Raw genomic sequence first — 56,419 nt, forward strand, 5'->3', positions numbered from 1 at the left:
AAATCGAACAGAAAGTGCCTTCTTTTTATTTTGAAAACCAATACGATATAAAAAACGTAAGTTTTTCAGTGCCCTCCGACAACCGAGAGAGGTTTTGAAAAACGCTGATATAACAACGATATTAACGTTTTGAGAACTGTGGTGAACGACGAGCGCCGCGTAAACCTGGTTTTTTACGCTCTTTCATACGTGCATCACGAGTTAATAAACCTGCAGATTTAAGTGCTGGACGGAAATCTGGGTCAACTTGTAATAAAGCGCGTGCGATACCGTGACGGATTGCACCAGCTTGACCTGTGAAACCACCACCGTTTACGTTTACATGAACGTCGTAGCTACCTTTTGTTTCAGTTGCTTCAAGTGGTTGGTTGATGATTAAAAGTAAAGTTTCGTATGGTAGGTAATCCGCAACATCACGGTTATTGATTACGATTTTGCCTTCGCCTGGTACTAAACGTACGCGAGCTACTGAGCTTTTACGGCGACCTGTGCCGATGTATTGAACTTGTGCCAAGATTGTATCCTCCTATTAATGTAGTATATTATCCGCGAAGCTCGTAGCTTTCCGGTTTTTGTGCTGCATGTGGGTGCTCTGCGCCAGCATAAACATTAAGTTTGCTGAACATTTTACGACCTAAAGAGTTTTTAGGAAGCATCCCTTTAACCGCTAACTCGATCATTTGAGTTGGGTATTTTTCTTTCATTTCGCCAGCTGTGCGTTGTTTTAAACCACCAGCGAATTGAGTGTGACGGTAATAGATTTTACCCTCTAATTTGTTACCTGTTAATTCGATTTTGTCAGCGTTGATGATGATTACGTGATCACCTGTGTCAACGTTTGGTGTGAAAGTTGGTTTATGTTTACCACGTAAAATGGCAGCTACTTCAGAAGCTAAACGTCCAAGAGTTTGGCCTTCTGCGTCAACTACTAACCATTTACGTTCTACTTCGTGACCTTTAGCCATGAATGTTGTACGCATGTATATATCCTCCTAATTAATTCGATTACCGTTATTTTTCATTATTATACACTATAAGTTTCGGGGCTTATTTGTGGTGGTAATGAAAATACCATACATCATCATATAACGAATTGCACTATAAGTCAAGAATTTTTATTGAACACCTGGAGATGTTGTTAAAGCATGAATATTGCAGGAAAAGCTTGAAATAATGCCGTTTTGGCGGACTAGTTTATTGCCTTACCAATAATATTTGTAATCTAATAAAACACTTCCTCCAAATAAAGTCCATGTGCAGGTGCTGTTTTCCCTGCCTTGCTACGATCCTGTGCTTCAATTGCCTCCGCTACTGTTTGAGCTTCACGACGACCAATGCCAACCTCCCATAGCGTACCTGCAATAATACGTACCATATTATATAAAAAACCATTGCCTGCAATTGTCATATGTAGCTCATCACCGATCCATTCTAATTCTAATGAATGAACTGTACGCACTTTATCAACAACGCTCGTATTAGCTGCACAAAAACACGTGAAATCATGTGTGCCAACAATCAATTGTGCCGCTTCATGCATCGCTTCAATATTCGGTTTGATGCCTCTCGTTTCTACTGAATAAAAGCGTCGAAATGGACTTTGTACTTTACTACAATCCCAAATATAACGATAACGTTTACCTGTTACGCTATATCGAGCATGGAAATCATCTGCTACTTGCTCTACAGCTAAAATGCGAATATCGTTTGGCAGCTGGACATTTAATGCCTTTTGATAGCTATCAGTGGGGATTACTAACGATGTATCAAAATGAATTACTTGTCCGGTTGCATGCACACGTGCATCTGTACGACCACTCGCAGTGACATGTACACGCTCACCTTTGTGCATTTTCATTAATACCTTTTCTAGCTCTAGTTGCACTGTTCGCTCACCAGGCTGTACTTGATAGCCAGCAAATTGTGTACCATCATAGCTAATTGTTGCTTTTAATCTCATGCGTCACCTCTAGTTTCGATAAAATACGAGCACAGCTGTCAACACAAGGAGTGAGATAACACAAATCGTATCACGGTAATCCCACTTCAACTGACGGTAGCGTGTTCTACCTTCCCCGCCACGATAACCACGCACTTCCATCGCTGTCGCTAAATCTTCAGCACGTTTAAAGGCACTGACGAAAAGTGGCACTAATAATGGGACAACCGCCTTTAAGCGATCCTTGATTGGCCCTGCACTTAAATCAGAGCCACGAGCCATTTGTGCTTTCATAATTTTATCCGTTTCATCCATTAGGGTTGGGATAAAGCGTAACGAGATAGACATCATTAACGCTAATTCATGCACAGGCACTTTAATTTTCTTTAATGGGTTAAGCAATACTTCAAGACCATCTGTAATCGATATTGGCGATGTTGTTAATGTTAAAATCGATGTCATAAATACGAGCACTAAAAAGCGAATCGAAATAAAAATACCTTGTCTCAAGCCTTGCTCATAAATTTTTAAGAAGCCTAAATCTAAAACGACTGCACCTTCACGCGTAAACAGCGTATGCAATAAAAATGTAAAGATCATTAAAAAGATAATTGGCTTTAAACCATTAATCAAAAAATATAGGCGAATGCGAGATATTAATATAATAAACAGAGTGAATGCAAGAAGTGCTGCATACGTGACAACATTATTTGCTAAGAAGACAACAACGATAAAAGCAAAGACAAAAATAAGCTTCGCTCGTGGGTCTAGTTTATGTACAAATGAATTGCCTGGAATGTAGCGACCAAAAATCATTTTCTCCATCATTTTTGGTCACGCCCCTTCTTGACAGCCTGTGCTAATTCAATCGCTAGCTCTTCCTCTGTTAAACACACTTTCGGCAATGTCTCACCTATCAATTTCTCCACGCGCTGCTGGAACCGAACAATTCGTGGTGGTTCGAGTCGATATTTCGCTAACGTTTCCACATCTGTAAAAATAGCTCTAGGCTCTCCAGTGACTACACAGCGACCTTCATGCATAATCGCAATGCGATCTGCGTAGCGTGCTGCATCCTCCATGCTATGTGTCACAAGAATCGTTGTTAGCCCTTGTGTTTGATGCAATTGATAGAACATGTCCATAATTTCCTTTTGACCACGTGGGTCTAAGCCTGCTGTTGGTTCATCTAATACGATGACCTCTGGCTGCATTGCCAAAACACCCGCAATTGCTACCCTGCGCATTTGCCCTCCTGATAAATCAAAGGGTGATTTTTCTAGCACTTCCTCTGGCAAGCCTACAAGTGCAATCAGCTCACGTGCTCGACGCTCTGCCTCTTCCGCAGAAACCCCAAAATTCATTGGTCCAAACATAATATCCTTTAATACTGTTTCTTCAAATAATTGATGCTCTGGAAATTGAAAAACGATACCTACTTTTTGACGTACAGGCTTTAGCTCCTTAGCTTTCTTTCCTGCTTCAATTATGCGATCGCCGATATGGACTTCACCTGTAGAAGGCTTTAATAGCCCATTAAAGTGCTGTAAGATAGTTGATTTCCCCGAGCCCGTATGTCCGATAATTGCTTGATACGATTGATGAGGAATCACTAAATCCACATCATATAGCGCATATTTTTCAAATGGCGTATCTTTCCCATAAGCATAGCTTACTTGTTGAAGTTTGATGTCCATAAATCATTCACCAGCTCTTCTTCTGTCATATGTTGCCCTACTAGCTTAACACCTTGCTGCTGTAAAAGCTTTGTCATTTTCATTGCAAAAGGTAAATCTAAGCCAAATGCAATTAATTCTTCACCTAACGCAAAAATCTCATTCGGTGTACCTTCTGCATATTTTTTGCCATCATTCATAAAAATAATACGGTCTGCTAGCATTGCTTCTTCTAAATCATGTGTAATCGAAATAACTGTTAATCCAATTTTTTCACGTAGCGCTTGTACTGTACCTAACACTTCATCGCGCCCTTGTGGGTCTAACATGGATGTAGCTTCATCTAATATTAAAACTTTCGGGTATATCGCTAATGCGCCTGCAATGGCTACACGTTGCTTCTGCCCTCCAGATAAATGATGTGGTTCATGGTTTAAAAACTGATCCATTTTTACTTGCTTTAATGCATCCTTTACACGTGTGACCATTTCTTCATATGCTACACCATTGTTTTCTAATGAAAATGCAACATCGTCCTGCACTGTTGCACCAACAAATTGATTGTCAGGGTTTTGGAACACCATCCCAACTTGTGACCGTATATCCCACAGGTTTTCCTCTGTTAAAGGATCACGCAATACACGTACTTCACCTTCAGCTGGGAATAATAAACCGTTCATAAGCTTTGCCATTGTTGATTTACCTGAACCATTATGGCCAACGATTGCAATCCATTCTCCTTGTTGCACGCTAAATGAAACATTTTGCACTGCTTTACGTGCTGTTTCATCTTCGGGTGTATAAGAAAATGTCACATTGTGAAAAGATAAAATTTCTGTCATAACTCAGCTGCCCCTTCCTTTCTCTGCTCCACTATTAAAATTACACTGTTTTCTAAACAATTTCCACATATACATATATAAAAATAAAGCACGTTGTAAAGCAATAATTGCCTAAACGTACTTTATGTTTATGTATGTAACTTGCAAGTTTATTTCCTGGGTAATCGCTTAGCTCATTCTCTAGTAATATAGGAATATCAAGCTGTTTCAAAATAAAAAAGCGCGCACCTCATTCAGAGAAATGCGCTTATCACTACATTAAGGAGAATACGGCTGCTCATTTCCGTACTCTGATTGAATGAGGTGCGGAGAGCTAGACGAGACGCCAACATGAAGTTTCGCTCATCGTAACGCTCTGCTTAATTATTTGTCGTATAAATCTTTACTATTTAAAGAAAGGGAGTGCCATTGTTCATAGGTGAACTAGGCACCCCCTCAAAATCAACTGTCGTTAATGGATTAAACTAGTTCAATCACAACTACAGGTGCGCCGTCTCCACGACGAGGACCTACTTTAAGGATACGAGTGTAACCACCTTGACGCTCTGCGTAACGTGGTGCAACATCATCGAACAATTTTTGTAGTGCGAATGAAGTTGTTTCGTTACCTTCTTCGTCAGTTTTTGTTACTAACTCACGACGGATAAATGCAGCCGCTTGACGACGAGCATGTAAATCACCGCGTTTACCTAAAGTAATCATTTTTTCAACAGCTTTACGAACTTCCTTCGCGCGAGCTTCAGTTGTTTCGATGCGCTCGTTGATGATTAAGTCAGTAGCTAAGTCACGTAACATCGCTTTACGTTGAGAACTTGTACGACCAAGTTTTCTGTAACCCATGGATGTTTCCCTCCTTTAAAAAATATCTATTTCAAATTCGCTTAGTCTTCTTTACGTAATCCTAAACCAAGCTCTTCTAACTTCGCTTTAACTTCTTCTAAAGACTTGCGACCAAGGTTACGCACTTTCATCATGTCATCTTCTGATTTATTCGCTAATTCAAGCACCGTATTGATACCTGCGCGTTTTAAACAGTTGTAAGAACGAACAGAAAGATCTAGCTCTTCGATAGTCATCTCTAAAACCTTTTCTTTTTGGTCTTCTTCTTTTTCTACCATGATTTCAGCAGTTTGCGCTTCATTTGTCATGCCTACGAAAATGTTTAAATGCTCTGTTAAAATTTTCGCTCCAAGCGAAATCGCCTCTTTCGGACCGATACTTCCATCTGTCCATACATCAAGTGATAACTTATCGTAATCAGAGTTTTGTCCAACACGAGTGTTTTCCACTTGGAAATTGACGCGTGAAACTGGAGTGTAAATAGAGTCGATCGGGATCACGCCGATAGGAAGATCCTCACGTTTGTTTTGATCAGCAGGAGTATAGCCACGACCACGTTGCGCATACATACGCATACGTAAATGACCGTTTTTCGCGATTGTTGCAATATATAGATCTGGATTTAAAATTTCAACGTCGCTGTCATGTGTAATGTCAGCAGCAGTAACCGTTCCATCACCTTTTACATCAATCTCAATGACTTTTTCTTCGTCAGAGTAGATTTTTAAAGCTAACTTTTTCACGTTTAAGATAATTGAAGCAACATCTTCTACAACGCCTTCTACAGTAGAGAATTCGTGTAATACGCCGTCAATTTGAATTGACGTTACAGCAGCTCCTGGTAATGAAGACAGAAGGATACGACGTAAAGAATTTCCCAAAGTGTTTCCATATCCGCGCTCTAGCGGTTCTACAACAAACTTGCCATATTTGGCATCTTCGCTGATCTCCACTGTCTCAATCTTTGGTTTTTCAATTTCGATCATTCAATTTACCCTCCTTCAAAACATCAATGTATAGGTTCATACCATCATAGTTGTTATTCTTGATTGACTTTACTAATAAGTTGCACAAGACATTTGCACAAAGAAATGATGTACTTAAAGATATAAAATCTTTAAGCTGCACCCACTACACGCGACGACGTTTTGGCGGACGGCAACCGTTATGTGGAACTGGAGTAACGTCTTTAATAGCAGTTACATCTAAACCAGCAGCTTGAAGTGCACGAATAGCAGCTTCACGACCAGCACCAGGACCTTTAACAGTTACTTCCAACGTTTTTAGACCATGTTCAAGGGATGCTTTTGCAGCTGTTTCAGCAGCCATTTGAGCAGCAAATGGTGTAGATTTACGTGAACCACGGAAACCAAGAGCACCAGCGCTTGACCAAGATACAGCGTTACCTTGCATATCTGTAATCGTTACGATTGTATTGTTAAATGTAGAACGAATGTGTGCAATACCAGATTCAATATTCTTTTTCACACGACGTTTACGAGTTTGTTGTTTACGAGCCATGTTAAGAAGGAACCTCCTTTACTTAATTATTTTTTCTTATTCGCTACAGTTTTACGAGGACCTTTACGCGTACGTGCGTTGTTCTTCGTATTTTGACCACGAACAGGTAAACCACGACGGTGACGGATACCACGGTTACAACCGATTTCCATCAGACGTTTAATATTAAGTGAAACTTCGCGACGTAAGTCACCTTCCACTTTATAAGTGTCTAATTGTTCACGGATTTGGTTTAATTGATCTTCAGTTAAGTCGCGAACGCGGATATTTTCATCAATACCTGCAGCTGCTAATACTTTTTGTGAAGTTGTTTTACCAATACCGAAAATGTAAGTTAATGAAATTACAACGCGTTTGTCGCGAGGAATATCAACACCAGCAATACGTGCCATTTACGTGTGCACCTCCTTATTAATTATCCTTGTTTTTGTTTGTGTTTAGGATTTTCACAGATTACCATTACTTTACCGCGTCGGCGAATTACTTTACACTTTTCGCAGATCGGTTTCACAGATGGTCTCACTTTCATCTAACCTAACCTCCTTAATAGTCCGGAGTGCAAAAGATTATTTAAAACGGTATGTGATACGACCGCGAGTTAAATCATATGGAGATAACTCAATAGTAACCTTATCTCCCGGTAGAATGCGGATAAAGTGCATACGAATCTTTCCAGAAACATGTGCAAGCACTACATGCCCATTTTCTAATTCTACCTTAAACATCGCGTTTGGCAAAGTCTCAACAACTGTCCCTTCGACTTCAATTACATCATCTTTCGCCATTCACTCTCGTCTCCCTTCTATATGCAATTTCTGATTATCATACAGATAACCATTATAACTGTTTTCTTCCGTTATTTAGAAGCAACTCGTCTCAACATATGCTTGGATTGTATGAGAGATGTTCGAAAGACGCTCGTCTGGTTTCGCTTCACACAATCCATGGAATAAACAGATTCCGGTAAGAAAGCTGTATCCCTTATGTTAACACGATAGCCGGAATGTCTTGGATGAGAGATTCATACCCGTTACACAGATGCTTCCACGAAACCCTTTATACAATAAGTGGATCATTACACAAACCGTGCTCCCCTCTTCCGTATTAATTGGGTACAATATGCTTTTGCAACTCTCAAAAATTATGTTTCGTTGTTGCCTCCGCATGCCTCCCGCGAAAGCAGTTCACTTGCGCCTGGGTCGGGTATCAGCTGCGGCCGCTCTGTAATAGAGCATCAAGATCAGCAAATACTTTAGCAATATCTTGCTGTCCATCAATATTCGTTAAAACACCTTTAGCTTGGTAAAAGTCAAGTAAAGGCTGCGCTTGATTCATATTTACTTCCAAACGATTTGTAACCGTTTCTGGATTATCGTCAGCACGTGTATAAAGCTCGCCACCGTCTTTATCACATTTTCCTTCTTCCTTAGGAGGATTGAAAATTAAGTGATAAGAAGCGCCACAAACTTTACAAATGCGACGTCCGCTTAAACGTGCTACTAATTCGTCTTTATCAACTTGGATATTAATCGTATGTTCGATAGCTCGACCTAGATTTTCAAGAATGCCATCTAGCGCCTCTGCTTGAGGAACTGTACGTGGGAATCCATCTAATAAAAAACCTTTTTCACAGTCAGCTTGTGATAATCTTTCACGAACGATACCAATTGTTACTTCATCAGGTACTAATGCACCTTGATCCATAAACGATTTAGCTTGTAAGCCAAGCTCAGTACCGTCTTTTATCGCTGCACGGAACATATCGCCTGTAGAAATATGAGGGATTGCGTACTTCTCAACAATTTTGTCTGCCTGTGTACCTTTACCAGCACCTGGCAGGCCCATTAAAACGATATTCATACGAAGTTTCCCCCTATAAAGCTACTGTGTCTAGCTGGTTAAGGAAACGAAATCGTTCCCTAAAACCAACGTTATTTCATAAAGCCTTTATAATGACGTTTTACTAGTTGAGCTTCTAATTGCTTCATTGTTTCAAGTGCTACACCAACTACGATAATCATACTTGTTCCACCAATTTGAGCAGAAGCAGGTAAGTTCATAAATGTAGTAAATAAAATCGGCATAACAGAGATAACACATAAGAAGATAGCGCCAACGAAAGTTAAACGATAAAGAACTTTTGTTAAATAAGCCTGTGTATCATTACCTGGACGAATACCCGGAATGTATGCACCTTGTTTCTTTAAGTTGTCTGCCACATTTTCTGGATTCACTTGAACGAATGCATAGAAGTATGTGAAGGCAACAATTAAAGCGATATAAAGTGTTAATCCGATTAAACCAGTTGCCTGCTTATAATCGAACATATTAGTAATAAATGTTGTTACGCTATTTTCACCGAAGAACGTCGCCAACGTTTGTGGTGTAACGATGAATGCCATCGCAAAGATTACCGGAATAACCCCTGCCGCATTTACTTTTAACGGTAAGTGCGTTTGTTGACCACCTGTTTGCTGTGCTCGACCAGTTACTCGTTTTGCGTATTGAATTGGAATTTTACGCAACGCTTGGTTGACATAAATTACTCCAACAATAACAGCAAGTAATACTAATACTAGTAATGCAAGGATTACAATTCGAATGAATAGTTGGTCACCTGCACCTTGGATTTGCTGTGCATAAACTTGGTTAACTGCAGTTGGAATTGCTGCTACGATACCAGCAAAGATAATAATGGAAATACCATTACCTACACCGTTTGCTGTAATTTGCTCAGACAACCAAAGTAGGAAAGCAGTACCTGTTGTTAACACAATTGCAATTGTTAAATACGAACCGATACTCGTATCCGTAATCAATGAGCCACCGTACATCTGATTAAAACCAAATGACATAGCAAATGATTGGATAAGTGCTAAAACGATTGTAAAATATCTTGTAAATTGTGCTAACTTACGTCGACCAACTTCACCTTGTTTTGCCCATTCTGCAAATTTAGGAACAACGTCCATTTGCAATAATTGCACAATGATTGAAGCAGTAATGTATGGCATAATCCCCATCGCAAAGATAGAGAAGTTTGCCAATGCACCACCACCGAAAGTATTTAAGAAGCCGATAATATTAAACTCATCAGCAGCTTTCAATACTTGAGCGTCCACGTTTGGTACAGGAATAAATGTACCAATACGAAAGACGATTAGCATTAATAATGTGAAGATGATTTTATTTCGTATATCTCGAACGCGCATAAAGTTAGAGATCGTCTGAAACATTAAATCACCTCAGTTGTTCCGCCAGCATTCTCGATTGCTGCTTTCGCAGAAGCAGAGAATTTATGAGCTTTTACTGTAAGCTTTTTCGTTAAAGTTCCATTGCCTAAAACTTTAATACCAGCTTTTTCATTACTCACAATACCAGTTTCTAATAACAATGCAGCAGTTACTTCTGCGCCGTCTTCGAAACGGTTTAATGCATCAAGGTTAACGATAGCGTATTCTTTACGGTTAATATTTGTAAAGCCTCGTTTAGGTAAACGACGGAATAGTGGGTTTTGACCACCCTCAAAGCCTGGGCGAACGCCGCCGCCAGAACGTGCGTTTTGACCTTTATGACCTTTACCTGCAGTTTTACCGTTACCAGAACCGATACCACGACCAACTCGGTTACGTACTTTACGTGATCCTTCTGCTGGTTTCAACTCATGAAGTTTCATTATGAGTGGCACCTCCTTGTTCAATGATATGAAATTAAATTTCTTTTACAGTAACTAAGTGAGCTACTTTTGTAAGCATACCGCGAACAGCAGCGTTATCAGCGTGTTCAACAGTTTGGTTAGTTTTACGTAAGCCAAGAGCCTCAATAGTTTTACGTTGTGCTGGTTTTGTACCAATCACAGATTTAGAAAGGGTAATTTGTAATTTAGCCATTATAATTCCCCCCTTATCCTAATAATTCTTCCACTGATTTACCGCGAAGTTTTGCAACGTCCTCAGCTTGTTTTAATTCAGTTAAACCTGCAATAGTTGCACGCACCATGTTAATTGGTGTGTTTGAACCTAGAGATTTTGAAAGAATATCAGTAATACCAGCTAACTCTAATACAGCACGTACTGGACCACCAGCGATAACCCCTGTACCTGGAGCAGCAGGTTTAATTAACACTTTACCTGCACCGAAGCGACCTTGCACTAAGTGTGGAGTAGTTCCACCTACGCGTGGTACTTCGATTAAGTTTTTCTTCGCGTCTTCAACAGCTTTACGGATAGCGTCTGGCACCTCTTGAGCTTTACCAGTACCGAATCCTACATGGCCGTTCTTGTCTCCAACAACAACTAATGCTGTGAAGCGGAAGCGACGTCCACCTTTAACAACTTTCGCTACGCGGTTAATTGTAACTACGCGTTCTTCAAGTTGTTCTAATTTGTTTGCGTCAATGCGACTCATGAAGTATGTCCCTCCTTCTTATTAAAATTCTAAGCCGTTTTCACGTGCAGCTTCAGCTAAAGCTTTTACACGTCCATGATATAAGTAACCACCACGGTCAAATACAATTGTAGTAATATTTTTTTCCGCAGCGCGTTTTGCGATTGTTTCACCGATTTTAGCAGCTGCTTCAACGTTAGATCCGCTACCCTCGAAAGCTTTTTCTTGTGTATTAGCAGATACTAAAGTTACACCAGCTACGTCATCAATTAATTGTGCGTAAATGTTCTTGTTTGAACGGAATACGTTTAAGCGTGGACGCTCAGCAGTACCCGTAATTTTTGAACGTACACGTGCATGACGTTTTTTACGAACTTGATTTTTATCTTGTTTCGTAATCACAGAGGTCACTCCTTTCTAATGCTTTATTTCGCATTATTTACCTGTTTTACCTTCTTTACGACGAACGTATTCGCCTTCATAACGAATTCCTTTGCCTTTATATGGCTCTGGAGGACGAACATCACGGATGTTAGATGCTAATGCACCAACACGCTCTTTATTAATACCTTTAACGATGATTTTCGTGTTTGAAGGAACTTCAATTTCTAAACCTTGTTCAGGTGTAAACTCTACTGGATGAGAGTAACCTACGTTAAGTACAAGTTTGCTACCTTGCAATTGAGCACGGTAACCTACCCCGATAAGTTCTAGAGAGCGAGAGAAACCTTCAGAAACACCAGTTACCATGTTAGCTAACAAAGCACGAGTTGTACCGTGAATTGTGCGGTGTTCTTTTGATTCAGAAGGGCGAACAACAGTAATGATGTTGCCTTCTTGCTCGATTTTCATATCTTGATTGAATTGACGAACTAGTTCGCCTTTTGGTCCTTTTACTGTAACAGTGTTGTCAGCAGCGACTTCAACTGTTACACCAGCAGGTACCTCGATAAGTTTTTTACCTACGCGAGACATTAAGTTGCACCTCCATTCTTTTGTTACTAATTACCAAACGTATGCTAAGATTTCTCCGCCAACTTGTTTAGCGCGAGCTTCTTTATCAGTTAATAAACCTTGTGAAGTTGATACTAAAGCGATACCAAGACCGTTTAATACTTTAGGCACTTCGTTAGTTTTAGCGTATACGCGTAGACCAGGTTTAGAAATACGTTTTAAACCAGTGATTACACGTTCGTTATCTTTACCGTATTTTAAGAAGATACGGATGATTCCTTGCTTGTTGTCTTCGACATACTCTACGTCACGTACGAAACCTTCACGCTTTAAAATTTCAGCGATGTCTTTCTTTAAGTTAGAAGCAGGAACTTCTAATTTCTCGTGACGAACCATGTTCGCGTTACGAATACGAGTAAGCATATCTGCAATCGGATCAGTCATTGTCATGAAAATTTACCTCCTTCCCAAAATTAGGGGATTACCAGCTGGCTTTTTTAACGCCAGGAATTTGTCCCTTATATGCAAGTTCACGGAAACAAATACGGCAAAGCTTAAATTTACGATATACAGAGTGTGGACGGCCACAGCGTTCACAACGTGTATATTCTTGTACTTTAAACTTTTGCTTACGTTGTTGTTTAATGATCATTGATTTTTTAGCCACGTTTTCGCCCTCCTTATTTGATTACTTCTGGAACGGCATACCGAATTGTGTCAATAACTCGCGAGCTTCTTCATCAGAATTCGCAGTCGTTACGATCACGATGTCCATACCGCGTACTTTCGAAACTTTATCGTAATCGATTTCTGGGAAAATTAATTGTTCTTTCACACCTAAAGTGTAGTTACCGCGTCCGTCAAATGCTTTTTTAGAAACACCGCGGAAGTCACGTACACGTGGTAATGCGATAGAGATTAATTTATCCAAGAATTCATACATACGCTCACCGCGTAATGTAACTTTAGCACCGATAGGCATACCTTCACGTAAACGGAAACCTGCAATCGATTTTTTCGCTTTTGTTACAACTGGTTTTTGACCAGTGATAGTTGCTAATTCTTCTACAGCAGCGTCTAATGCTTTAGAGTTTTGTACAGCGTCACCAACACCCATGTTAATAACGATTTTCTCCACTTTCGGCACTTGCATTACTGATTTATATTCAAACTTGCTCACTAGAGCAGGTGAAACTTCATTTACAAATTTTTCTTTTAGGCGGCTCATGTTCGTACCTCCTTTCTCGTTTTACTTATTAGTCGATTACTACACCTGATTTTTTTGCAACACGAACTTTTTTACCGTTTTCGATTTTATAACCTACACGAGTCGGCTCGCCAGATTTAGGATCGATTAGCATTACGTTCGATACGTGGATTGCAGCTTCTTGAGATACAATACCACCTTGTGGGTTTAACTGGTTAGGTTTGATATGCTTTTTAACGATATTAACGCCTTCAACAAGAACGCGGTCTTGTTTTGGGAAAGCAGCTAAGATAACGCCTTCTTTACCTTTATCTTTACCAGTAATAACTTTTACTTTGTCGCCCTTTTTTACATGCATTGTGTGTCGCACCTCCTTGATTGGTACTGTCATGAAAATTAAAGAACTTCTGGAGCTAGAGAAACGATTTTCATGAAGTTGCTGTCACGTAATTCACGTGCAACAGGTCCGAAAATACGAGTTCCGCGTGGTGACTTATCATCTCTGATAATAACGCAAGCATTTTCATCAAATTTAATGTAAGTACCATCTTTACGACGAACGCCAGATTTTGTGCGAACGATAACAGCCTTAACAACGTCACCTTTCTTGACAACGCCACCTGGTGTTGCTTTCTTAACTGTACATACGACGATATCGCCGATGTTAGCAGTTTTACGTCCAGAACCACCAAGTACTTTAATAGTTAAAACTTCACGTGCACCTGAGTTGTCAGCAACTTTCATACGACTTTCTTGTTGGATCACTTAGGTTACCTCCCTTCGGAACTTTATATTTTCCGAAATAGTTATTAGATAATAACCGCTTTTTCTACAACTTCCACTAGACGGAAATGTTTAGTAGCTGATAGCGGGCGAGTTTCCATGATACGTACGATATCACCGATTTTCGCAGTGTTTTGCTCATCATGAGCCTTAAACTTTTTAGAATACTTTACACGTTTACCGTAAAGCTTGTGCTTTTTGTATGTTTCAACTAAAACAGTAACAGTTTTGTCCATTTTGTCAGAAACAACACGGCCTGTGTAAACTTTGCGTTGGTTACGCTCAGTCATGCCAGAAAACCTCCTTTATTCGTATTATTGTGCACTGATTTCTCTTTCACGAATCACAGTTTTCATGCGCGCAATCGCTTTACGAACTTCGCGGATGCGAGCTGTGTTTTCTAATTGACCAGTCGCCAATTGGAAGCGAAGGTTGAAAAGCTCTTCTTTCAGTGATTTCACTTTTAATTCGATTTCAGAAGTGGCAAGGTCACGGATTTCATTAGCTTTCATTAGATTCACCACCAGTTTCTTGACGTTTTACGATCTTACATTTAACAGGAAGCTTATGTGATGCTAAACGAAGTGCTTCACGTGCGATCTCTTCAGATACACCAGCAATTTCGAACATAATTTTTCCTGGTTTTACTACTGCTACCCAACCTTCAGGAGAACCTTTACCAGAACCCATGCGGACTTCTAGAGGCTTTTTCGTATAAGGTTTGTGCGGGAAGATTTTAATCCAAACTTTACCGCCACGTTTCATGTAACGTGTCATTGCAATACGGGCAGATTCGATTTGACGGTTTGTAATCCATGATGCTGTAGTAGCTTGTAAGCCCCACTCACCAAATGTTACTTCTTTACCGCCTTTCGCTTCGCCACGCATGTTACCACGGTGTTCACGACGATATTTTACGCGTTTTGGTAATAACATTATTATTTGCCTCCTTCCACAGAGTTCTTTTTAGTAGGAAGGACTTCACCACGGTAGATCCAAACTTTAACGCCTAATTTACCGTAAGTTGTATCAGCTTCAGCGTGTGCATAATCGATGTCAGCACGTAATGTGTGAAGTGGAACAGTTCCTTCGCTATAATGTTCAGCACGCGCGATATCAGCGCCACCTAAACGACCAGATACTTGTGTTTTAATACCTTTTGCACCAGCGCGAATTGTGCGTTGGATTGCTTGTTTTTGAGCACGACGGAATGATACGCGGTTCTCAAGTTGACGAGCGATGTTTTCTGCTACTAAGCGAGCATCAAGATCAGCACGTTTAATTTCTACGATATTAATGTGAACGCGTTTACCAGTTACATCGCTTAAGTATTTACGTAAGTTTTCAACTTCCGTACCGCCTTTACCGATTACCATACCTGGCTTCGCAGTGTGAATTGTAATGTTTACGCGATTTGCAGCGCGCTCGATTTCTACTTTAGATACAGATGCATCTTTTAATGTAGATTCGATATGTTTACGAACTTTGATATCTTCGTGTAAAAGAGTAGCATAGTCTTTCTCAGCGAACCATTTTGATTCCCAGTCACGAATAATACCAACTCGTAGTCCTATTGGATGTACTTTTTGACCCACGGATTAACCCTCCTTCTTCTCTGATACCACAACTGTAATGTGGCTTGTGCGTTTGTTAATTGCGCTTGCACGTCCTTGAGCACGTGGACGGAAACGTTTTAATGTTGGACCTTCATCTACAAAGATTTCAGATACAACTAAGTTATTTACATCTAACTCATAGTTGTGTTCAGCGTTAGCAACTGCAGATTTTAATACTTTCTCAACGACTGGAGACGCCGCTTTTGGAGTATGACGTAAAATTGCAACTGCTTCACCGATTTGCTTGCCTCGGATTAAGTCTACTACTAGACGAACTTTACGAGGAGCGATACGAACTGTACGAGCGATAGCTTTAGCTTGTGTCATTAGGATTTACCTCCTCTCAAAATTAGCGTCTTGTTTTCTTATCATCTGCACCGTGACCTTTGTAAGTACGTGTAGGTGCGAACTCGCCTAATTTATGACCTACCATATCTTCTGTCACATATACAGGAACGTGTTTACGTCCATCATATACAGCGATTGTTAAACCGATGAAGTTCGGGAAGATAGTAGAACGGCGAGACCAAGTTTTAATTACTTGTTTTTTCTCAGAAGCCTCTTGTACTTCCACCTTTTTCATAAGGTGAGTGTCAACAAAAGGTCCTTTTTTCAAGCTGCGACCCATTTAGGAACCTCCCTCCGTGATCCCACCACGGTTCTTCTAGCGAACCGTAGCCTAATCACATTATTTTTTACGTCCACGAATGATGAATTTAGAAGATTTGTTTTTCTTCTTACGTGTTTTATAACCAAGAGCTGGTTTACCCCATGGTGTCATTGGAGATTTACGTCCGATTGGAGAACGTCCTTCACCACCACCGTGTGGGTGATCGTTAGGGTTCATTACAGAACCACGTACAGTTGGGCGTTTACCTAACCAACGAGAACGACCAGCTTTACCAATGTGGATAAGTTCATGTTGTTCATTACCAACTTGACCTACTGTTGCACGGCAAGTAGCTAATACTAAACGAACCTCACCAGATTGAAGACGGATAATTACGTATTTATCTTCACGTCCAAGTACTTGTGCTGAAGTACCAGCAGAACGTACTAATTGTCCACCTTTACCAGGTTTTAACTCGATGTTATGGATTGTTGTACCCATCGGAATGTTTGCTAATGGTAATGCGTTACCTACTTTAATATCTGCGTCTGGACCTGAAACGATCGTTTGACCTACTTCAAGACCTTTCGGAGCTAAGATATAACGTTTTTCACCGTCAGCATAGTTAATTAATGCGATATTCGCAGAGCGGTTTGGATCATACTCGATTGTAGCAACGCGTCCTGGAATGCCGTCTTTAATACGTTTAAAGTCGATTACGCGGTATTGCTTCTTATGACCACCACCGTGATGACGAACAGTAATTTTACCTTGGTTGTTACGACCAGCTTTGCGTTTTTTCGGAGCTAATAAAGACTTTTCAGGCTTATTAGTAGTGATTTCAGCAAAGTCAGATGACGTCATGTTACGACGACCATTTGAGGTTGGTTTGTACTTTTTAATCGCCATTTGTATTCCCTCCTTCTATAATTGCTCAGGTATTCACCTGTCTATTAGAATAATTCGATTTCTTTTGAATCAGCAGTTAATTTAACGATTGCCTTACGACGTTTGTTAGTGTAGCCACTGTATTTACCAACGCGTTTGAATTTACCTTTGTAGTTCATGATGTTTACTTTATCAACTTCAACACCAAAGATTTCTTCTACTGCGTCTTTAACTTGTGTTTTGTTAGCGCGAGTGTCTACTTCGAAAGTATACTTTTTCTCTGCCATTAATTCAGAAGAACGCTCAGTAATGACCGGACGTTTAATGATATCACGTGCTTCCATTATCCAAGCACCTCCTCAACCTTTTCTACTGCAGCTTTTGTGAATACAACTTTGTCATGACCTAAAAGATCAAGAACGTTGATTCCGCTAGCTGTTAAAACAGTCACGCCTGGGATGTTACGAGCAGATAATGCTACGTTTTCATCTAACTCAGCAGTAACGAATAATGCTTTTGAATTGATTTCTAACGCTTTTAAAATAGCAGCGAAATCTTTTGTTTTTGGTGCATTTAAAGTTAATGCATCAAGTACTAAGAAGTTTTGTTCTACAACTTTAGCTGATAAAGCTGATTTAAGAGCTAAGCGGCGAACTTTCTTCGGTAGTTTATATGAATAGCTACGTGGAGTTGGACCGAATACGACACCACCGCCGCGCCATTGTGGAGAGCGGATCGAACCTTGACGAGCACGACCAGTTCCTTTTTGACGCCATGGCTTACGACCACCACCAGCAACTTCAGAACGGTTTTTTACTTTGTGATTACCTTGACGTAGAGAAGCACGTTGTGCGATTACTGCGTCGAATAATACAGCTTCGTTTGGCTCGATTCCGAAAATCGCATCGTTCAATTCGATTTCGCCAACTGAAGCGCCTGTTTGACTAAGTACAGATACCTTTGCCATTCCTGTTTCCTCCTTTCTTCGAGAAATTATTTAGATTTAACAGCTGTTTTAACTGTTACTAATGATTTTTTAGAACCAGGAACATTACCTTTTACTAATAGTAGATTACGTTCAGCATCAACCTTAACGATTTCAAGGTTTTGAATTGTTACAACGTTCCCACCCATTTGACCAGGTAATTTCTTTTGTTTGAATACGCGGTTCGGAGCAACTGGACCCATTGAACCAGGACGACGGTGGTAACGAGAGCCGTGGGCCATAGGACCACGAGATTGTCCGTGGCGTTTAATTACACCTTGGAAACCTTTACCTTTTGAAACACCTGTTACATCAATTACATCGCCTTCTGCGAAAATTTCTACTTTGACTTCTTGACCAACTTCGTATTCTGCTACGTTTACGTTGCGGAACTCACGAATGAAGCGCTTAGGAGCCGTATTTGCTTTTGCTACGTGACCTTGTTCTGGTTTGTTTGAAAGCTTAACGCGCTTGTCCTCGAAACCAACTTGGATTGCTTCGTAGCCATCAGTTTCAGCAGTTTTCTTTTGAAGAACTACGTTTGGAGCAGCTTCGATTACTGTTACTGGGATTAAATCACCGTTCTCAGCGAAAACTTGAGTCATACCGATTTTTCTACCTAAGATTCCTTTAGCCATTTGTCACACCTCCTGTAAATTTTAAAAGTTCTATTTCGTTTTACCATTAAAGTTTGATTTCAATATCAACGCCAGATGGTAAATCAAGCTTCATTAACGCATCAACAGTTTGTGGTGTTGGGTTAACGATATCGATTAGACGTTTATGCGTACGCATTTCGAATTGCTCACGAGAATCTTTGTACTTGTGAACCGCACGAAGAATTGTATACACAGAACGTTCTGTCGGTAACGGAATTGGACCCGATACGCTTGCACCTGAACGTTTAGCAGTTTCAACAATTTTCTCAGCAGACTGATCAAGAATACGGTGATCATACGCTTTTAAACGAATACGAATTTTTTGTTTTGCCATTACTTTCCCTCCTTCTCGCCTATTTTCTAGACATTCTCCACGAAAATTCTCCTACACACCGCCATGGCAAAGCGGCCGGGTGTGTCGGCAACCTCTCGCTTCATCGCAGTCAAAGACCAACATTCAATATTATATACAATACTATCGCAATAAGCAAGTAGTTTTATAAAAAAATTTGAATGCCTTCAGTTACATACATTTCGCTATATTTATAAGCCGTTGTCTAGTATATAAAATATTTCTCGTCATTGCAAGCGATAATTATAGCTTGTTGCCCCTGAATTAATGCTTTTATGTAAAGTATTTTATAAACAAACACTTCTCGTATGATTAAGGCGCATTATTAACAGTTAACACTGCATATTCATTCGAAAAAATAAGTAGTGGCATATATAGTGCCACTACTCTCTTCCTATTTAATAGTTACTCATAGACAACCTTTGATCGTCTTTCGATAGTATTGAATCGATAGCAGCATAAACACCGCATACATTAACACATACAGCCCCATCATAATAAGCATCGGCGCTACTAGCTCTGTGCCAAATAAAAACCACCCAGACTTTACCGCAAAATAGCTATGCAATAAACCAATCAATAGGGGCACACCGAAATTAAATGCTTGCTTCCAAACAATGCCCTTTAAAACATCCTGCTCAGAAAAGCCAATTTTTCTTAAAATCGTGTAACTCGCCTGCTCCTCATCTGCTTCAGCAATCTGCTTGAAATATAAAATACTACCTGTTGTTAATAAAAAGGCTAGTCCTAAAAATGCTGCAATAAAAATCGTCATTCCGAAAATGCTCATATACACTTGCCGCTCCTGCTTATATGAATTTTGCTTTAAGATAATTTGATCTTCACCCTCACCATAAACAGCTCGTATATCAGCTCCTGATTGCACATATAGCTCTTCAGCCAACGCTACATCGCTTTTGTTCTCTAAAAAGACTAGCGTTTGTGGCATATACTTGCGCTCACCGTAAAATTTTTTATACTCCGCATACTTTGCATCTGACACTACAAGCACTGCGCAAATCACTAGGTTGCTCCCATTTTGTACAAGGGTGCTTTCTTGGCGCACATCAACAATCTTTAATCTATCTTTTAAGCGATTTCCTAATGTTTCAATCGTTACTTCGATTTCCCCTTGTTTATTCATTGCATACATCGAAGTGACTCCATCTGTCATATTCGTTAAAATTGCCTCATCCTCTGCTAACTCGACTTTTCCATGTACTTGCTCATAAAAAGATTGCGAAACCACCTGTTTCATGCCAGATTCTGCATAAAAAATCTGATTGGCATCATTAGGATTTTTTAATAAGCGAGCCACATCAAATTCTGCATTCATATCCTCATATGTTATGGCACGATAGTCAATGTTTTGCTTATCTAACAACGTTAAAAATGCAGGTCCTTTCTCCGTTAGAAGCACATAATCAGCTGGTACGGCATTCCTTACTCCTTGCTCTGCTGAATAATAGGAAATATAGGCAAGCGTTGAAATAGCAAGCGAAACTGCTGTTAATACAGTAATTAGCGTTAGTGATTTCGCATTGCCTTTCATCCGATGCATAATCGGCGTTACCGCTAACACATCCGTCGTAGTTAAATGACCATTCTTCATTAACCGACGTAAATTGAAGACAAAGGCAACAGAATAGCGGAAAACTAAAAATGCTCCACCAATGGTTAATGCTAAAATAACTATCATGCGTTTTAATAATATATTCACATCATTAGTCGTAAATAAGTGTGTGGACTCATAGTAACCGTAACCAATGAAGATAATTCCAAGCGCTCCAACAAACATTTGCCACATACTAAAGCGTTTCACACGCTCCTCTGTTTGTTTAGAAGCTGTAAAAAGTGATAATAGTGAGACACGTCGAATCATCCAACTAAGCTGCGCTAAAATGATCAAAAGCATCACGCTGAATAGCATGAGCGTTTGTATAATCGCTTGTGTGTTAAATGTTAGTTTAATTAAAATGTCTTGCCCAATCACCTTCATTAAAATCATCGTAAAAAATCGCGAGCTTAGAAGCCCTGCTACAATACCGATGAAGACCGCACCACTAAACAATATGATGTTTTCAATCGCAATTAAGCGAAAAATAAGCCCCTTTGTCATTCCAATCAGCTGATACATACCGATTTCCTTGCTGCGTCTTTTGATAAATAAATGATTCGCATAAAGCACAAAAAACAAAACGATAAAATAAAGTAAATACGATGCTGCCTTGAAACCAGCTGATGCTGTTGGGCTACTGGACGCCTGTTTTAGCACTTCTTCATTAAACTGTAGGGTAACAAACGAGAAATAAAGTGTCACACTGAAAATGAGTGAGAGGAAATATAAAAAGTAATGACGCATATTTTTTAGCATAGAGCGTGTAAGTAAGCGACTAATCGTCATAGCCATCACCACCTAAAACACTTTGCGTACTTAAAATTTGCTGAAAAAATTCCTGACGCGTCTTATCGCCTTTATAAAGCTCTGTATAGAGCGCCCCATCCTTTAAAAAAAGTACACGTGAGCAAAAGCTCGCTGCCACCGCATCATGTGTCACCATCATAATTGTTACATGGCGTTCTATGTTAATTTGCTCCAAGTTTTTCAAAAGTGCCGTTGCTGATTTCGAGTCAAGTGCTCCCGTTGGTTCATCTGCAAAAACAATTGACGGGTTTGTAATTAACGCACGCGCCGCAGAAGTACGTTGCTTTTGTCCTCCTGAAATTTCATTGGGATATTTTGCAATAATATCTTCAATATCCAAAATTTCAACAAGCTCCCGAAAGCGTTGCTCTGCCGCTTTTTGTGGTAGTTTTTTAATCGCCAATGGCAATAAAATATTTTCCTTCACCGTCAGCGTATCGAGCAAATTATAATCTTGAAAAATAAAACCAAGCGCATCTCGCCTAAAGGCCGCTAGCTCACGCTCCTTCATTTGCTGCAAAACCTGCCCATTAATTTCAACCATCCCTTCTGTTACCCGGTCAATTGAGCACAGCACATTGAGTAAAGTTGTTTTCCCTGAACCAGAAGGTCCCATAATGCCAACAAACTCCCCTTTGCTCACTTCTAAATCGATGCCTTTCAATACTTCGACTGTTGTTAAACGCTTACCATATGTTTTACGGACTTTACGAGCCGTTAAAATGTTCATCCTTTATGCCCCCTGCTTCTTTATGTATTTTTATTGTACAGTGGATGCAAGTAGAAATCGTTCGTTTTACGTGACAATAATAAACGGTATGTGACAATGTCGTCACATACCGAATGTTTGTACATATTCGTTTTCTATAGGAAATTGTAATACAACGGTTGTTCCTTTCCCATATATCGAATCAACATATAATTGAATTCCTAAAGCTGTCGCAGCACGCTTCGCTAAATAAAGCCCCATCCCTGTAGCCACATTCGTTTCTCTACCAATTGTACCCGTATAGGATTTTTTGAAAATGCGTGGCAAGTCTTCTGCACGAATTCCTTGTCCTACATCCTTGATTTTGAGCAAGGCATGTCCTTGTGCATCATATGCAACGCTCACGACAATCTCACTATGGTGCGGACTATACTTGATGGCATTCGATAGTATCTGTCGTAAAATAAACCCCAGCCACTTGGCATCTGTCAAAACGACTTCCTCTAGCTCATCTATTTGGAATCCAATTCCCTTTTCCATACACCACGTTTGGAATTCACGTATTTCTTTAAAAACGATTGACCGTAATTGCACCTGTTCAAGCCGGTTATCCTCTGCTAATGTTTGCAATCGCGTTTGATGCAATTGTTGATCAACTAATAAATGTAGGCGTAGCCATTCTTGCTCCAGTCGATTACGCGCTTTATAATCCTCTAGCTGTTCAATCATTAATTTCATCGCGGTGAGTGGTGCTTTAATTTCATGCACCCATGCTAACAGCTCATCCTGTTCTTCCTCTTTGTCAAATTTAATTTTTTGGACAAGTTGTACTTGTCTTTGCTTTTGTTCTTCATACAGTTCAATTACTTGTCGCGTATAAAAATCCCAACGAGCACCTTCAACATTCTGTAGTAAATTTTGATGAAGGAGTTGCTTCAAGCTAGGTCTTTCCCAATAATAACGAGCTGTTAAAAATATGATGAGCACTAGGATAGCTATACTATTTAAATAACTAACAGATATAGAGGCAAATCCGATATCAAGCATACAAATGACATTCCATATGAAAAGCATTCCCATAAAAAAACTAATCCACAGCATATGTTGCCTTAAAAAAAGTTGAATCATTGTGACACCGCCATATAACCAAGTCCTTTTTTCGTCACAATGACATCGATTAACCCTACTTCTTCAAGCTTTTGACGGAGACGGTTAATATTTACCGTTAACGTATTGTCATTGACAAAGCGTTCATCATCCCATAATTTACGCATTAATTCATCCCGTGATACAATTTTATCTACTCGCTCTACTAGTAGCTTCAAAATAAATAGCTCATTTTTCGTAAAATCGATTTGCTGATTGTTATATGTAAGAATGCCTCGTTCATAATCAATGATGGCGTCCTGCCAGCTAATCACCGACTGCGCCTGTTGTTGATAATCATATGTGCGTCTTAACAATGCTTGGATTTTAGCTACAAGCACCTCCATATGAAAAGGCTTTTGAACAAAGTCATCTGCCCCTAGCTGCATTGCCATGACCATATCCATTGGGTGATCTCTTGATGATAAAAACAAAATCGGCACATTGGATATCGCTCGAATTTCTCGACACCAATGAAAGCCATCGTAAGCAGGTAATTGAATATCTATTATCACAAGCTGTGGGGTTTCTTTGGTAAAATCATTCATCACCGTTTGAAAATCTTTTAGCCCCATTATTTGTAAGGACCATTTTTGCAACTGTTCCTCTATTAAGCGAAATATCGACATGTCATCTTCTATTAAAAAAATTTTCATAATTAGCCCCCACTTTTATTTTACAGTAGGTGAACAAATTCACAAGTCATAATACTAGAGCCTTGATGCAACTAATACTGTGCGGAAAAATTTTAAAATGATATTTGAATTTTAATAGTTTAAAAATATACAATGAATACAAACAATATCTGCTACTTAGTTAAACGTATTCAACAATAAAACCCCTGGATTTTAAAAGTCCAAGGGTCAGTTCTTTAATTAACTGTAGTGTGCCATACCATATCAATAAATCCAGTGTAATTTGAGTTCTCATAATATTTAACAAAATACGCTGGGTAAACAGGGATATCCCTCCAATAATATAGCTCATGTACATAATAGAATTTTACAGCACCAGCTGAAGCCAGATACATTGCAATTGTTGTAACGATACCCGTTACAGGACCTCCAAATATTGATGCTACAATGCCTGCTATTACAGATACTATACCCACAGCACTGTCAACTATTTGTTTAGACCCTCTAAATGTTGCTTGTAAAACATAATCTCCATTTCCACCTGGAAGTCCAAATGGTTGAATTGAATTAGCCTCTTTAATATCAATTATACTTTCCGTTGTCTCTTCATCAGTAGTTAAATTATGAATTGTTAATTCATTATTCTCTGTCGTAATTACAACTTGCATTTCTTGCTTTGTTTCTTCATCTGTATAAGTAGAAAGGTAATTTGAAGAACCATCAGAATAGAAAGCTTCTAAAAACTCAACATCTCCGGTCTCTTTGTTAGTAAACTTAATCTTTTGATACTCTTTAGTATTTTCAATAAATTCTACTTCATACTTATCATTAGAACTAGCACCGACATTAACATTGGACATTGCAGATACGCTAAAATTTGAAGCAATTGTTGAAATCAAAAGCATGGCACAGATAACAAAAATTAGTTTATTTTTCACAAAATACCTCCTTTTCTTATTTACAATACAATACCATATATACATTATTATTGTAAAACATTTTTTGTAATTTACTCCTTTTTGTGTTATCATTTATTTAAAATAAATTATAATATGGGATGTGTGTCATATGAAATTTTTTTATTGGAAGTTGAATAATAACGAAAAATTTTCTCGTGCACTATGGTCTGGTTTAGTAGCTTTAATTTTTTTTTATATCGTCCTTTGGAGTTTTACAGATAATTTAATAACAAAAATAATACTGACTTTCTTATTTACTTTTATCTATCTCTTAAACCTACTTTTACTTCATCGAAAAAGAAATAAATGAAAAATTACTTTCATTATCGTATTGGGGCTGTCTAAAAAACAAAAAATTTCTCTGAACAATGAAAAATCTAGGTTCACTTATCCATTTGAAAAGTGAATGCAAAGGCGTAAAATTCAGTGTTTTCAACATATTAAAAAGACAATCACTTTTCGAAGTGGGTAATATTTCAAACCAAAAGCATATCGTTGTCTGAAAAGTGATGCGTTAAGACACTTTTCAGGCACCCTCGTGCCAATAACTTTTCATCCTTTTTAAGCAAGTGAATCACCGTTCTTTTAATGAAGCATTTGAATGCTTTTAAGGAGCTACGATTTGTTGTTTAAACTCACGTGGAATTTGAATCGTTAAATCCTCGTACTTCGTATGAAATATGTGTGAGTTAATACCTGCCAATCATATTTTTTGTAGTGAAGAAATTCCATGACCTCTATCGCTAAACGAAAGGTGATTGCCATTCTAAATGTGAACGGAAAACCTTAAAGGTAATAGCTTTTGCTAACGTCTTCTTTTGGGCCTCACCTTCTTTTCGTACGACACATAAAATAAGCTGGAGGATATACTGTACGTAGAGCTAGAGCAAAACTATCAAGTAGCGCATAGCTAAACACAACCGATACACCTCCCTCAACCATCCACAAAACATTTGTTGTCTCAGTTATGAAGAGAACACTAATTTTCCCTCTAACATGTAAGAGATAATACTACACTAACACGCAGTAAGCTTAAAATAAGCATAATACCTACTAATAAAGCTGTATTCACTTTTACCTTACCTCTGTATACTAATGAACTAAAGTTAATAGAAAATAGCTGTGTTATCAATGATTTACCATTTATCTTGTTTAATAAATAACAAAAAAACCTCAAGAGCGTCCCCTTGAGGTTTTAAGAAAAGATGAAATTATTTTTGGATAGAAGCAACTACGCCAGCGCCTACAGTACGGCCACCCTCACGGATAGAGAATTTAGTACCTTCTTCAAGAGCGATTGGAGCGATAAGTTCTACTGTCATTTCGATGTTATCGCCAGGCATAACCATTTCTACGCCTTCTGGTAAGTTACAGATACCTGTTACGTCAGTTGTACGGAAGTAGAACTGAGGACGGTAGTTAGAGAAGAATGGAGTATGACGGCCACCTTCTTCTTTTGATAAAACGTAAACTTCTGCTTTGAAGTTAGTGTGTGGAGTGATTGAGCCTGGTTTAGCTAATACTTGACCACGTTGGATTTCTTCACGAGCTACACCACGAAGTAATGCACCGATGTTGTCACCAGCTTCAGCATAGTCTAATAATTTACGGAACATTTCAACGCCTGTTACAGTTGTTGATTTAGCTTCTTCAGCGATACCAACGATCTCAACTACGTCACCAACTTTAACTTGACCACGTTCAACACGGCCAGTTGCTACTGTACCACGACCAGTGATAGAGAATACGTCCTCTACTGGCATCATGAATGGTTTGTCAGTTTGACGCTCTGGAGTTGGGATGTACTCATCAACAGCGTTCATTAATTCAACGATTTTTTCTTCCCACTCTGGCTCACCTTCAAGAGCTTTAAGAGCAGAACCTTTGATAACTGGTAGATCATCGCCTGGGAAGTCATATTCAGAAAGTAGGTCACGGATTTCCATTTCTACTAATTCTAATAATTCTTCGTCATCAACCATATCACATTTGTTCATGAATACTACTAAGTAAGGAACACCTACTTGACGAGATAAAAGGATGTGCTCACGAGTTTGTGGCATTGGACCATCAGCAGCAGATACTACTAAGATACCGCCGTCCATTTGAGCAGCACCAGTGATCATGTTTTTAACATAGTCAGCGTGTCCTGGGCAGTCAACGTGTGCATAGTGACGAGAATCAGTTTCATACTCGATGTGAGAAGTGTTGATTGTGATACCACGCTCTTTTTCTTCTGGAGCGTTATCGATATCAGCATATGATTTAGCTTCTCCACCCATTTTTTTAGCAAGAACTGTTGCAATAGCAGCAGTTAAAGTAGTTTTACCATGGTCAACGTGACCAATTGTACCAATGTTAGCATGCGTTTTCGAACGGTCAAATTTTTCTTTAGCCATTAGAGAAAGCCTCCTATAATCTATGTTTTAGTTTTTTATGTTATGAGTGCTGGCTTAAACCGGGCCCAGCTAAGCCAGTCAATCATAGCTTACAAATTAGTTATACTTTATGCAAGATGAAATTTCAATTATTCACCTTTATTTTTTTTGATGATATCTTCTGCAATTGATTTTGGTACTTCTTCATAGTGGTCAAACACCATTGAGAATACACCGCGACCTTGTGTTGCAGAACGTAAAGTTGTTGCATATCCGAACATTTCAGATAGTGGCACCATTGCGCGTACTACTTGAGAGTTACCACGAGCTTCCATACCTTCTACACGTCCACGACGAGCAGTTACGTTACCCATGATATCACCAAGATACTCTTCTGGAATTACAACTTCAACTTTCATCATTGGCTCTAAAATAACTGGGCTACATTTAGAAGCAGCAGCTTTTAAAGCCATAGAAGCAGCGATTTTGAACGCCATTTCGTTTGAGTCAACATCATGGTAAGAACCATCGAATAATTTCGCTTTGATGTCGATTAATGGGTAACCAGCGACAACCCCACGGTCAAGCGAGTCACGAAGACCTGCTTCAACTGCTGGAATATATTCACGTGGTACTACACCACCAACGATAGCATTTTCAAACTCGAAGCCTTTACCTTCTTCGTTTGGTGAGAACTCGATCCAAACGTCACCGTATTGACCACGACCACCTGATTGGCGTGTGAATTTACCTTGAACTTGAGCTGAACCACGGAACGTTTCACGGTAAGATACCATTGGCGCACCAACGTTACATTCAACTTTGAATTCACGTTTCATACGGTCAACTAAGATGTCTAAGTGTAACTCACCCATACCAGAGATGATTGTTTGACCAGTTTCTTGGTCAGTGTGGGCACGGAATGTTGGATCTTCTTCTTGTAACTTAGAAAGTGCTTGACCCATTTTATCTTGGTCAGCTTTTGATTTAGGCTCTACAGATAAAGAGATTACTGGCTCTGGGAATTCCATAGACTCTAAAATAACAAGGTTTTTCTCGTCACATAGAGTGTCACCAGTAGTAGTATCTTTAAGACCTACAGCAGCAGCGATGTCACCAGCGAATACTTTCGAAATTTCTTCACGGCTGTTCGCGTGCATTTGTAGAATACGACCTACACGCTCACGTTTACCTTTTGTAGAGTTTTGTACGTATGAACCCGAATCTAAGATACCTGAGTACACACGGAAGAATGTTAATTTACCAACGAATGGATCCGTCATAACTTTAAATGCTAAAGCTGAGAATGGCTCATCGTCAGAAGATTTACGCTCTAACTCTTCATCTCCATCAACTGAAGTACCTTTAATTGCTGGCACATCAACTGGTGATGGTAAGTAATCAATAACTGCGTCTAGCATTTTACGAACACCTTTGTGTTTGAATGCTGTACCACAAATTACTGGGTAGAATTCTACCGCGATTGTTGCTTTACGGATAGCTGCCTTTAATTCAGCAACAGTGATTTCTTCACCTTCTAAATACTTTTCCATAAGGTCTTCATCAACACTTGCAACAGCATCGATTAATTTCTCACGGTATTCTTCAGCTTGTGCTTGATATTCTTCAGGAATCGCTTCACCTTCACGAACCGCTGTACCTTCTTCGTTATCGTAGTAAGTTACAGTCATTTCGATTAAGTCAATAATTCCTTTGAACTCATCTTCCGCACCAATTGGTAATTGGATTGGATGTGCATTTGCTTGTAAGCGGTCATGTAAAGTGCCTACAGAGTATAAGAAGTCTGCACCCATTTTATCCATTTTGTTAATGAATACAATACGTGGTACACCATAAGTAGTTGCTTGACGCCATACTGTTTCAGTTTGTGGTTCAACACCTGATTGAGCATCAAGTACTGTTACCGCACCGTCAAGTACACGTAAAGAACGTTCTACTTCTACAGTGAAGTCTACGTGTCCTGGTGTATCGATAATATTTACGCGGTTGCCTTTCCATTGAGCTGTTGTCGCAGCAGACGTGATTGTAATACCACGCTCTTGCTCTTGCTCCATCCAGTCCATTTGAGAAGCACCTTCGTGAGTTTCACCGATTTTGTGGATTTTACCAGTGTAATAAAGGATACGCTCAGTTGTCGTTGTTTTACCAGCGTCAATGTGAGCCATGATTCCGATATTACGTGTATTCTCTAGTGAGAATTCGCGTTTCATAGGAAATTTCTCCTTCCATATTCGGTTAAGGCTATATTAGTTAATTAATTAGCGTGTAGAATATTACCAACGGTAGTGAGCAAATGCTTTGTTCGCTTCTGCCATTTTGTGCATATCTTCACGTTTCTTAACTGAAGCACCAGTGTTGTTTGATGCATCTAAGATTTCGTTCGCTAAACGCTCTTCCATTGTTTTTTCACCACGAAGACGAGCGTAGTTTACTAAATAACGAAGACCTAAAGTTGTACGACGCTCTGGACGTACTTCTACTGGTACTTGGTAGTTAGAACCACCTACACGACGAGCGCGTACTTCTAAAACTGGCATTACGTTGTTTAACGCAGCTTCGAATACTTCAATCGGATCATTACCAGAACGCTCTTTTACTAATTCGAACGCACCGTATAAAATCTTTTGAGAAGTACCTCTTTTACCATCAATCATCATTTTATTGATTAAACGAGTTACTAGCTTTGAATTATAAAGTGGATCTGGTAACACGTCACGTTTGGAAACAGGACCTTTACGAGGCATGTGTTTTCCTCCTTTCAAGTGATAAATAAATTAGTTAATTATTTCTTTTCTTTAGGGCGTTTTGCACCGTATAGAGAACGTGATTGCATACGGCCGTTTACACCAGCAGTATCAAGAGCACCACGTACGATATGGTAACGAACACCCGGTAAGTCTTTTACACGACCGCCACGGATAAGAACAACACTGTGCTCTTGTAAGTTGTGGCCTTCACCTGGGATGTACGCAGTAACCTCGATTAGGTTGCTTAAACGTACACGAGCGTATTTACGTAACGCTGAGTTAGGTTTTTTAGGCGTCATAGTACCTACACGAGTACAAACACCGCGTTTTTGTGGAGATTTAACGTCAGTTAAAGATTTTTTAAATGAGTTATAACCTTTGTTTAACGCTGGTGAATTTGATTTCGTGATTTTAGATTTACGAGGCTTACGTACCAATTGGTTAATTGTAGGCATCGATTTTTCCTCCCTTCGTTCATTCCTTGTTAATACCACACATCCAGGTGGTTCATTTTTAGGGTAAAAACAAAGTCTTTGTGTATATTACACAAAAACTACATCGCAGTAATCGCAATAACCGCAGCTCCAACATGAATGCCGCAAGCTTTTCCAAGTTCTTTTTTAGACTCGACCAAAGTAATTGGTATACCGATTTCTTTCGCGAGAAGAATGGCCGGATCGGTTACCCAACTGTCAGCATCGAGTGCGACAAAAAGCTCTGTAACTTGACCAGCACGCATTGCTTTCACTGCTTGCTTTGTACCTATGATTGTTTGACTAGCCTTTACTTTATTATAAGACATTTGCATATCCTCCAAAGCATAGACAGTTAACTATCAACCTTAAATATATTATCATCCTCTACTTACACCTGTCAACTATTTATTTTGAAAAAGAGGCCTTCTTGAAGTCAGTTAGTTAACTTTTGTAATAGATTTGAAAATTCCGGCAGAGAATTGCTCTCTACCGGAATTCAGATTACTCAGCTGAAGTTAATTCTTCTTCCGTTTCAGCATCTTGCTCAATACGGATTTGACGGTAACGTTGCATACCAGTACCTGCTGGAACAAGTTTACCGATAATTACGTTTTCCTTCAGACCAAGAAGCTCATCACGCTTACCTTTAATTGCTGCATCTGTTAACACACGAGTTGTTTCTTGGAACGATGCTGCTGATAAGAATGATTCTGTTTCCAGAGAAGCCTTTGTAATACCAAGAATTACAGGGCGACATGTTGCTGGATTTTTACCACTTAAAATAATATCAGCGTTCGCTTCGGCAAATTGGTGTACATCTAATAATGAGCCTGGTAGTAAATCTGTGTCACCAGCTTCAATTACACGTACTTTGCGTAGCATTTGGCGAACCATTACTTCAATGTGTTTGTCTCCAATTTCTACCCCTTGCATACGGTATACTTTTTGTACTTCTTTTAGTAAATATTCTTGTACTGTAGATACGTCTTTTACTTTTAACAATTGTTTTGGATCGATTGAACCTTCAGTTAATAATTGACCTGGTTCAACTGTATCGTTTAATTGTACTTTCAAACGTGCATTGTAAGGTGCTTGATATTTACGTGTTTCCACTTCACCTTGAACAGTAATTTCTTTTAAGCCTTCTCGAATTTCTTCGATATCAGATATTACACCACCAACTTCCGAAATAACCGCTTGCCCTTTCGGATTACGTGATTCGAAAATTTCTTGGATACGTGGAAGACCCATCGTAATATCGTTTCCGGCTACCCCACCTGTATGGAATGTACGCATCGTTAACTGTGTACCAGGCTCACCGATTGATTGCGCTGCGATAATACCTACCGCCTCACCTACTTCAACCTCTTCGCCTGTTGCTAAGTTCATGCCATAACATTTTTTACATACACCGTGCTTCGTATTACATGTAAATGCTGAACGGATTGTTACTTGCTCGATACCCGCATCATCAATTGCACGCGCTACATCTTGCGTAATTAAACCATCACGCTCTAAAATAACCGCACCTGTTTCTGGGTGATAAATTGTTTTCTTCGTATATCGACCAATTACACGCTCATCTAACGCTTCAATTAGCTCGTTACCTTCCATTAATGCACCGATCAATAAACCGCGGTCTGTGCCACAGTCATCTTCACGTACAATAACGTCTTGTGCAACGTCTACTAAACGACGAGTTAAGTAACCTGAATCGGCTGTTTTTAATGCTGTATCGGCAAGACCTTTACGCGCACCATGTGTAGAGATGAAGTACTCTAATACCGTTAAACCTTCACGGAATGAAGATTTGATTGGTAACTCGATGATTCGACCAGCCGGGTTGGCCATCAGACCACGCATACCTGCTAACTGTGTAAAGTTTGATGCGTTACCACGAGCTCCTGAGTCAGACATCATAAAGATTGGGTTTGTTTTTTCTAACGATTTCATCAGCTTCGATTGAATTTCATCTTTCGCTGCTGACCAGCTAGAAATTACACGGTCATAACGCTCTTCTTCCGTAATTAAACCACGACGGAATTGAATCATTACTTTATCTACTTTTGCTTGCGCTTCATCTAAAATAACACCTTTGTCTGGTAATACGACGATATCAGATACACCAACCGTAATACCTGCACGAGTAGAATATTTAAAGCCTAAATCCTTCATACGGTCTAACATTTTTGATGTTTCCGTAATATGGAATCGTTTAAATACTTCAGCAATAACATTACCTAAAAACTTTTTGCGGAATGGTGGCACAACTGGCACAGATGCAAAGTGTTTTTGTAAAACAGCTTTGCGTTGCGCTTCAATTTTTTCGGCTTCTGATAACTCAGCATAGCCTTCTGTTGCCTCTAATTCAGCTAATTGCTCTGCGTCAATTGTTAATTTTGCAAAGTACTTTTCAGGCGTTTTTTGCTCTAAGTTGATATCTGTTGGCTCGTTAATATACGGGAATGTTTCCGGTAAAATTTCGTTGAAAATAACTTTACCAACAGTTGTTAATAAGAACATTTGGTTTTGCTCTTCTGTGAATGTTTGGTTATTCACAGAGTTTGCACGAATCGCAATACGTGTGTGTAAATGTACATGACCAGTTTGGTATGCGATTAACACTTCGTCTGGACCGTAGAAAATAGAACCTTCACCACGAGCGTTTTCACGCTCAAGCGTTAAGTAATAGTTACCTAATACCATATCTTGAGACGGTGTAACTACTGGTTTACCGTCTTTTGGGTTCAGGATGTTTTGTGCTGCTAACATTAATAAACGAGCTTCGGCTTGTGCTTCTGCTGATAATGGAACGTGAACCGCCATTTGGTCACCATCGAAGTCAGCGTTATACGCTGTACATACTAATGGGTGTAGACGAATTGCACGACCTTCTACTAATGTCGGCTCGAACGCTTGAATACCAAGACGGTGAAGCGTCGGTGCACGGTTTAGAAGTACTGGATGCTCACGAATAACATCTTCTAATACGTCCCAAACCTCATTGTGCAAACGTTCAATTTTACGCTTTGCACTCTTAATGTTATGAGCTAGACCACGCTCTACTAATTCTTTCATAACGAAAGGCTTAAATAGCTCGATAGCCATCTCTTTTGGAAGACCACATTGGTACATTTTTAAGTTTGGTCCTACTACGATAACTGAACGACCAGAATAGTCAACACGTTTACCTAGTAAGTTTTGACGGAAACGCCCTTGCTTCCCTTTCAACATATGAGAAAGTGATTTTAAAGGACGATTACCCGGACCTGTTACTGGACGACCACGACGACCGTTGTCAATTAAAGCATCTACTGCTTCTTGTAACATACGTTTTTCGTTTTGTACGATGATGCTTGGTGCACCAAGGTCTAATAAACGTTTTAAACGGTTGTTACGGTTGATAACACGACGGTAAAGGTCATTTAAGTCTGAAGTAGCAAAGCGTCCACCATCTAATTGCACCATCGGACGAAGCTCCGGTGGAATAACAGGTAGTACATCTAAAATCATCCATTCTGGTTTGTTGCCAGAGTTACGGAAAGATTCCACTACTTCAAGGCGCTTAATCGCACGTGTGCGACGTTGCCCTTGCGCTGTTTTTAATTCTTCTTTTAATGTTACTGTTTCGCTCTCAAGGTCGATTTTCTCAAGCAATTTTTTGATTGCTTCCGCACCCATCGCTGCATCAAATGTTGCACCGAATTTTTCGCGGTAAGCACGATATTCTTTTTCAGAAAGCAATTGCTTGCTTTCTAAATTTGTATCTGCTGGATCAATTACGACATAAGACGCAAAATAAATAACTTCTTCAAGCGCGCGTGGAGACATATCTAAAATAAGACCCATACGGCTAGGAATACCTTTAAAATACCAAATATGGGATACAGGAGCTGCTAGCTCAATATGTCCCATACGTTCACGACGCACTTTCGCACGTGTCACTTCTACGCCACAGCGATCACAAACTACGCCTTTATAGCGCACGCGTTTATATTTACCGCAATGACATTCCCAGTCCTTTGTAGGTCCGAAAATGCGCTCACAGAAAAGACCATCCTTTTCTGGTTTTAATGTACGGTAGTTGATTGTTTCTGGCTTCTTCACTTCGCCGTATGACCAAGAACGAATCTTATCTGGAGAAGCTAAGCCAATTTTCATATATTCAAATTCATTAACGTCTATCAAGGAGCCTACCTCCCTTTAGTCTAAGTCTTTATAAAGACCTTTCCGTAGCTCGACATTTATCTAATCTTGCAAAAGAATATGACTGTCTGAAAAGTGATTGAATGCGACACTTCTCAGACAGTTCATTCCTATTTTATTGAAATGTTAATCTTATTATTCAACAGTTTCTACTGCGTCGTCTTCCTCATCAGCTGGTATAATGTTTAATGCATCAGCCGGTTGAAGATCTTCTTCCTCGTCAAGATCACGAAGTTCTACTTCTTCATCGTTGATTGTTAGCATTTTTACATCCATACCTAGTGATTGAAGCTCTTTAATTAGAACTTTAAACGATTCAGGAACGCCTGGCTCTGGTACACTTTCACCTTTAACGATTGCTTCGTATGTTTTCACACGTCCTACAACATCATCTGATTTTACAGTTAAAATCTCTTGTAATGTGTATGCAGCACCGTATGCTTCAAGTGCCCAAACCTCCATCTCACCGAAGCGCTGACCACCGAATTGTGCTTTACCACCAAGCGGCTGTTGCGTTACTAATGAGTATGGTCCTGTTGAACGTGCGTGTAGCTTATCATCAACCATATGCGCAAGTTTAATCATATACATGATCCCTACTGATACACGGTTATCAAATGGCTCACCTGAGCGTCCATCATACAGGATTGTTTTACCATCACGGTCCATACCCGCTTCTTCCATCGTTTCCCAAACGTCTTCTTCGTTGGCACCATCAAATACTGGTGTTGCCATATGAATACCTAAATAACGTGAAGCCATACCTAAGTGTAGCTCTAGCACTTGTCCGATATTCATACGTGAAGGTACGCCAAGTGGGTTTAACATGATATCAACAGGTGTACCGTCTGGCATAAACGGCATATCTTCTTCTGGTAAAATACGCGAAATTACCCCTTTGTTACCATGACGTCCAGCCATTTTATCCCCAACGCGAATTTTACGCTTTTGAACGATATAAGCACGAACTAATTGGTTAACACCTGGTGGTAGCTCATCGCCATCTTCTCGATTGAACACTTTTACATCAAGTACGATACCGCCGGCTCCGTGTGGTACACGTAGAGACGTATCACGTACTTCACGAGCTTTTTCACCGAAGATTGCATGTAATAAGCGTTCTTCTGCAGTTAACTCAGTAACCCCTTTAGGCGTTACTTTCCCTACAAGAATATCACCATCGCGTACTTCCGCACCGATACGGATAATACCACGCTCATCTAAATTGCGTAGTGCATCTTCCCCAACGTTCGGAATATCACGTGTAATTTCTTCAGGTCCAAGCTTCGTATCGCGAGACTCTGATTCATATTCTTCAATATGAACAGATGTGTATACATCGTCTTTTACAAGGCGTTCACTCATAATAACAGCATCTTCATAGTTGAAGCCGTCCCATGTCATGAAGGCTACTAATACATTGCGTCCAAGCGCTAACTCGCCTCTTTCCATTGATGGACCATCTGCCAAAATATCTTTCGGCTTCACGCGGTCACCAACTTTAACAATCGGGCGTTGGTTATATGATGTACCTTGGTTTGAACGAACGAATTTTTGTACTTTATATTTCGTTAAATCGCCTTTAACCTCTTTGCCATCAATTGTTTCAATACGACGAACGTGAATTGAACGTGCTTCTACATGCTCAACAATTCCTTCGAATTTTGCTACAACTGCGGCACCGGAGTCACGCGCATCTACATGCTCCATACCTGTACCTACGAAAGGTGCTTCAGGATTTAATAATGGAACAGCTTGACGTTGCATGTTCGCACCCATTAACGCACGGTTCGAGTCATCGTTTTCTAAGAACGGGATACACGCCGTGGCAACAGATACTACCTGTCTTGGTGATACGTCCATATAGTCGATTTTTTCTCTTTTGAATACCGTGTTATCGCCTCGGAAGCGTCCTACAACCTCTTCCATCGCAAATGTTCCATCTTCATTTAAGATAGAGTTTGCTTGTGCTACAACGTAGTTATCTTCTTCGTCAGCCGTTAAATAATCGATTTGCTCTGTTACTTGACCAGTATCAGGATCAACACGACGGTACGGTGTTTCAATAAAGCCAAATTTATTAATCTTCGCAAATGATGAAAGCGAGTTAATTAACCCAATGTTTGGACCCTCTGGCGTTTCAATCGGACACATACGACCATAGTGGGAGTAGTGAACGTCACGCACTTCCATACCTGCGCGCTCACGCGTTAAACCACCAGGCCCTAATGCTGATAAACGACGCTTGTTCGTTAATTCTGCAAGCGGGTTTGTTTGGTCCATGAATTGCGATAATTGAGAGCTACCAAAGAATTCTTTAATAGACGCAATTACAGGGCGGATATTGATTAATTGCTGTGGCACGATTGCTGCTGTGTCATTAATCGACATACGCTCACGTACAACACGCTCCATACGAGATAAACCGATACGGAATTGGTTTTGTAATAGCTCACCAACAGAGCGAATACGACGGTTTCCTAAATGATCGATATCGTCTGTATTCCCAACACCATAAAGTAAATTGAAGAAATAAGAAACTGAAGCTAAAATGTCAGCCGGAACAATATTTTTCACTTCTTCTTCAACATACGCATTTGAAATTACATTAATTTCTTTTTGCGACTCATCATTTGGTGCATAAATTTTAATTGTTTGAATTGTCACATCGTCCTCTAATACACCACCAACCTGTGATAGCTTGCGGAAGCCAATGCCATTTTCTAAATAAGGAATTAGCTTATCTAGCGTACGACGATCAAGAACAGTTCCTTTTTCAACTAAAATTTCGCCTGTTTCTGGGTCTGCTAATGTTTCTGCAATCGTTTGGTTAAATAAACGATTTTTAATATGCAGCTTTTTATTCATTTTATAGCGACCAACGTTCGCTAAATCATAGCGTTTCGCATCAAAGAAGCGAGAGTATAATAAGCTTTTTGCACTTTCTACTGTAGGTGGCTCACCTGGACGTAGGCGCTCATAAATTTCAAGAAGCGCTTTTTCTGTGCTTTCTGTATTATCTTTTTCAAGTGTATTGCGTAAATATTCATTATCACCAATAATATCGATGATTTCTTGATCTGAACCAAAGCCTAATGCGCGTAGTAAAACTGTAACCGGAAGTTTACGCGTACGGTCGATACGAACGTAGACAACATCTTTCGCGTCTGTTTCATATTCAAGCCATGCACCACGGTTTGGAATAACTGTTGCACCAAAGCCTTTTTTACCGTTTTTGTCCGTTTTATCATGGAAGTAAACACTTGGCGAACGAACTAACTGCGAAACGATAACGCGCTCAGCACCATTAATAATGAATGTGCCTGTTTCAGTCATCAATGGGAAGTCCCCCATGAAAACATCTTGCTCTTTTACTTCACCTGTTTCCTTGTTGTGTAAACGTACTTTTACACGCAATGGTGCAGCGTACGTTACGTCACGCTCTTTACATTCATCTACTTCATACTTAGGTTCCCCTAAAGCATAATCAACGAATTCAAGCGCAAGATTACCTGTAAAATCTTCGATTGGTGAAATATCGTGGAACATTTCACGCAATCCTTCTGCAAAGAACCACTCATAAGATGCTGTTTGGATCTCGATTAAATTCGGAAGCTCAAGCACCTCTTTAATACGCGCAAAACTTCTACGCTGGCGGTGTCGTCCGTACTGAACTAGTTGACCTGTCAACTTATTCACCCCTCAATAAAGCGATAATAGGTCTTTGCAAAACCACACAAATGATGTATGATTTCGAAAGACAAAAAGAAAACGAGTCTCAAAAAGATCTCATTTTCGGTTAACTAAACTTAATTCTTCATCCATACGCCCATTAAATCAGAATTCTAATATAAAAGGGCATACTTCCTCAAAATAATAATTTTGCATTTTATTATATTATCACAGTCAATTTGTCAAGTCAATAATTTAGAGTGAATTGACTTGACAAAAAGTACTTTGTTTAATTAATTACACCTCAATGTAATTCTGTCCCGACTTCTTTGAGCATGCAATTTAATTAAGAATTTTATTTTTTCGCGCGTACGATCCAATAGCCTTTTTTCTTCTCAACAACTTCTACTTCTGTAAAAAGCTCTTCCAAATGACTAACCGTCGATGGTGCACCTTGCTTTTTTTGAATAACAACCCACAGCTCACCACTAGCGACTAGCATTCCATACGCTTCATCATAAAACTTAAAAATCGTTTCTTTCCCTGCACGAATAGGAGGGTTAGTTAAAATAGCTGCAATTTCTGTTTGGGGCGTTACATTTGCCAATCCATCACTTTCGATTATTCGTACATTTTGAATCCCGTTTATTTCTGCATTTTTTTGTGCTAATGCAATGGCACGAGAATTAATATCCATCATGTAAATAAAACGATCTGGATGAGCCTTCGCTAACGCCAATCCAATTGGTCCATAGCCACAACCTATATCCATAACCGCCCCTTCAATCACAGGCATTTCAAACGTGTCAATTAGTACACGGGAGCCAAAATCTACTTCACTTTTACTAAAAACGCCCGCATCTGTTTCAAATACAAATTCCGACCCAAGCAATGTAAATTTCCATTTGCGCGGCTTGCTCTCTACTTGCGGCTTATTAGAATAATAGTGCTCTGACATATCGTAGCACCTCCCCACAAAAGAATTAGGTAAAAAAACAAGCCCGTCATACGACGAGCTTGTCTTTTATTTGTTTAAGCAGAAATTATTTAACTTCTACAGTAGCGCCAACTTCTTCAAGTTTGCCTTTGATTTCTTCTGCTTCTTCTTTAGAAACGCCTTCTTTAAGAGCTTTAGGAGCGTTGTCAACAACCTCTTTAGCTTCTTTTAAGCCTAAGCCAGTGATTTCACGAACCACTTTGATTACTTTGATTTTTTCGCCGCCAGCGCTAGCTAGTACTACGTCAAATTCAGTTTTTTCTTCAGCAGCGCCTGCAGCACCACCAGCAACTACAGCTACAGGAGCAGCCGCTGTTACACCGAATTCTTCTTCGATTGCTTTTACTAAATCGTTTAATTCAAGAACTGTCATAGCTTTGATAGCTTCTAAGATTTGCTCTTTGTTCATTTTAATTTCCTCCTACATTAGGTTATATTTTAGATTTTAGGCGGTTAAGCCAATAGTTTGTGAAGCCCAGTAGCGATTAAGCGCCTTGTTCTTCTTTTTGTTCTGCAACTGCTTTCGTTGCAAGTGCGAAGTTGCGCACTGGTGCTTGAAGTACAGATAAAAGCATAGAAAGTAGACCTTCGCGTGATGGAAGTTCTGCAAGAGCTTTAACATCTTCAAGTGATGCAATAGTGCCTTCGATAATACCTGCTTTAATTTCTAACGCTTCGTTCTTTTTAGCGAATTCGTTAATAATTTTAGCTGGAGCTACAACATCTTCATTTGAGAATGCGATAGCGTTTGGACCTGTTAAATGTTCATTAATACCTTCAACGTTTGCAATTTCAGCAGCACGGCGAGTTAAAGTGTTTTTGTATACTTTGAACTCTACACCAGCTTCACGAAGTTGTTTACGAAGCTCTGTTACTTGAGCAACAGTAAGACCGCGGTAGTCAACAACTACTACAGATGCAGCAGCTTGGAACTTTTCAGCGATTTCTTGTACTTGAACTTTTTTTGTTTCAACAGCTTTGCTCATTTGATGACACCTCCTATTAGAATGAGTCATTTATACCGACAAAAGAAAGCCTCTATATCTAAGCAGACATAGAGGCAGAAAGTCATCATCTTAAAAAGATTCCGAATTCCGTTGTCCTCGGTAGGATGATTAAGTGCCTAACGCACACCTACTGTCTACGGTACAAATGGATAATTCACAACAGGAACTACTATAACAAATAGTTCAGCTGTTGTCAACTATATTTATTATTTAATTACTACGTTAGCAGCGTCAACTTTAACAGCTGGACCCATTGTAGTAGTTACGTTTACAGATTTCATGTAAGTACCTTTAGCTGCAGCAGGTTTTGCTTTTTGAACTACATCAAATACAGCTAAGAAGTTTTCTACTAATTTACCTGTTTCGAAAGAAGCTTTACCGATAGGAGCGTGGATGATACCATCTTTAGCTGCACGGTACTCTACTTTACCAGCTTTGATTTCTTCGATTGCTTTAGTTACATCGAAAGTAACTGTGCCTGTTTTAGGGTTTGGCATTAAGCCTTTCGGACCTAATACACGACCAAGTTTACCAACTTCACCCATCATGTCTGGAGTAGCTACGATTACATCGAAGTCAAACCAGCCTTGTTGGATTTTTTGGATGTACTCAGCATCGCCTACATAGTCTGCACCAGCAGCTTCTGCTTCTTTAAGTTTTTCACCTTTAGCGAAAACTAATACGCGTTGAGTTTTACCAGTACCGTGTGGAAGTACTACTGCACCACGGATTTGTTGGTCGTTTTTACGAGTGTCGATCCCTAATTTGAATGCTACTTCTACAGTTGCATCGAAGTTTACTGTGCTAGTTTTTTGTGCTAGCGCGATTGCTTCTTCTACAGAATATAATTGAGTACGGTCAATTAATTTAGCTGCTTCTTGCAGTTTTTTACCTTTTTTAGCCATTATAATTTCCTCCTTGATTGTGGTTATAGCGGAATTTTACCTCCCACGAATAAAGGTTGCGCACTACTTAAGTGCCGCAACCTTCCAAAAACAAATGCATCATCAAGTAAATGGGAATTAGTCTTCGATCACAATACCCATGCTACGTGCAGTACCTTCAACCATTAACATAGCCGCTTCAACTGATGCAGCGTTAAGGTCTGGCATTTTTTGTTCAGCGATTTCGCGAACTTTATCACGTTTAACCGTTGCTACTTTTTTACGGTTTGGTTCACCAGATCCAGATTGGATACCAGCTGCTACTTTAAGTAGAACTGCTGCTGGCGGAGTTTTCGTAATAAAAGTGAATGAACGATCTTCGAATACTGAAATCTCAACAGGAATGATTAAACCTGCTTGATCAGCAGTGCGAGCATTGAACTCCTTACAGAATCCCATGATGTTTACACCTGCTTGACCTAGTGCAGGACCAACCGGTGGAGCTGGATTAGCTTTACCAGCAGGGATTTGAAGTTTTACAACTTTAATAACTTTTTTAGCCACGAGACACACCTCCTTAAGTCCGTGATGTGGTAATTGGGTTGCCCCTCCCACTCAAATATCTGTCTGTCAGCTAGTTTGCCGATAACATTAAAAATCTATCATTTGCCAACTGAAAACAATTTACAGTATGACCTATGAAATGATATCACTTTTATAGTATATACGCAAGTACAAATAATAATCAAATTCAAATTTATAATTTTCAAGAGTATTCTTTTGAAATCCCGATTAGATTTTGCGGATTTGTTCGAAGCTTAACTCCATCATCGTTTCGCGTCCAAACATATCAACGCTAACTTTGACTTTTGATTTTTCGACATCTACCTCTTCCACTTTACCTTGGAAGTGAGCAAATGGTCCTTCTAATACTTCAACAACTTCTCCAACTTCAATTGCGATGTCACCAAGCGCTGTATCTTTCATGCCCATTTGTGCAAGCAAGCGCTCAGCCTCCTCAGGCAATAATGGTGTTGGTTTAGCGCCGCCACCTGATGAGCCGATAAAGCCTGTCACACCTGGTGTATTGCGGACAACATACCAAGAATCATCCGTCATAATAATTTCCACTAGCACGTAGCCTGGGAAAACTTTGCGCATGACTGTACGCTTTTTACCATCCTCTTTTACATCCACTTCTTCTTGCTCTGGAACGATAACACGGAAAATTTTATCTTGCATCCCCATCGTTTCAACGCGCTTTTCTAAATTTGCTTTTACGCGATTTTCATAACCTGAATATGTGTGAACTACATACCAATTTTTCTCCATAGCTACAAGGACTTGTCGTCCGTCCCTCCTTTTTTATTTTAATACTCGCATTAGGTTTTTCACCAAATGAAAAAACCCGCTATAACTACGGACGGGCTATTTCATAAATATCAATATTATTTTACAAACTTAAGAACCAGCGGAATAATTCAGAAATACCTAAATCCACTACCGAAAAATATAAAGCCATCACTACAACTGTCACAATAACTACAACTGTATATTTTGTTAACTCTTTACTTTTTGGCCAGCTTGTTTTTCGCATTTCTGAGCCTACTTCTTGCAGAAAAGTTGTTACTTTACTCATTCCAGCTTAACCTCCAAAATCAATGATATCTTCTATATCGTTTGTTTATGCATCGTATGTTCATTGCAATGCGCGCAAAATTTCTTGAGCTCTAATCGCTTTGTTGCGCCTTGTTTAACAGGCATCGCATAATTTCTTGAGCCGCATTTTTCACAGCTTATAATGACTTTTTGTGCCACCCGCATCACCTTTTCGGCATTTTGTCTTTTCAAGACTAACACCTAACAATGATGCTGTCAACAAGCTTCTTATTTTGAACTGATTCAGCAGAGACGCAGGGATTCCATTACTTTTTAGCATTCACCCTAACAATTAAGGCCTCTATATCGGTCTTATTAAATCAAGTTAGCGAATACCCTCAACCTCTAAATGTCGCTCTAATTTTCGCTTCACCCGCTGCAATGCATTATCAATTGATTTCACATGGCGATTTAACAATTCGGAAATCTCATAATACGATCGACCTTCTAAATATAAAGCTAGCACTTGTTGCTCTAACTCGCTTAGTACTTCACTCATTTTTTCTTCTAAATAGCTGAATTCTTCCTGACTAATCATTGCATGCATAGGATCATCTGATATCGGGCTTGTAATAATGTCCATTAAAGTCCGTTCAGATTCTTCATCATAAATCGGCTTATCAAGTGACACATACGAATTAAGTGGTATATGTTTTTGCCTTGTTGCTGTTTTAATTGCTGTAATAATTTGTCTCGTTACACATAGTTCAGCGAACGCTCGAAACGAAGCAAGCTTGTCCCCATTGAAGTCACGTATCGCCTTATATAAGCCAATCATGCCCTCTTGTACGATATCTTCCTTGTCAGCACCAACAAGAAAATAGGATCTTGCCTTCGCCTTCACAAATAAACGGTATTTTGTTATTAAAAAGTCTAGCGCATCTGTATTACCTAGACGAACTTGCTCTACAAGCTCATTATCAGAAAGCTCTTCAAATTGCTGTTTGGTTGGCATCTTACTACTTTTAAGCAATCGCTTCACCTCAGTCACTTAAGAATCGTTAGCAATAGTATAGTTGAACTAGAAGGAAAATAAAATGCAAAAGGCTGCTATGTAGAACGCCAACTAGCTTACTATTTCCTACTTACGTAAAACATAAATATTATCAAAATAGATCATTCTACTTCAAGCCTCGCCGCCATTTTTCAAAGGCAAGCTCCACATCTTTTGATAGAGGGATACGTGAAACAGGCTTATCTACTTGCGTTTTTTTCACTTTTGATGAAATGTTATTTTTTATAATTTGCATTTCAATTTCTAATTCACGAGCAGATTTACGCAATGCCCCTTGTCCAAACACTACATTTTGCTCTGTCATATCAGAAGTTGCAACATGAATTTGTACTTTTCTAGCCTTTAGCTCATTCGTTAATTTTTCTATACGCTCATCAGCTGTTTCATTTTTCCTTGTGAATAGCACTTCAACATCATGCTTCACATATAATCGTTCAGTACCTGGGACAAGATAAGCGTCAAACACAATAATAACACGCCAGCCTGTTGATGCTTTATATTCAGCAAGCAATTCTACTAAACGATCACGGGCATCTTCTAAGCTTTTATCGCGCAAAGGTCGTAATTCCACCCATGCCCCAATCATATTATAACCATCTACTAGCAAAATATTTTGCATCTTATAGCCTTTGACGATTACGATATACTTCGTACATAAGCAATGCCGCCGCAACGGAAGCATTTAACGAAGTAACATGCCCAACCATCGGTAAATGGTAAAGGAAATCACATTTCTCTTTCAGTAGACGGCTCATCCCCTTACCTTCACTGCCAATAATAATAGCTAATGGCAATGTAGCATCCATTTTTCGATAATCGACAGAGCCTTTAGCATCGGTACCAGCAATCCATACGCCGCGATCCTTCAACTCATCGACTGTTTGCGCTAAATTAGTCACCCGCACAACAGGTACATGCTCAATCGCCCCAGTCGAGGCTTTCGCCACAACAGCCGTTAACCCTACAGCACGGCGCTTCGGAATAATAATCCCATGTGCACCAGCCGCATCAGCTGTTCGCATAATAGAACCTAAATTATGCGGGTCCTCCAACTCATCTAAAATTAGGAAAAATGGATCTTCCTGCTTCTGTGCTGCTACTGCAAATAAATCATCAAGCTCCGCATAAGTATACGCTGCGACCGCTGCAACAATTCCTTGATGGTTCGCATCAGTTAACTGATCTACCTTCTTCTTTGGTACAAATTGTACAAGCACGCCTCTCTCGCGGGCTAAATCTAATAGCTCTTGAACACCTGTTTTTTTCACACCTTCAGCAATCCATAGCTTATTGATTTCACGACCTGAACGTAGCGCTTCTAATACAGGGTTTTTCCCTGCAATCATTTCATTCGTTTGCTCCGTCATCTACGACACTCCCTTCGACTGTTCTATGATTGTTATTGCATAATCAATGATTTCATATACGCGATCTAGTTCCCCTAATAAATATAAACTACCGAGCACCGCTTCAAAGCCTGAGCTATTACGATATGTTTGCACATCTGTATTTTTCGGTACGGAGCCTGATTTTGCATTACGACCTCGCTTAAATACCGCAAGCTCGTCCTCTGTTAAATAGTTCTCCTCTATTAAACGATAGACAATCATCGATTGCGCCCTTGCCGATACATATTTCGTTGCCTCTCGGTGTAGCGTATTTGGCTTTACACGTCCTATACGCAGAAGGTGTTCACGCACCTTCTGCTCTAGTACCGCATCGCCCATATAAGCAAGCGCAAGCGCATTTAATTGTTTAACATCTTCTTTTCGAAGCTCTGACATACTATTACCCTCGTTTCCAGCGTGTACCTTGACGCGTATCTTCCAATACGATATTCAGGCTCAATAATTGGTCACGAATCTCATCTGAGCGTGCAAAGTCACGATTTTTACGAGCCGCATTTCGCTCTTGGATTAATGCTTCGATTTCCTCATCTAACAGTTCTTCTTCCACTTTTAACACAATACCTAAAACACTGCTAAGTGCGTCAAATGTCGTTAAAAATGCCTGTAAAACTTTTTGCTCTGTATTGCTTTCTGTCGTATAAATATTTGCTAAACGAGCTAATTCAAATAATGCTGTAATCGCATTTGCTGTATTAAAGTCGTCATTCATCGCCTCTTCAAATTGCTGCTGGATTGCCGCAATTTGCGTTAGCCATTCATCCGCTTTATCTACTAAATCAGCTGACGTTGCAAGACGATGCTCCACGTTGCTATATGCTGTGCGAATTCGCTCTAAGCCTGTGCGAGCTGCCTCCACTAAATCCTGTGCAAAGTTAATTGGCTGACGGTAATGTACAGATAGCATAAAGAAGCGCAGTACTTGTGGATCAATTTGCTGACGAATATCATGCACTAATACAAAATTTCCTAATGACTTCGACATTTTTTCATTATCGATATTAATGTAACCATTGTGCATCCAATAGCGCGCAAACGTTTTGTCATTGTGCGCCTCAGATTGCGCAATTTCATTCTCATGGTGTGGGAATGTTAAATCTTGACCACCTGCGTGGATATCAATTGTATCACCTAAATGCTCGCGTGCCATCACTGAGCACTCAATATGCCAGCCTGGTCGACCATCGCCCCAAGGACTAGCCCAAAAAATTTCATTTGGCTTTGCTGCCTTCCATAAGGCGAAATCAAGCGGATCTTCCTTCTTCTCTCCAGCTTCGATACGCGCACCAACCTTCAAATCATCAATGGATTGATGCGATAATTTGCCATAGCCATTAAATTTGCGTGTACGGTAATAAACATCCCCTGCTGATTCATATGCATAACCTTTATCAATTAATACTTTAATAAATTCGATAATGTGGTCCATATGCTCTGTTACACGCGGGTGCGCATCTGCTTTGTGGCAGCCTAGTGCTGTAATATCATCAAAATACGCATCGATAAAGCGTTCCGTCAACTCAAATACTTCCTCACCTAGCTCATTTGCTGCTTTAATAATTTTGTCATCTACATCTGTAAAATTAGATACAAACTTCACTTCATAGCCTGCATATTGTAAATAGCGACGCACCGTATCATAAACGATAACAGGACGCGAGTTGCCAATATGAATATAGTTATAAACAGTCGGTCCGCACACATACATTTTGACCTTACCTTCTTCTAACGGCACAAACGTTTCCTTTTGTCGTGTTAATGAGTTAAAAATTTGAATGCTCATTTTTTTCGCTCCTTTTAATAATAATAAAAAGCGCCTCCGTCACAAAAACTTGTGACAGAGACGCGTAATTAGCGTGGTTCCACTCTGCTTGAAAGCGACAAATCCGCCACTCTCCGCTCTAAGTCCTTTTAACGGGGGACGACTTCGGCTTGCCTACTCTCGTTTCAGCGAAGCGCTCAAAGGTGCATTTCCGTGTTGCCTAGGCTCAGACTACTTTCAGCCAGTGGTAGTCCTCTCTTGTTGAGCATGCGTGACGTACTTCTCCTTATCAATGCTTTTATCATATAGTAGCTTCATTGTACAAAAATGTGCAAAAAAAGCAATCATTTAGTTCGCATATTTTTCTACGCGAGCAAGCACCTTCTCTTTACCAATTAATGCAATTGCATTTGGTAGCTCTGGGCCATGTGTTTGCCCTGTTGTTACAACACGAATTGGCATAAATAAGTTTTTGCCTTTATGTCCTGTTTCTTTTTGCACAGCTTTAATCGCCGCTTTAATCGATTCAGCATCAAATGTTTCTAACGCTTCTAGCTGCGCTTTTAATGCTGTCATAACCTCTGGCACTTGTTCACCAGCTAACACTTCTGTAGCCGCTGCGTCGTACTCAATTTCCTCTTTAAAGAACAGCTCTGAAAGCTCCACAATTTCAGCCCCAAAGCTCATTTGGTCGTGATATAAGCCAATTAATTCAGAAGCCCATGCCGCTTGCTCTTCGTTTAGCTCAGCAGGTAAAAGACCCGCCTTTTGTAAATGTGGTAATGCTAATGCAACAACCTCTTCACGTGATAGTTTTTTAATGTATTGGTTGTTCATCCAAGTAAGCTTTGTTTTATCGAACATTGAAGGCGATTTTGATAAGCGCTTTTCATCAAATAATTCGATAAATTGCTCCTTCGAGAAAATTTCCTCTTCTCCTTCTGGCGACCAGCCAAGCAGTGCGAAGAAATTGAACATTGCCTCTGGTAAATAGCCTAAATCTTTATATTGTGCAACGAATTGAATAATCGTTTCGTCACGCTTCGATAACTTTTTACGGTCTTCATTCACGATTAATGTCATATGACCATATTGCGGATACTCCCAACCAAACGCATCAAAAATCATCATTTGCTTCGGCGTATTCGATAAATGCTCCTCACCACGGAATACGTGTGAAATCTCCATAAAGTAATCATCTAACACTACCGCATAGTTATATGTTGGAATACCGTTTGCTTTTACTAGCACCCAGTCACCGATATCCTTCGATTCAAAAACAACCTCACCACGTACTAAATCCGTGAACTTATACGTTGTATCTGCTGGTACGCGCATACGAATTGTGTACGCTCCACCTGCCGCTTCCTTCGCTGCGACTTCATCCGCTGTTAAATTGCGGCATTTACCGTCATAAGTTGGTGCAGCAACACCGTTTGCTTTTTGTGCTTCACGGGATGCCTCAAGCTCCTCTGACGTACAGAAGCACTTATATGCTTTCCCTTCTGCAAGTAGACGCTCTGCATGCTCCTTGTAAATATCAAGACGCTCCATTTGGCGATATGGTGCATAAGGACCACCGATGTCGATAGATTCGTCAGGAGTGATACCTAACCAGCGTAAATTATCAAGCTGCGATGCTTCTCCACCCTCTACATTACGCTCGATATCTGTATCCTCGATACGCACGATAAATTTGCCGTTATGATGCTTGGCATATAAATAGTTAAATAATGCTGTACGCGCTCCACCAATATGTAAAAAACCTGTTGGCGATGGCGCATAACGAACACGAACTTCTTTCGTCATTGTAAAAGCCTCCTATATTTTAAGTCCTGAAAAAAAATTTCCCGACCTACTTAACTTTGTCCATTTTACCATTGTCCCTATACAAATAAAAGTAGGGATAACACAATTCAATATGTGTAAAATATCAATTGAAAAAACTGCGAGAAAAAGCCTAATACACCATTCCCTCGCAGCCATCGCTTATTTTTTGATTAATAAAATTGTTGCTAATGCCGCAATCCCTTCCTCACGACCAACAAAGCCTAGCTTCTCCGTCGTTGTAGCCTTGACATTTACCTGAGATGCATCCGCATTTAATAGCTCTGCAATTCGATTGCGCATCGGCTCAATATACGGTGCCATTTTAGGACGCTGTGCCATAATTGTCGCATCTACATTTCCTAGCACATATCCTTTCTCTTCAACGATTTTCCAAATATATTGCAGTAATTCTGCTGAATCTGCATCCTTCCACTCTGGGTCTGTATCAGGGAAATGACGCCCGATATCACCTTCACCAATTGCGCCAAGCGCCGCATCCGTAATTGTGTGTAATAAAACATCCGCATCTGAATGTCCTAAAAGCCCTCGCTCATGCGGAATTTCAATACCGCCTAAAATTAATTTGCGCCCTTCCGCAAATGCATGTACATCATAGCCTTGTCCTACTCGAAACATATTCATCTTCCTTTAATTACGTATTTACTTTCTATCATACCAAAATTTCCTTTGAAATAGGAAAGAGCGTGCCCAAAAATATCATTTTGAGATACGCTCTACAAACCTTTAAATATGGTATTCAATATTTTTCATCTGGCTATTGCTAATATTCGGTGATGGCTGTGAATTATAAACGCGAGAATATGGCGGCACAGAATGCGTCAACCAAATGTTACTTCCTAATACGGAATCATGACCGATTGTCGTTTCTCCACCTAAAATCGTTGCACCCGCATAAATAACTACATTGTCCTCAATATTCGGATGACGTTTAATGCCTTTAATCGGATTGCCATTCGCATCAAGCGGGAAGCTTAATGCCCCCAGCGTTACGCCTTGATAGACCTTAACATTTTTACCAATCGTACACGTCTCCCCAATTACTACCCCCGTACCATGGTCGATAAAGAAGGATTCGCCAATCGATGCTCCAGGATGAATATCAATCCCCGTTAAACGATGTGCATGCTCTGACATAATACGCGGTACAATTTGCACACCCATTTCATACAATTCATGTGCAATACGATGAATAAACATTGCCACAATTGATGGATAGCTTAGCAAAATCTCTTCTGTTGATAGCGCCGCTGGATCTCCGTTGTAAGCAGCTTGAATATCCGTTTGCAACACCTTGCGAATGATTGGGAAGCGCGCTACTAAATTCATCACAATTTTATCTGCATGGTCACGGCAATAAGTACCGCATTTCGTTGGGTCGCTATCTTCCATATTATAAATAAGCACTTTTTCAATAATATCGCGTAAATCAAGTGCAGCCTCACGTAATTTATTGCTGCTTATGATATTAATACGTACCTCATCAATCGGTGGCGTCGTGTAAATACCTGGGAACAACACTTCATGAAATTTATCTAAAATTTTATAAATTTGGTCACGACCAACAAAGCCAATTGAATTTTCAATGTCCACATATTGTTTATTTATATCATCTAAAGAGCTCGTAATTGCTGGTACTTTTTCATTCAGCCATTCATTTAAATTCATAACAACAAAACATCCCTTCAATTTTCTAATTAATCATATAATAATACTTGTGTTTTTATAAGGTTACAAAAGATTACGACTGTTTGCAACAATTCGTTTTATTTTCAGCTGTTTGTTAAATCTTTTCAACAAGCCATTATGAGTTACAAAGCTTTATCGTAAAGTAGGCTCTTATTGTTACTACCGCTCTTTTCTTTTCTAAAATTTCATGCTATGATAAAAAATAATCAATAATGATAATCGTTATCAATTAAAAATTACCATTTTATTAAGGATGGAGCGACATAAATGCAAAATATATATGATGTAACAATTATCGGTGGTGGTCCAGCTGGATTGTACAGCGCTTTTTACAGCGGGTTGCGTGGGCTAAAAACGAAGCTGATTGAAAGTCAGCAAGAGCTTGGTGGGAAAGTGCTGCTTTATCCTGAAAAGCTAATTTGGGATGTTGGCGGTCACCCTCCCGTACTTGGAGGACAATTTGTGAAGCAATTAGTTGAGCAAGCAAAGGTGTTTGACCCAACTATTTTAACAGGAACAAAGGTTGACTTCGTAGAGCGCCAAGATGATTTATTCATCATACACACAGCTGATGGTAGCCTTCATTATTCAAAAACAATACTACTAGCTGTAGGTGGGGGCATTATTAATCCACAGAAACTTACTTTAGAAGGCGCAGAAAAATATGAAATGGCCAACCTACATTATACTGTGCAATCATACCAACGCTTTGTTAACAAGGATATTATTATCTCTGGTGGTGGTAACGCTGCTATTGATTGGGCAGTAGAGCTTAGCCCACTTGCTAAAAGCATTACAGTCATCTATCGTAAGGAAAAACTATCTGCTCATGAGGCAACAATTCAAGAGGCAATCCATGCTGGTGTTAAAATTGAATGCAATACAACCATTACAAAGCTCATATCTAATGCAGATAAAACCGCTATTCAATTCGTTACATGTGAAAATGCCATCACAAAGGAAAGCATTGTCCGCCCAATTGATGAGGTCATTGTCAGCCACGGCTACAATTATGAAGCCTCATTAGAATTTGACCAAGCGATCGCTATTCCTAAAAAGGATGACTATTACTTTGAAGGAAAAGCAACAGGTGAAACAGCACAGCCTGGCATTTTCGCAGCAGGTGATATTTTATCATTTGAAGGCAAGGTCAACTTGCTTATTGGCACTTTCCAAGATGCCGCAAATGCAGTTAATTCAATTAAAACATACTTAGAACCTGATGCTTATCGCTACGGCATGGTATCCTCACACAACGATTTATTTAAAGAGAAGAACCGTGCAATTATTGAAGAACGCTTTGCACCAGTAGAAAATTAAAAATGAGGACTGGCAATTGCCAGTCCTCATTTTTAATGCGCACGCTTACGTAAAATCGCTTCACCGAATAATAAATCCTCTTGTGTCGTCATTTTCAAATTCTCGTAGCTGCTTTCAACAATATGCACCTCATGTCCAAGTCGTTCCACAAGCATAGCCTCATCTGTACCTAAAAAGCCAACTTTTTCTGCCACATCCGCAGCCTCCGCTAATAAATCAAAGCGAAATGCCTGTGGTGTCTGAATCGACCATAAATTATCACGCTCAACCGTTTCTGCAATTACTGTGCCACGTACCTTTTTCATCGTATCCTTCGCACGAACTCCAGCAATCGCTGCACCTTTTTCATAAGCAACTGTCGCTAATTGTGCAATAATTTCCTCGGTAATAAAGGGTCTAGCTGCATCATGTACTAGAACGATTTCCACCTGCTCCATCGCCTTCAAGCATGAATGAACAGAATGCTGTCGCTCCTCGCCACCAGCAGGTAAACCTTTTACTTTCGTAATACTATAGCGTTCAAGCAATCCTTCAATAAAAGCCTTTTCTTCAGGCTTTACTGCTAGCCAAATACCTGTGCAATTATTATCCTGCTCAAATATTTCTAGTGTGTGTACTAAAATAGGTTTTTCTAAAAGTGGCAAAAACAATTTATTTTGCCCTGCCCCCATTCGCTTTCCACTGCCTGCAGCAGGTAACACTACTTCATATTGCATTCGCTCACTTCCTAACTTTCTTTTGGCTTAGCAAAAATCATCCGCCCTGCTGATGTTTGTAGCACGCTCGTTACCGTCACTGTAAGCGCCTGCCCGATATAGCTACGACCACCCTCTACAACAATCATCGTGCCATCATCTAAATAGGCAACACCCTGGTTATGTTCCTTGCCATCCTTAATAACGACAACCTGCATATCTTCACCTGGAATGACAACAGGCTTCACTGCATTTGCTAAATCATTAATATTTAATACTTGCACATTGTGTAAATCACATACTTTATTTAAATTAAAATCATTCGTTAAAATTTGTGCATTGCGCTGTTTTGCTAAGCGAACAAGCTTTAGGTCAACCTCCTGCACATCATCAAAATCATCATCTACAATCAATACTTGCGATGCGCGTTCATCCTGTAGTCTCTTTAAAATATCTAAGCCTCGGCGACCACGCGTACGCTTTAATGTATCGGATGAATCTGCAATATGCTGCAGCTCAGTTAACACAAACTGCGGAACAACTAGTGCACCTTCCACAAAGCCTGTTGCTGAAATATCCGCAATACGTCCATCAATAATAACACTCGTATCCAAGAGCTTTGATAATGCTGCATCCTCCTGCATTGCTGATTTCTTTTTCTGCGCACTATTTTTTGAGGTAAATAGCTGCAACAGCTCTTCTCTCTGCTTAAAGCCAATACGGAACCCTAAATAACCGAGCATAATTGAAAAGACTACGGGTAGTACCTCTGCCACACCAGGAACAGGAATACGCTCCACTGCAAAGCCGATAAAATATGCGACAATCAAGCCGACAATTAAGCCGAGTGAACCGAATAATAAATCAGCCACTGGCAGCTTAAATAGCACTTCCTCCATCCAAACAATTAACCTAACAAAATAGTCAGATAATAAAAACGACAAGACAAATAACAAACTCGCCCCTAAAATAATCGACACAATCGGATTGTCAAGCCACGGATTAGAAGATAAATGCATAAACTCATATAATGGCGGTAAAAAAATAAAGCCTAACGTTCCTCCGATTAGTAAAAAGGCAATTTGAATAATTTTCTTTAACATCCCTTCACATCCTTTCCTTGACAATAATTATACAATGTTCTGCGTTTTAATGCGATGAACAGCCTATAATATTTTTCAAAAGTATATCGTTAACAGATATATCGATGCACGATATATTGTTTATATCGACATCCGATATAACGACATACGATAGGAGTGACTACAATGGAGAAACATTCCCCATTAACAGAAGGGGTTTACTATATTCTTTTAGCTCTCTACGAACCGAGACATGGCTACGGAATTATGCAATTCGTTTCAGAGCTGAGCAAGGGGCGAGTAGAGCTTGGTGCTGGTACCATCTATGGTGCAATCCAAACATTGGTTAAGAAAAGCTGGATTATGCCACTTGAAGAAGATGGACGTAAAAAGGAATATGTCATTACAGATGAAGGCAAGGTAATTGTTGAGCAGGAAGTACAACGATTACATGAGCTATATGAAAACGGATTACTCGTAACGAAGGGGGAAAACGAGAAATGAAGAAGACAATATATCGATTTTTTGTGGATGATGCCAAAGAAGAAGCTTGGCTAAACGAAATGAGCGCACAGGGATGGCATTTTCAAAAGATGCGGCTGTGCTTTTACACATTTGTCAAAGATGAGAGCCAACAATATATTTACCGATTAGAATTAATCAATGGACAGCCTGTTAAGGAGCAGAAAGAATATATAACCTTTTTAGAGGACAGTGGGATTACTATTGTTCAACAGTTCGGTGGTTGGATTTATACAAGAAAGAACGCAACGGCCGGTTCATATGAATTATTTTCAGATTATACATCGAAAATAACTTATACGAAAAAAGAGTTGAAAATTTCTGCTTTTTCCCTGTTTCCGATGGCTATTTTAGGCATTGTTAATTTTATCAATGCAGCGAACAGGGATGATAATTTTAGCTATGTATGCCTTCTTACCGCCATCCTTTGTATGATTGCATCAATCTTGATTATACTTTCCACCTACCAATTATATCAACGAAAAAAAGCCTTAGAAAAACAGCAGCAGCTATTTGAATAAATAAAGTGTCAGGCACACAAACAATTCAGAATTGTTTGTGTGCCTGACACCCTGACTAGAGCTCGTTAAAACAGAGGCGTAAGCTATCGCCAATTGTCTCGACGCCAACAACTTGAATACCGGGTGGGAAATCCCATCCACCAATATTCGAGGCAGGGATAAAGGCTCGTTGGAAGCCTAGCTTTGCCGCCTCCTGGACACGCTGCTCGATGCGTGAAACACGGCGTACCTCTCCTGTTAAGCCGACCTCTCCGATAAAGCAATCCGTTGCTCTTACAGCTTGATCTTTAAAGCTTGATACAATGGACGTCAAAACGGCTAAATCAATTGCAGGCTCATCCAGTTTCACTCCGCCCGCTACCTTAATATACGCGTCCTGTGCCTGTAGCATCATACCCATGCGTTTTTCCAGCACCGCCATTAATAACTGGACACGGTTTTGATCCACTCCTGTTGCCATACGCTTCGGATAATTAAAGCTAGTTGGCGTTATAAGCGATTGAATTTCAACTAAAATTGGGCGCGTACCTTCCATCGAAGCGACAATTGTTGAACCAGCTACCCCTTGTGAGCGCTCCTGTAAAAATAGCTCAGATGGGTTTAGCACTTCCTTTAAGCCAGCCTGCAGCATTTCAAAAATCGCAATTTCATTTGTTGAACCAAAACGGTTTTTTTGGCTACGTAAAATGCGATGGTTGTGATGACGCTCTCCTTCAAAATACAGCACTGTATCTACCATATGCTCTAAAAGGCGCGGGCCTGCAATTTGCCCCTCTTTCGTGACATGCCCTACAAGGAAAATGGCGATATTTCTCGTTTTCGCAATGCGCATAAGCTCTGCAGTACATTCTCTAACTTGCGACACGCTACCAGGCGCACTTGTCACCTCTGGATGATGCACCGTTTGAATCGAATCGACCACTACAAATTTCGGCTGAACTTCATCAATCGTTTGATTTAAAAACTCTAGATTTGTCTCTGAATAAATATACAGCTCCTGTGATTTAACACCCAAACGCTCTGCGCGCAGCTTTGTTTGACGAATCGATTCCTCTCCAGAAATGTATAGCACACGCTGCCCACGATTAGATAACAGTGCAGACACTTGTAGCAGTAAAGTTGATTTCCCTATACCTGGATCGCCACCGATTAACACAAGTGAACCCGCCACAATACCGCCACCAAGCACGCGATTTAACTCTGTCATTTCCGTTATGATACGAGACTCTTCCTCTGTTTCTACTGACATAATCGGTACGGCCTTTTGCAATGTCGCATTAGAATGCTGGAAAGCGCCACGAGGTCCCTTCACAATGACCTCTACCTCTTCCACCATCGTATTCCACTGTCCACATCCTGGACAACGCCCCATCCATTTTG

Annotated in this window: 69 protein-coding genes and 2 other annotated features (1 of these 71 cut by a window edge); of the genes, 3 read left to right on the top strand and 66 right to left on the bottom strand. The window is 39.8% G+C overall.

Going from position 1 to position 56,419, the window contains the following annotated elements; translation table 11 throughout:
- Positions 1-121: 121 nt before the first annotated feature.
- From rpsI to epsC, 63 genes are all read right to left on the bottom strand, one after another.
- A complete protein-coding gene (gene rpsI / locus M3Z76_RS08965; protein ID WP_042478678.1) occupies positions 122-514 on the bottom strand; it encodes a 30S ribosomal protein S9 in 393 nt (130 codons plus the stop codon).
- Positions 515-542: 28 nt separating this feature from the next.
- Complete coding sequence (gene rplM, locus M3Z76_RS08970) at positions 543-980, bottom strand: 50S ribosomal protein L13 (protein ID WP_293925887.1); 438 nt, start codon at positions 978-980, stop codon at positions 543-545.
- A gap of 242 nt (positions 981-1,222) precedes the next feature.
- Positions 1,223-1,960 (bottom strand): tRNA pseudouridine(38-40) synthase TruA, encoded by a 738-nt coding sequence (gene truA, locus M3Z76_RS08975; protein ID WP_293925884.1) that lies wholly within the window; start codon positions 1,958-1,960, stop codon positions 1,223-1,225.
- A 9-nt stretch (positions 1,961-1,969) separates the two neighbouring features.
- A complete protein-coding gene (locus tag M3Z76_RS08980) occupies positions 1,970-2,767 on the bottom strand; it encodes an energy-coupling factor transporter transmembrane component T family protein (protein ID WP_293925881.1) in 798 nt (265 codons plus the stop codon).
- Positions 2,764-3,636, bottom strand: a complete 873-nt coding sequence (locus tag M3Z76_RS08985) for an energy-coupling factor ABC transporter ATP-binding protein (RefSeq protein ID WP_293925878.1) — start codon at positions 3,634-3,636, stop codon at positions 2,764-2,766. Before M3Z76_RS08985 ends, M3Z76_RS08980 begins: the two co-directional genes overlap by 4 nt.
- The gene (locus M3Z76_RS08990) at positions 3,612-4,457 is read right to left on the bottom strand and encodes an energy-coupling factor ABC transporter ATP-binding protein (RefSeq protein WP_293925876.1); all 846 of its coding nucleotides are present in this window, start codon (positions 4,455-4,457) and stop codon (positions 3,612-3,614) included. Before M3Z76_RS08990 ends, M3Z76_RS08985 begins: the two co-directional genes overlap by 25 nt.
- A 459-nt stretch (positions 4,458-4,916) precedes the next feature.
- Positions 4,917-5,297 (bottom strand): 50S ribosomal protein L17, encoded by a 381-nt coding sequence (rplQ, locus tag M3Z76_RS08995; RefSeq protein ID WP_042478668.1) that lies wholly within the window; start codon positions 5,295-5,297, stop codon positions 4,917-4,919.
- Between the two features lie 41 nt (positions 5,298-5,338).
- The gene (locus M3Z76_RS09000; protein WP_042478667.1) at positions 5,339-6,283 is read right to left on the bottom strand and encodes a DNA-directed RNA polymerase subunit alpha; all 945 of its coding nucleotides are present in this window, start codon (positions 6,281-6,283) and stop codon (positions 5,339-5,341) included.
- Between the two features lie 145 nt (positions 6,284-6,428).
- Positions 6,429-6,818 carry a 30S ribosomal protein S11 gene (rpsK, locus tag M3Z76_RS09005; RefSeq protein ID WP_053482801.1) on the bottom strand — a complete coding sequence of 130 codons (390 nt, stop codon included), beginning with the start codon at positions 6,816-6,818 and terminating at the stop codon, positions 6,429-6,431.
- Positions 6,819-6,844: 26 nt separating this feature from the next.
- The gene (gene rpsM / locus M3Z76_RS09010) at positions 6,845-7,210 is read right to left on the bottom strand and encodes a 30S ribosomal protein S13 (RefSeq protein ID WP_107839038.1); all 366 of its coding nucleotides are present in this window, start codon (positions 7,208-7,210) and stop codon (positions 6,845-6,847) included.
- A 23-nt stretch (positions 7,211-7,233) separates the two neighbouring features.
- Positions 7,234-7,347: a 50S ribosomal protein L36 gene (gene rpmJ, locus M3Z76_RS09015; protein WP_000868344.1), complete on the bottom strand. Its 114-nt coding sequence runs from the start codon at positions 7,345-7,347 to the stop codon at positions 7,234-7,236.
- Between the two features lie 37 nt (positions 7,348-7,384).
- Positions 7,385-7,603, bottom strand: a complete 219-nt coding sequence (gene infA / locus M3Z76_RS09020; protein WP_042478660.1) for a translation initiation factor IF-1 — start codon at positions 7,601-7,603, stop codon at positions 7,385-7,387.
- A gap of 421 nt (positions 7,604-8,024) precedes the next feature.
- Entirely contained in the window at positions 8,025-8,678 is a 654-nt protein-coding gene (locus M3Z76_RS09030) for an adenylate kinase (protein WP_293924229.1), read from the bottom strand.
- 71 nt (positions 8,679-8,749) lie between these two features.
- Positions 8,750-10,054 (bottom strand): preprotein translocase subunit SecY, encoded by a 1,305-nt coding sequence (secY, locus tag M3Z76_RS09035; RefSeq protein ID WP_293924227.1) that lies wholly within the window; start codon positions 10,052-10,054, stop codon positions 8,750-8,752.
- On the bottom strand, positions 10,054-10,494 hold the full coding sequence (gene rplO / locus M3Z76_RS09040; RefSeq protein WP_293924225.1) for a 50S ribosomal protein L15: 441 nt from the start codon (positions 10,492-10,494) through the stop codon (positions 10,054-10,056). Before rplO ends, secY begins: the two co-directional genes overlap by 1 nt.
- A 34-nt stretch (positions 10,495-10,528) precedes the next feature.
- Entirely contained in the window at positions 10,529-10,711 is a 183-nt protein-coding gene (rpmD, locus tag M3Z76_RS09045; RefSeq protein WP_193768921.1) for a 50S ribosomal protein L30, read from the bottom strand.
- A gap of 10 nt (positions 10,712-10,721) precedes the next feature.
- The gene (rpsE, locus tag M3Z76_RS09050; protein ID WP_107839043.1) at positions 10,722-11,225 is read right to left on the bottom strand and encodes a 30S ribosomal protein S5; all 504 of its coding nucleotides are present in this window, start codon (positions 11,223-11,225) and stop codon (positions 10,722-10,724) included.
- A 21-nt stretch (positions 11,226-11,246) separates the two neighbouring features.
- The gene (gene rplR / locus M3Z76_RS09055) at positions 11,247-11,606 is read right to left on the bottom strand and encodes a 50S ribosomal protein L18 (protein WP_293924221.1); all 360 of its coding nucleotides are present in this window, start codon (positions 11,604-11,606) and stop codon (positions 11,247-11,249) included.
- 33 nt (positions 11,607-11,639) lie between these two features.
- Complete coding sequence (gene rplF / locus M3Z76_RS09060) at positions 11,640-12,179, bottom strand: 50S ribosomal protein L6 (protein ID WP_293924219.1); 540 nt, start codon at positions 12,177-12,179, stop codon at positions 11,640-11,642.
- 30 nt (positions 12,180-12,209) lie between these two features.
- On the bottom strand, positions 12,210-12,608 hold the full coding sequence (gene rpsH, locus M3Z76_RS09065) for a 30S ribosomal protein S8 (RefSeq protein WP_293924216.1): 399 nt from the start codon (positions 12,606-12,608) through the stop codon (positions 12,210-12,212).
- Positions 12,609-12,639: 31 nt separating this feature from the next.
- The gene (locus M3Z76_RS09070; protein ID WP_036183114.1) at positions 12,640-12,825 is read right to left on the bottom strand and encodes a type Z 30S ribosomal protein S14; all 186 of its coding nucleotides are present in this window, start codon (positions 12,823-12,825) and stop codon (positions 12,640-12,642) included.
- Between the two features lie 21 nt (positions 12,826-12,846).
- Positions 12,847-13,386, bottom strand: a complete 540-nt coding sequence (rplE, locus tag M3Z76_RS09075) for a 50S ribosomal protein L5 (RefSeq protein WP_042478649.1) — start codon at positions 13,384-13,386, stop codon at positions 12,847-12,849.
- A 28-nt stretch (positions 13,387-13,414) separates the two neighbouring features.
- A complete protein-coding gene (gene rplX, locus M3Z76_RS09080) occupies positions 13,415-13,723 on the bottom strand; it encodes a 50S ribosomal protein L24 (RefSeq protein ID WP_042478647.1) in 309 nt (102 codons plus the stop codon).
- 38 nt (positions 13,724-13,761) lie between these two features.
- Positions 13,762-14,130 (bottom strand): 50S ribosomal protein L14, encoded by a 369-nt coding sequence (rplN, locus tag M3Z76_RS09085; RefSeq protein ID WP_004233650.1) that lies wholly within the window; start codon positions 14,128-14,130, stop codon positions 13,762-13,764.
- 44 nt (positions 14,131-14,174) lie between these two features.
- On the bottom strand, positions 14,175-14,438 hold the full coding sequence (gene rpsQ, locus M3Z76_RS09090) for a 30S ribosomal protein S17 (protein ID WP_066168887.1): 264 nt from the start codon (positions 14,436-14,438) through the stop codon (positions 14,175-14,177).
- A 24-nt stretch (positions 14,439-14,462) separates the two neighbouring features.
- The gene (gene rpmC, locus M3Z76_RS09095; RefSeq protein ID WP_042478642.1) at positions 14,463-14,660 is read right to left on the bottom strand and encodes a 50S ribosomal protein L29; all 198 of its coding nucleotides are present in this window, start codon (positions 14,658-14,660) and stop codon (positions 14,463-14,465) included.
- A complete protein-coding gene (rplP, locus tag M3Z76_RS09100) occupies positions 14,650-15,084 on the bottom strand; it encodes a 50S ribosomal protein L16 (protein ID WP_042478640.1) in 435 nt (144 codons plus the stop codon). The genes rpmC and rplP overlap by 11 nt, the downstream gene beginning before the upstream one ends.
- Positions 15,085-15,086: 2 nt before the next feature.
- A complete protein-coding gene (gene rpsC, locus M3Z76_RS09105; RefSeq protein ID WP_293924141.1) occupies positions 15,087-15,743 on the bottom strand; it encodes a 30S ribosomal protein S3 in 657 nt (218 codons plus the stop codon).
- Between the two features lie 3 nt (positions 15,744-15,746).
- Positions 15,747-16,091 (bottom strand): 50S ribosomal protein L22, encoded by a 345-nt coding sequence (gene rplV, locus M3Z76_RS09110; protein WP_042478638.1) that lies wholly within the window; start codon positions 16,089-16,091, stop codon positions 15,747-15,749.
- Positions 16,092-16,113: 22 nt separating this feature from the next.
- Positions 16,114-16,392, bottom strand: a complete 279-nt coding sequence (gene rpsS, locus M3Z76_RS09115) for a 30S ribosomal protein S19 (protein WP_066542807.1) — start codon at positions 16,390-16,392, stop codon at positions 16,114-16,116.
- A 60-nt stretch (positions 16,393-16,452) separates the two neighbouring features.
- The gene (gene rplB / locus M3Z76_RS09120) at positions 16,453-17,283 is read right to left on the bottom strand and encodes a 50S ribosomal protein L2 (protein ID WP_107839051.1); all 831 of its coding nucleotides are present in this window, start codon (positions 17,281-17,283) and stop codon (positions 16,453-16,455) included.
- Between the two features lie 44 nt (positions 17,284-17,327).
- Positions 17,328-17,606 (bottom strand): 50S ribosomal protein L23, encoded by a 279-nt coding sequence (gene rplW, locus M3Z76_RS09125; RefSeq protein ID WP_042478634.1) that lies wholly within the window; start codon positions 17,604-17,606, stop codon positions 17,328-17,330.
- Positions 17,606-18,229: a 50S ribosomal protein L4 gene (rplD, locus tag M3Z76_RS09130; protein WP_293924127.1), complete on the bottom strand. Its 624-nt coding sequence runs from the start codon at positions 18,227-18,229 to the stop codon at positions 17,606-17,608. Before rplD ends, rplW begins: the two co-directional genes overlap by 1 nt.
- Before the next feature lie 26 nt (positions 18,230-18,255).
- Positions 18,256-18,885, bottom strand: a complete 630-nt coding sequence (gene rplC / locus M3Z76_RS09135) for a 50S ribosomal protein L3 (RefSeq protein ID WP_293924125.1) — start codon at positions 18,883-18,885, stop codon at positions 18,256-18,258.
- Between the two features lie 46 nt (positions 18,886-18,931).
- A complete protein-coding gene (gene rpsJ, locus M3Z76_RS09140; protein WP_042478628.1) occupies positions 18,932-19,240 on the bottom strand; it encodes a 30S ribosomal protein S10 in 309 nt (102 codons plus the stop codon).
- 427 nt (positions 19,241-19,667) lie between these two features.
- Complete coding sequence (locus M3Z76_RS09145) at positions 19,668-21,662, bottom strand: ABC transporter permease (RefSeq protein ID WP_293924112.1); 1,995 nt, start codon at positions 21,660-21,662, stop codon at positions 19,668-19,670.
- A complete protein-coding gene (locus M3Z76_RS09150) occupies positions 21,652-22,413 on the bottom strand; it encodes an ABC transporter ATP-binding protein (protein WP_293924109.1) in 762 nt (253 codons plus the stop codon). The genes M3Z76_RS09145 and M3Z76_RS09150 overlap by 11 nt, the downstream gene beginning before the upstream one ends.
- Positions 22,414-22,515: 102 nt before the next feature.
- The gene (locus M3Z76_RS09155; RefSeq protein ID WP_293924107.1) at positions 22,516-23,520 is read right to left on the bottom strand and encodes a sensor histidine kinase; all 1,005 of its coding nucleotides are present in this window, start codon (positions 23,518-23,520) and stop codon (positions 22,516-22,518) included.
- Positions 23,517-24,194 carry a response regulator transcription factor gene (locus M3Z76_RS09160; RefSeq protein WP_293924105.1) on the bottom strand — a complete coding sequence of 226 codons (678 nt, stop codon included), beginning with the start codon at positions 24,192-24,194 and terminating at the stop codon, positions 23,517-23,519. Before M3Z76_RS09160 ends, M3Z76_RS09155 begins: the two co-directional genes overlap by 4 nt.
- Before the next feature lie 215 nt (positions 24,195-24,409).
- The gene (locus M3Z76_RS09165; RefSeq protein ID WP_293924104.1) at positions 24,410-25,111 is read right to left on the bottom strand and encodes a hypothetical protein; all 702 of its coding nucleotides are present in this window, start codon (positions 25,109-25,111) and stop codon (positions 24,410-24,412) included.
- Positions 25,112-26,343: 1,232 nt separating this feature from the next.
- On the bottom strand, positions 26,344-27,531 hold the full coding sequence (gene tuf, locus M3Z76_RS09170; RefSeq protein ID WP_293924102.1) for an elongation factor Tu: 1,188 nt from the start codon (positions 27,529-27,531) through the stop codon (positions 26,344-26,346).
- 128 nt (positions 27,532-27,659) lie between these two features.
- Positions 27,660-29,741, bottom strand: coding sequence for an elongation factor G (gene fusA, locus M3Z76_RS09175; protein WP_293924099.1), 2,082 nt, complete (start codon positions 29,739-29,741; stop codon positions 27,660-27,662).
- Positions 29,742-29,804: 63 nt separating this feature from the next.
- A complete protein-coding gene (rpsG, locus tag M3Z76_RS09180) occupies positions 29,805-30,275 on the bottom strand; it encodes a 30S ribosomal protein S7 (RefSeq protein ID WP_066168849.1) in 471 nt (156 codons plus the stop codon).
- A 38-nt stretch (positions 30,276-30,313) separates the two neighbouring features.
- Complete coding sequence (rpsL, locus tag M3Z76_RS09185) at positions 30,314-30,733, bottom strand: 30S ribosomal protein S12 (protein WP_293924094.1); 420 nt, start codon at positions 30,731-30,733, stop codon at positions 30,314-30,316.
- A 98-nt stretch (positions 30,734-30,831) separates the two neighbouring features.
- On the bottom strand, positions 30,832-31,080 hold the full coding sequence (locus M3Z76_RS09190; protein ID WP_042478612.1) for a ribosomal L7Ae/L30e/S12e/Gadd45 family protein: 249 nt from the start codon (positions 31,078-31,080) through the stop codon (positions 30,832-30,834).
- Between the two features lie 175 nt (positions 31,081-31,255).
- Positions 31,256-34,942, bottom strand: a complete 3,687-nt coding sequence (gene rpoC, locus M3Z76_RS09195; RefSeq protein WP_293924088.1) for a DNA-directed RNA polymerase subunit beta' — start codon at positions 34,940-34,942, stop codon at positions 31,256-31,258.
- 153 nt (positions 34,943-35,095) lie between these two features.
- Positions 35,096-38,659 carry a DNA-directed RNA polymerase subunit beta gene (gene rpoB / locus M3Z76_RS09200; RefSeq protein WP_293924085.1) on the bottom strand — a complete coding sequence of 1,188 codons (3,564 nt, stop codon included), beginning with the start codon at positions 38,657-38,659 and terminating at the stop codon, positions 35,096-35,098.
- Between the two features lie 328 nt (positions 38,660-38,987).
- Complete coding sequence (locus tag M3Z76_RS09205) at positions 38,988-39,590, bottom strand: class I SAM-dependent methyltransferase (RefSeq protein ID WP_293924083.1); 603 nt, start codon at positions 39,588-39,590, stop codon at positions 38,988-38,990.
- A gap of 85 nt (positions 39,591-39,675) precedes the next feature.
- A complete protein-coding gene (gene rplL / locus M3Z76_RS09210; RefSeq protein ID WP_293924081.1) occupies positions 39,676-40,038 on the bottom strand; it encodes a 50S ribosomal protein L7/L12 in 363 nt (120 codons plus the stop codon).
- A gap of 76 nt (positions 40,039-40,114) precedes the next feature.
- The gene (gene rplJ / locus M3Z76_RS09215; protein ID WP_293924078.1) at positions 40,115-40,615 is read right to left on the bottom strand and encodes a 50S ribosomal protein L10; all 501 of its coding nucleotides are present in this window, start codon (positions 40,613-40,615) and stop codon (positions 40,115-40,117) included.
- 34 nt (positions 40,616-40,649) lie between these two features.
- Positions 40,650-40,794 (bottom strand) — a sequence feature (ribosomal protein L10 leader region).
- A 48-nt stretch (positions 40,795-40,842) separates the two neighbouring features.
- A complete protein-coding gene (gene rplA, locus M3Z76_RS09220; RefSeq protein ID WP_293924076.1) occupies positions 40,843-41,541 on the bottom strand; it encodes a 50S ribosomal protein L1 in 699 nt (232 codons plus the stop codon).
- A gap of 117 nt (positions 41,542-41,658) precedes the next feature.
- Positions 41,659-42,084, bottom strand: coding sequence for a 50S ribosomal protein L11 (rplK, locus tag M3Z76_RS09225; RefSeq protein ID WP_042478596.1), 426 nt, complete (start codon positions 42,082-42,084; stop codon positions 41,659-41,661).
- Between the two features lie 228 nt (positions 42,085-42,312).
- Complete coding sequence (gene nusG / locus M3Z76_RS09230) at positions 42,313-42,852, bottom strand: transcription termination/antitermination protein NusG (RefSeq protein WP_293924075.1); 540 nt, start codon at positions 42,850-42,852, stop codon at positions 42,313-42,315.
- Positions 42,853-42,973: 121 nt separating this feature from the next.
- On the bottom strand, positions 42,974-43,159 hold the full coding sequence (gene secE / locus M3Z76_RS09235) for a preprotein translocase subunit SecE (RefSeq protein WP_293924072.1): 186 nt from the start codon (positions 43,157-43,159) through the stop codon (positions 42,974-42,976).
- A gap of 32 nt (positions 43,160-43,191) precedes the next feature.
- Entirely contained in the window at positions 43,192-43,371 is a 180-nt protein-coding gene (gene rpmG, locus M3Z76_RS09240; protein WP_406601079.1) for a 50S ribosomal protein L33, read from the bottom strand.
- A 133-nt stretch (positions 43,372-43,504) separates the two neighbouring features.
- On the bottom strand, positions 43,505-44,134 hold the full coding sequence (sigH, locus tag M3Z76_RS09245) for an RNA polymerase sporulation sigma factor SigH (protein WP_293924070.1): 630 nt from the start codon (positions 44,132-44,134) through the stop codon (positions 43,505-43,507).
- Positions 44,135-44,300: 166 nt separating this feature from the next.
- A complete protein-coding gene (locus M3Z76_RS09250) occupies positions 44,301-44,813 on the bottom strand; it encodes an NYN domain-containing protein (RefSeq protein ID WP_293924068.1) in 513 nt (170 codons plus the stop codon).
- Position 44,814: 1 nt separating this feature from the next.
- Positions 44,815-45,561 carry a 23S rRNA (guanosine(2251)-2'-O)-methyltransferase RlmB gene (rlmB, locus tag M3Z76_RS09255; protein ID WP_293924067.1) on the bottom strand — a complete coding sequence of 249 codons (747 nt, stop codon included), beginning with the start codon at positions 45,559-45,561 and terminating at the stop codon, positions 44,815-44,817.
- Entirely contained in the window at positions 45,562-45,978 is a 417-nt protein-coding gene (locus M3Z76_RS09260; protein WP_293924065.1) for a Mini-ribonuclease 3, read from the bottom strand.
- A gap of 4 nt (positions 45,979-45,982) precedes the next feature.
- A complete protein-coding gene (gene cysS, locus M3Z76_RS09265; protein ID WP_293924063.1) occupies positions 45,983-47,383 on the bottom strand; it encodes a cysteine--tRNA ligase in 1,401 nt (466 codons plus the stop codon).
- Between the two features lie 53 nt (positions 47,384-47,436).
- Positions 47,437-47,664, bottom strand: a binding site (T-box leader).
- A gap of 46 nt (positions 47,665-47,710) precedes the next feature.
- Entirely contained in the window at positions 47,711-49,171 is a 1,461-nt protein-coding gene (gltX, locus tag M3Z76_RS09270; protein WP_293924060.1) for a glutamate--tRNA ligase, read from the bottom strand.
- A 180-nt stretch (positions 49,172-49,351) separates the two neighbouring features.
- Positions 49,352-49,828: a 2-C-methyl-D-erythritol 2,4-cyclodiphosphate synthase gene (gene ispF, locus M3Z76_RS09275; protein WP_293924059.1), complete on the bottom strand. Its 477-nt coding sequence runs from the start codon at positions 49,826-49,828 to the stop codon at positions 49,352-49,354.
- Positions 49,829-49,936: 108 nt separating this feature from the next.
- Positions 49,937-50,878, bottom strand: coding sequence for a serine O-acetyltransferase EpsC (gene epsC / locus M3Z76_RS09280; protein ID WP_293924057.1), 942 nt, complete (start codon positions 50,876-50,878; stop codon positions 49,937-49,939).
- A gap of 288 nt (positions 50,879-51,166) precedes the next feature.
- On the opposite strand from epsC, the gene M3Z76_RS09285 reads away from it, so the two are divergent.
- A complete protein-coding gene (locus tag M3Z76_RS09285; protein WP_293924055.1) occupies positions 51,167-52,219 on the top strand; it encodes an NAD(P)/FAD-dependent oxidoreductase in 1,053 nt (350 codons plus the stop codon).
- Between the two features lie 32 nt (positions 52,220-52,251).
- Here M3Z76_RS09285 and ispD read toward each other — a convergent pair whose 3' ends face one another.
- The gene (gene ispD / locus M3Z76_RS09290) at positions 52,252-52,935 is read right to left on the bottom strand and encodes a 2-C-methyl-D-erythritol 4-phosphate cytidylyltransferase (RefSeq protein ID WP_293924052.1); all 684 of its coding nucleotides are present in this window, start codon (positions 52,933-52,935) and stop codon (positions 52,252-52,254) included.
- An 11-nt stretch (positions 52,936-52,946) separates the two neighbouring features.
- On the bottom strand, positions 52,947-54,017 hold the full coding sequence (locus tag M3Z76_RS09295; protein WP_293924049.1) for a PIN/TRAM domain-containing protein: 1,071 nt from the start codon (positions 54,015-54,017) through the stop codon (positions 52,947-52,949).
- Positions 54,018-54,182: 165 nt separating this feature from the next.
- Here M3Z76_RS09295 and M3Z76_RS09300 point away from each other — a divergent pair, with 165 nt between their 5' ends.
- The gene (locus tag M3Z76_RS09300) at positions 54,183-54,500 is read left to right on the top strand and encodes a PadR family transcriptional regulator (protein WP_293924047.1); all 318 of its coding nucleotides are present in this window, start codon (positions 54,183-54,185) and stop codon (positions 54,498-54,500) included.
- Entirely contained in the window at positions 54,497-55,039 is a 543-nt protein-coding gene (locus M3Z76_RS09305; protein WP_293924045.1) for a DUF2812 domain-containing protein, read from the top strand. The genes M3Z76_RS09300 and M3Z76_RS09305 overlap by 4 nt, the downstream gene beginning before the upstream one ends.
- 55 nt (positions 55,040-55,094) lie before the next feature.
- On the opposite strand, the gene radA is transcribed toward M3Z76_RS09305, so the two are convergent.
- On the bottom strand, positions 55,095-56,419 hold the 3' portion of the coding sequence (radA, locus tag M3Z76_RS09310; protein ID WP_293924042.1) for a DNA repair protein RadA. The gene runs 52 nt beyond the window's last position; only the last 1,325 of its 1,377 coding nucleotides appear in the window; its start codon lies off the right edge, out of view; the stop codon is at positions 55,095-55,097.

Origin of the sequence: Metasolibacillus sp., from assembly GCF_025291715.1 — a bacterium.
In the GTDB taxonomy this organism is placed as follows: domain Bacteria; phylum Bacillota; class Bacilli; order Bacillales_A; family Planococcaceae; genus Metasolibacillus; species Metasolibacillus louembei.

Excerpts from the sequence above, each read along its gene's own strand:
- rpsS (WP_066542807.1), bottom strand. The coding sequence starts at position 16,392 with ATGGGTCGCAGCTTGAAAAAAGGACCTTTTGTTGACACTCACCTTATG.
- rplW (WP_042478634.1), bottom strand. The coding sequence starts at position 17,606 with ATGGAAGCACGTGATATCATTAAACGTCCGGTCATTACTGAGCGTTCT.
- M3Z76_RS08990 (WP_293925876.1), bottom strand. The coding sequence starts at position 4,457 with ATGACAGAAATTTTATCTTTTCACAATGTGACATTTTCTTATACACCC.
- fusA (WP_293924099.1), bottom strand. The coding sequence starts at position 29,741 with ATGAAACGCGAATTCTCACTAGAGAATACACGTAATATCGGAATCATG.
- tuf (WP_293924102.1), bottom strand. The coding sequence starts at position 27,531 with ATGGCTAAAGAAAAATTTGACCGTTCGAAAACGCATGCTAACATTGGT.
- rplO (WP_293924225.1), bottom strand. The coding sequence starts at position 10,494 with ATGAAACTTCATGAGTTGAAACCAGCAGAAGGATCACGTAAAGTACGT.
- M3Z76_RS09150 (WP_293924109.1), bottom strand. The coding sequence starts at position 22,413 with ATGAACATTTTAACGGCTCGTAAAGTCCGTAAAACATATGGTAAGCGT.
- rpsG (WP_066168849.1), bottom strand. The coding sequence starts at position 30,275 with ATGCCTCGTAAAGGTCCTGTTTCCAAACGTGACGTGTTACCAGATCCA.
- rplM (WP_293925887.1), bottom strand. The coding sequence starts at position 980 with ATGCGTACAACATTCATGGCTAAAGGTCACGAAGTAGAACGTAAATGG.
- rplV (WP_042478638.1), bottom strand. The coding sequence starts at position 16,091 with ATGACACAAGCTAAAGCTATCGCTCGTACAGTTCGTATCGCTCCTCGT.
- rplP (WP_042478640.1), bottom strand. The coding sequence starts at position 15,084 with ATGTTATTACCAAAACGCGTAAAATATCGTCGTGAACACCGTGGTAAC.
- M3Z76_RS09160 (WP_293924105.1), bottom strand. The coding sequence starts at position 24,194 with ATGAAAATTTTTTTAATAGAAGATGACATGTCGATATTTCGCTTAATA.
- M3Z76_RS09305 (WP_293924045.1), top strand. The coding sequence starts at position 54,497 with ATGAAGAAGACAATATATCGATTTTTTGTGGATGATGCCAAAGAAGAA.
- rpsE (WP_107839043.1), bottom strand. The coding sequence starts at position 11,225 with ATGAGTCGCATTGACGCAAACAAATTAGAACAACTTGAAGAACGCGTA.
- M3Z76_RS09030 (WP_293924229.1), bottom strand. The coding sequence starts at position 8,678 with ATGAATATCGTTTTAATGGGCCTGCCAGGTGCTGGTAAAGGTACACAG.
- M3Z76_RS08980 (WP_293925881.1), bottom strand. The coding sequence starts at position 2,767 with ATGATGGAGAAAATGATTTTTGGTCGCTACATTCCAGGCAATTCATTT.
- epsC (WP_293924057.1), bottom strand. The coding sequence starts at position 50,878 with ATGAATTTAAATGAATGGCTGAATGAAAAAGTACCAGCAATTACGAGC.
- rplC (WP_293924125.1), bottom strand. The coding sequence starts at position 18,885 with ATGGCTAAAGGAATCTTAGGTAGAAAAATCGGTATGACTCAAGTTTTC.
- nusG (WP_293924075.1), bottom strand. The coding sequence starts at position 42,852 with ATGGAGAAAAATTGGTATGTAGTTCACACATATTCAGGTTATGAAAAT.
- rpsM (WP_107839038.1), bottom strand. The coding sequence starts at position 7,210 with ATGGCACGTATTGCTGGTGTTGATATTCCTCGCGACAAACGCGTTGTA.
- ispF (WP_293924059.1), bottom strand. The coding sequence starts at position 49,828 with ATGTTTCGAGTAGGACAAGGCTATGATGTACATGCATTTGCGGAAGGG.
- M3Z76_RS08985 (WP_293925878.1), bottom strand. The coding sequence starts at position 3,636 with ATGGACATCAAACTTCAACAAGTAAGCTATGCTTATGGGAAAGATACG.
- rpsK (WP_053482801.1), bottom strand. The coding sequence starts at position 6,818 with ATGGCTCGTAAACAACAAACTCGTAAACGTCGTGTGAAAAAGAATATT.
- rplE (WP_042478649.1), bottom strand. The coding sequence starts at position 13,386 with ATGAGCCGCCTAAAAGAAAAATTTGTAAATGAAGTTTCACCTGCTCTA.
- sigH (WP_293924070.1), bottom strand. The coding sequence starts at position 44,134 with ATGCCAACCAAACAGCAATTTGAAGAGCTTTCTGATAATGAGCTTGTA.
- rplL (WP_293924081.1), bottom strand. The coding sequence starts at position 40,038 with ATGAACAAAGAGCAAATCTTAGAAGCTATCAAAGCTATGACAGTTCTT.
- infA (WP_042478660.1), bottom strand. The coding sequence starts at position 7,603 with ATGGCGAAAGATGATGTAATTGAAGTCGAAGGGACAGTTGTTGAGACT.
- rpsL (WP_293924094.1), bottom strand. The coding sequence starts at position 30,733 with ATGCCTACAATTAACCAATTGGTACGTAAGCCTCGTAAATCTAAAATC.
- M3Z76_RS09300 (WP_293924047.1), top strand. The coding sequence starts at position 54,183 with ATGGAGAAACATTCCCCATTAACAGAAGGGGTTTACTATATTCTTTTA.
- truA (WP_293925884.1), bottom strand. The coding sequence starts at position 1,960 with ATGAGATTAAAAGCAACAATTAGCTATGATGGTACACAATTTGCTGGC.
- rplQ (WP_042478668.1), bottom strand. The coding sequence starts at position 5,297 with ATGGGTTACAGAAAACTTGGTCGTACAAGTTCTCAACGTAAAGCGATG.
- cysS (WP_293924063.1), bottom strand. The coding sequence starts at position 47,383 with ATGAGCATTCAAATTTTTAACTCATTAACACGACAAAAGGAAACGTTT.
- rpsH (WP_293924216.1), bottom strand. The coding sequence starts at position 12,608 with ATGACAATGACTGATCCGATTGCAGATATGCTTACTCGTATTCGTAAC.
- M3Z76_RS09205 (WP_293924083.1), bottom strand. The coding sequence starts at position 39,590 with ATGTCAGAGCACTATTATTCTAATAAGCCGCAAGTAGAGAGCAAGCCG.
- M3Z76_RS09190 (WP_042478612.1), bottom strand. The coding sequence starts at position 31,080 with ATGTCTTATAATAAAGTAAAGGCTAGTCAAACAATCATAGGTACAAAG.
- rpmJ (WP_000868344.1), bottom strand. The coding sequence starts at position 7,347 with ATGAAAGTGAGACCATCTGTGAAACCGATCTGCGAAAAGTGTAAAGTA.
- rpsQ (WP_066168887.1), bottom strand. The coding sequence starts at position 14,438 with ATGACTGAGCGTAACCAACGCAAAGTTTACACAGGCCGTGTTGTTTCT.
- ispD (WP_293924052.1), bottom strand. The coding sequence starts at position 52,935 with ATGCAATATGAAGTAGTGTTACCTGCTGCAGGCAGTGGAAAGCGAATG.
- rpmC (WP_042478642.1), bottom strand. The coding sequence starts at position 14,660 with ATGAAAGCTAATGAAATCCGTGACCTTGCCACTTCTGAAATCGAATTA.
- rplD (WP_293924127.1), bottom strand. The coding sequence starts at position 18,229 with ATGGCAAAGGTATCTGTACTTAGTCAAACAGGCGCTTCAGTTGGCGAA.
- gltX (WP_293924060.1), bottom strand. The coding sequence starts at position 49,171 with ATGACGAAAGAAGTTCGTGTTCGTTATGCGCCATCGCCAACAGGTTTT.
- M3Z76_RS09285 (WP_293924055.1), top strand. The coding sequence starts at position 51,167 with ATGCAAAATATATATGATGTAACAATTATCGGTGGTGGTCCAGCTGGA.
- M3Z76_RS09000 (WP_042478667.1), bottom strand. The coding sequence starts at position 6,283 with ATGATCGAAATTGAAAAACCAAAGATTGAGACAGTGGAGATCAGCGAA.
- M3Z76_RS09295 (WP_293924049.1), bottom strand. The coding sequence starts at position 54,017 with ATGTTAAAGAAAATTATTCAAATTGCCTTTTTACTAATCGGAGGAACG.
- rplB (WP_107839051.1), bottom strand. The coding sequence starts at position 17,283 with ATGGCGATTAAAAAGTACAAACCAACCTCAAATGGTCGTCGTAACATG.
- rplF (WP_293924219.1), bottom strand. The coding sequence starts at position 12,179 with ATGTCTCGCGTAGGTAAAAAACTTATCGAGGTACCTGCTGGTGTAACA.
- rplX (WP_042478647.1), bottom strand. The coding sequence starts at position 13,723 with ATGCATGTAAAAAAGGGCGACAAAGTAAAAGTTATTACTGGTAAAGAT.
- M3Z76_RS09250 (WP_293924068.1), bottom strand. The coding sequence starts at position 44,813 with ATGCAAAATATTTTGCTAGTAGATGGTTATAATATGATTGGGGCATGG.
- M3Z76_RS09260 (WP_293924065.1), bottom strand. The coding sequence starts at position 45,978 with ATGTCAGAGCTTCGAAAAGAAGATGTTAAACAATTAAATGCGCTTGCG.
- secE (WP_293924072.1), bottom strand. The coding sequence starts at position 43,159 with ATGAGTAAAGTAACAACTTTTCTGCAAGAAGTAGGCTCAGAAATGCGA.
- rplJ (WP_293924078.1), bottom strand. The coding sequence starts at position 40,615 with ATGAGCAAAGCTGTTGAAACAAAAAAAGTTCAAGTACAAGAAATCGCT.
- rpsJ (WP_042478628.1), bottom strand. The coding sequence starts at position 19,240 with ATGGCAAAACAAAAAATTCGTATTCGTTTAAAAGCGTATGATCACCGT.
- rlmB (WP_293924067.1), bottom strand. The coding sequence starts at position 45,561 with ATGACGGAGCAAACGAATGAAATGATTGCAGGGAAAAACCCTGTATTA.
- secY (WP_293924227.1), bottom strand. The coding sequence starts at position 10,054 with ATGTTTCAGACGATCTCTAACTTTATGCGCGTTCGAGATATACGAAAT.
- rplA (WP_293924076.1), bottom strand. The coding sequence starts at position 41,541 with ATGGCTAAAAAAGGTAAAAAACTGCAAGAAGCAGCTAAATTAATTGAC.
- M3Z76_RS09145 (WP_293924112.1), bottom strand. The coding sequence starts at position 21,662 with ATGACGATTAGTCGCTTACTTACACGCTCTATGCTAAAAAATATGCGT.
- M3Z76_RS09155 (WP_293924107.1), bottom strand. The coding sequence starts at position 23,520 with ATGATTCAACTTTTTTTAAGGCAACATATGCTGTGGATTAGTTTTTTT.